69 protein-coding genes, 2 tRNA genes and 1 pseudogene are annotated in these 52,401 nt (G+C 62.2%); 50 read left to right on the top strand and 22 right to left on the bottom strand.

Features of this window, described 5'->3' with window-relative positions:
- Positions 1-29 precede the first annotated feature (29 nt).
- Both R6U53_RS11210 and R6U53_RS11215 read left to right on the top strand, forming a co-directional pair.
- Positions 30-1,136, top strand: coding sequence for a glycosyltransferase (locus R6U53_RS11210; RefSeq protein ID WP_410322451.1), 1,107 nt, complete (start codon positions 30-32; stop codon positions 1,134-1,136).
- Between the two features lie 159 nt (positions 1,137-1,295).
- Entirely contained in the window at positions 1,296-2,147 is an 852-nt protein-coding gene (locus R6U53_RS11215; RefSeq protein WP_410322452.1) for a sugar phosphate isomerase/epimerase family protein, read from the top strand.
- A gap of 25 nt (positions 2,148-2,172) precedes the next feature.
- Here the strand turns inward: R6U53_RS11215 and R6U53_RS11220 are convergent, their stop codons facing one another.
- From R6U53_RS11220 to R6U53_RS11250, 7 genes are all read right to left on the bottom strand, one after another.
- Positions 2,173-2,766: a metal-dependent hydrolase gene (locus tag R6U53_RS11220; protein WP_410322453.1), complete on the bottom strand. Its 594-nt coding sequence runs from the start codon at positions 2,764-2,766 to the stop codon at positions 2,173-2,175.
- 108 nt (positions 2,767-2,874) lie between these two features.
- Positions 2,875-3,369 (bottom strand): hypothetical protein, encoded by a 495-nt coding sequence (locus R6U53_RS11225; RefSeq protein WP_410322454.1) that lies wholly within the window; start codon positions 3,367-3,369, stop codon positions 2,875-2,877.
- A gap of 200 nt (positions 3,370-3,569) precedes the next feature.
- Positions 3,570-4,760: a Gfo/Idh/MocA family protein gene (locus R6U53_RS11230; protein WP_410322455.1), complete on the bottom strand. Its 1,191-nt coding sequence runs from the start codon at positions 4,758-4,760 to the stop codon at positions 3,570-3,572.
- A 256-nt stretch (positions 4,761-5,016) separates the two neighbouring features.
- Positions 5,017-5,544, bottom strand: coding sequence for a hypothetical protein (locus R6U53_RS11235; protein WP_410322456.1), 528 nt, complete (start codon positions 5,542-5,544; stop codon positions 5,017-5,019).
- A gap of 272 nt (positions 5,545-5,816) precedes the next feature.
- Positions 5,817-6,161 (bottom strand): HalOD1 output domain-containing protein, encoded by a 345-nt coding sequence (locus tag R6U53_RS11240; RefSeq protein ID WP_410322457.1) that lies wholly within the window; start codon positions 6,159-6,161, stop codon positions 5,817-5,819.
- 165 nt (positions 6,162-6,326) lie between these two features.
- Positions 6,327-7,475 (bottom strand): alpha-D-ribose 1-methylphosphonate 5-triphosphate diphosphatase, encoded by a 1,149-nt coding sequence (locus tag R6U53_RS11245; RefSeq protein ID WP_410322458.1) that lies wholly within the window; start codon positions 7,473-7,475, stop codon positions 6,327-6,329.
- 132 nt (positions 7,476-7,607) lie between these two features.
- Positions 7,608-8,039 (bottom strand): universal stress protein, encoded by a 432-nt coding sequence (locus tag R6U53_RS11250; protein ID WP_410322459.1) that lies wholly within the window; start codon positions 8,037-8,039, stop codon positions 7,608-7,610.
- Between the two features lie 114 nt (positions 8,040-8,153).
- Between R6U53_RS11250 and R6U53_RS11255 the strand changes: the two genes are divergently transcribed.
- On the top strand, positions 8,154-8,597 hold the full coding sequence (locus R6U53_RS11255) for a thioesterase family protein (RefSeq protein WP_410322460.1): 444 nt from the start codon (positions 8,154-8,156) through the stop codon (positions 8,595-8,597).
- 32 nt (positions 8,598-8,629) lie between these two features.
- Here the strand turns inward: R6U53_RS11255 and R6U53_RS11260 are convergent, their stop codons facing one another.
- Together R6U53_RS11260 and R6U53_RS11265 are read right to left on the bottom strand one after the other, a co-directional pair.
- The gene (locus R6U53_RS11260) at positions 8,630-9,514 is read right to left on the bottom strand and encodes a halocarboxylic acid dehydrogenase DehI family protein (RefSeq protein ID WP_410322461.1); all 885 of its coding nucleotides are present in this window, start codon (positions 9,512-9,514) and stop codon (positions 8,630-8,632) included.
- Positions 9,515-9,689: 175 nt separating this feature from the next.
- The gene (locus R6U53_RS11265; RefSeq protein ID WP_410322462.1) at positions 9,690-10,076 is read right to left on the bottom strand and encodes a secondary thiamine-phosphate synthase enzyme YjbQ; all 387 of its coding nucleotides are present in this window, start codon (positions 10,074-10,076) and stop codon (positions 9,690-9,692) included.
- 102 nt (positions 10,077-10,178) lie between these two features.
- On the opposite strand from R6U53_RS11265, the gene R6U53_RS11270 reads away from it, so the two are divergent.
- The 3 genes from R6U53_RS11270 (at position 10,179) to R6U53_RS11280 (ending at position 12,156) form a co-directional block, all read left to right on the top strand.
- A complete protein-coding gene (locus tag R6U53_RS11270) occupies positions 10,179-11,141 on the top strand; it encodes a glutathione S-transferase family protein (RefSeq protein WP_410322463.1) in 963 nt (320 codons plus the stop codon).
- Between the two features lie 77 nt (positions 11,142-11,218).
- The gene (locus R6U53_RS11275) at positions 11,219-11,371 is read left to right on the top strand and encodes a hypothetical protein (RefSeq protein WP_410322464.1); all 153 of its coding nucleotides are present in this window, start codon (positions 11,219-11,221) and stop codon (positions 11,369-11,371) included.
- Positions 11,372-11,460: 89 nt separating this feature from the next.
- Complete coding sequence (locus tag R6U53_RS11280; RefSeq protein ID WP_410322465.1) at positions 11,461-12,156, top strand: carbonic anhydrase; 696 nt, start codon at positions 11,461-11,463, stop codon at positions 12,154-12,156.
- A gap of 115 nt (positions 12,157-12,271) precedes the next feature.
- Here R6U53_RS11280 and R6U53_RS11285 read toward each other — a convergent pair whose 3' ends face one another.
- On the bottom strand, positions 12,272-12,466 hold the full coding sequence (locus tag R6U53_RS11285; RefSeq protein ID WP_015408520.1) for a cold-shock protein: 195 nt from the start codon (positions 12,464-12,466) through the stop codon (positions 12,272-12,274).
- Between the two features lie 134 nt (positions 12,467-12,600).
- On the opposite strand from R6U53_RS11285, the gene R6U53_RS11290 reads away from it, so the two are divergent.
- Positions 12,601-12,915: a cupin domain-containing protein gene (locus R6U53_RS11290; protein ID WP_410322466.1), complete on the top strand. Its 315-nt coding sequence runs from the start codon at positions 12,601-12,603 to the stop codon at positions 12,913-12,915.
- A 7-nt stretch (positions 12,916-12,922) separates the two neighbouring features.
- On the opposite strand, the gene R6U53_RS11295 is transcribed toward R6U53_RS11290, so the two are convergent.
- Positions 12,923-13,528, bottom strand: a complete 606-nt coding sequence (locus tag R6U53_RS11295) for a molybdenum cofactor biosynthesis protein B (protein WP_410322527.1) — start codon at positions 13,526-13,528, stop codon at positions 12,923-12,925.
- Positions 13,529-13,687: 159 nt separating this feature from the next.
- On the opposite strand from R6U53_RS11295, the gene R6U53_RS11300 reads away from it, so the two are divergent.
- The 3 genes from R6U53_RS11300 to R6U53_RS11310 all read left to right on the top strand — a co-directional run bounded on the left by R6U53_RS11300 (position 13,688) and on the right by R6U53_RS11310 (position 16,395).
- A complete protein-coding gene (locus R6U53_RS11300; RefSeq protein WP_410322467.1) occupies positions 13,688-14,743 on the top strand; it encodes a zinc-binding dehydrogenase in 1,056 nt (351 codons plus the stop codon).
- Between the two features lie 43 nt (positions 14,744-14,786).
- Positions 14,787-15,059, top strand: a complete 273-nt coding sequence (locus R6U53_RS11305; RefSeq protein ID WP_410322468.1) for a hypothetical protein — start codon at positions 14,787-14,789, stop codon at positions 15,057-15,059.
- A gap of 70 nt (positions 15,060-15,129) precedes the next feature.
- On the top strand, positions 15,130-16,395 hold the full coding sequence (locus tag R6U53_RS11310) for an MmgE/PrpD family protein (RefSeq protein ID WP_410322469.1): 1,266 nt from the start codon (positions 15,130-15,132) through the stop codon (positions 16,393-16,395).
- Here the strand turns inward: R6U53_RS11310 and R6U53_RS11315 are convergent.
- The 3 genes from R6U53_RS11315 to R6U53_RS11325 form a co-directional block, all read right to left on the bottom strand.
- Positions 16,381-16,557 carry a hypothetical protein gene (locus tag R6U53_RS11315; protein ID WP_410322470.1) on the bottom strand — a complete coding sequence of 59 codons (177 nt, stop codon included), beginning with the start codon at positions 16,555-16,557 and terminating at the stop codon, positions 16,381-16,383. The genes R6U53_RS11310 and R6U53_RS11315 overlap by 15 nt on opposite strands.
- A gap of 109 nt (positions 16,558-16,666) precedes the next feature.
- Positions 16,667-17,266, bottom strand: a complete 600-nt coding sequence (locus R6U53_RS11320) for an NUDIX hydrolase (protein ID WP_410322471.1) — start codon at positions 17,264-17,266, stop codon at positions 16,667-16,669.
- A gap of 52 nt (positions 17,267-17,318) precedes the next feature.
- A complete protein-coding gene (locus R6U53_RS11325; protein WP_410322472.1) occupies positions 17,319-17,732 on the bottom strand; it encodes an Lrp/AsnC family transcriptional regulator in 414 nt (137 codons plus the stop codon).
- 102 nt (positions 17,733-17,834) lie between these two features.
- Between R6U53_RS11325 and carA the strand changes: the two genes are divergently transcribed.
- Complete coding sequence (carA, locus tag R6U53_RS11330; RefSeq protein WP_410322473.1) at positions 17,835-18,896, top strand: glutamine-hydrolyzing carbamoyl-phosphate synthase small subunit; 1,062 nt, start codon at positions 17,835-17,837, stop codon at positions 18,894-18,896.
- Positions 18,784-19,203: a bacteriorhodopsin gene (locus R6U53_RS11335; RefSeq protein WP_410322474.1), complete on the top strand. Its 420-nt coding sequence runs from the start codon at positions 18,784-18,786 to the stop codon at positions 19,201-19,203. The genes carA and R6U53_RS11335 overlap by 113 nt, the downstream gene beginning before the upstream one ends.
- A gap of 4 nt (positions 19,204-19,207) precedes the next feature.
- Here R6U53_RS11335 and hmgB read toward each other — a convergent pair whose 3' ends face one another.
- The 4 genes from hmgB to R6U53_RS11355 form a co-directional block, all read right to left on the bottom strand.
- Entirely contained in the window at positions 19,208-20,545 is a 1,338-nt protein-coding gene (hmgB, locus tag R6U53_RS11340) for a hydroxymethylglutaryl-CoA synthase (protein ID WP_410322475.1), read from the bottom strand.
- A 77-nt stretch (positions 20,546-20,622) separates the two neighbouring features.
- Positions 20,623-21,825 (bottom strand): hypothetical protein, encoded by a 1,203-nt coding sequence (locus tag R6U53_RS11345; protein ID WP_410322476.1) that lies wholly within the window; start codon positions 21,823-21,825, stop codon positions 20,623-20,625.
- Positions 21,826-21,862: 37 nt separating this feature from the next.
- Positions 21,863-22,444, bottom strand: coding sequence for a DUF2150 family protein (locus tag R6U53_RS11350; RefSeq protein ID WP_410322477.1), 582 nt, complete (start codon positions 22,442-22,444; stop codon positions 21,863-21,865).
- Positions 22,445-22,497: 53 nt separating this feature from the next.
- Complete coding sequence (locus tag R6U53_RS11355; RefSeq protein WP_410322478.1) at positions 22,498-22,809, bottom strand: MTH1187 family thiamine-binding protein; 312 nt, start codon at positions 22,807-22,809, stop codon at positions 22,498-22,500.
- A gap of 85 nt (positions 22,810-22,894) precedes the next feature.
- Between R6U53_RS11355 and R6U53_RS11360 the strand changes: the two genes are divergently transcribed.
- Positions 22,895-23,791: an alpha/beta fold hydrolase gene (locus R6U53_RS11360; protein WP_410322479.1), complete on the top strand. Its 897-nt coding sequence runs from the start codon at positions 22,895-22,897 to the stop codon at positions 23,789-23,791.
- Between the two features lie 295 nt (positions 23,792-24,086).
- Here R6U53_RS11360 and R6U53_RS11365 read toward each other — a convergent pair.
- Positions 24,087-24,157, bottom strand: a tRNA-Gly gene (locus R6U53_RS11365).
- A 206-nt stretch (positions 24,158-24,363) separates the two neighbouring features.
- Here R6U53_RS11365 and R6U53_RS11370 point away from each other — a divergent pair.
- From R6U53_RS11370 to secY, 25 genes and pseudogenes are all read left to right on the top strand, one after another.
- Positions 24,364-25,200: a putative RNA uridine N3 methyltransferase gene (locus tag R6U53_RS11370; protein WP_410322480.1), complete on the top strand. Its 837-nt coding sequence runs from the start codon at positions 24,364-24,366 to the stop codon at positions 25,198-25,200.
- A gap of 5 nt (positions 25,201-25,205) precedes the next feature.
- Entirely contained in the window at positions 25,206-26,216 is a 1,011-nt protein-coding gene (locus R6U53_RS11375) for a 50S ribosomal protein L3 (protein WP_410322481.1), read from the top strand.
- 3 nt (positions 26,217-26,219) lie between these two features.
- The gene (gene rpl4p / locus R6U53_RS11380; RefSeq protein ID WP_410322482.1) at positions 26,220-26,966 is read left to right on the top strand and encodes a 50S ribosomal protein L4; all 747 of its coding nucleotides are present in this window, start codon (positions 26,220-26,222) and stop codon (positions 26,964-26,966) included.
- Positions 26,963-27,211, top strand: coding sequence for a 50S ribosomal protein L23 (locus tag R6U53_RS11385; protein WP_410322483.1), 249 nt, complete (start codon positions 26,963-26,965; stop codon positions 27,209-27,211). Before rpl4p ends, R6U53_RS11385 begins: the two co-directional genes overlap by 4 nt.
- Positions 27,212-27,213: 2 nt before the next feature.
- Positions 27,214-27,945 carry a 50S ribosomal protein L2 gene (locus tag R6U53_RS11390; protein WP_410322484.1) on the top strand — a complete coding sequence of 244 codons (732 nt, stop codon included), beginning with the start codon at positions 27,214-27,216 and terminating at the stop codon, positions 27,943-27,945.
- Position 27,946: 1 nt separating this feature from the next.
- Positions 27,947-28,369, top strand: coding sequence for a 30S ribosomal protein S19 (locus R6U53_RS11395; protein WP_410322485.1), 423 nt, complete (start codon positions 27,947-27,949; stop codon positions 28,367-28,369).
- Position 28,370: 1 nt separating this feature from the next.
- The gene (locus tag R6U53_RS11400; protein ID WP_410322486.1) at positions 28,371-28,835 is read left to right on the top strand and encodes a 50S ribosomal protein L22; all 465 of its coding nucleotides are present in this window, start codon (positions 28,371-28,373) and stop codon (positions 28,833-28,835) included.
- A complete protein-coding gene (locus R6U53_RS11405; protein WP_410322487.1) occupies positions 28,835-29,740 on the top strand; it encodes a 30S ribosomal protein S3 in 906 nt (301 codons plus the stop codon). The genes R6U53_RS11400 and R6U53_RS11405 overlap by 1 nt, the downstream gene beginning before the upstream one ends.
- 2 nt (positions 29,741-29,742) lie before the next feature.
- Positions 29,743-29,952 carry a 50S ribosomal protein L29 gene (rpmC, locus tag R6U53_RS11410; RefSeq protein WP_310677497.1) on the top strand — a complete coding sequence of 70 codons (210 nt, stop codon included), beginning with the start codon at positions 29,743-29,745 and terminating at the stop codon, positions 29,950-29,952.
- Entirely contained in the window at positions 29,949-30,227 is a 279-nt protein-coding gene (locus tag R6U53_RS11415) for a ribonuclease P protein component 1 (protein WP_410322488.1), read from the top strand. The genes rpmC and R6U53_RS11415 overlap by 4 nt, the downstream gene beginning before the upstream one ends.
- Positions 30,218-30,550 (top strand): annotated as a pseudogene (locus tag R6U53_RS11420) (30S ribosomal protein S17); the annotation flags it as partial. The gene R6U53_RS11415 and the pseudogene R6U53_RS11420, both read left to right, overlap by 10 nt.
- An 11-nt stretch (positions 30,551-30,561) precedes the next feature.
- Positions 30,562-30,960 (top strand): 50S ribosomal protein L14, encoded by a 399-nt coding sequence (locus R6U53_RS11425; protein WP_410322489.1) that lies wholly within the window; start codon positions 30,562-30,564, stop codon positions 30,958-30,960.
- Positions 30,961-30,963: 3 nt separating this feature from the next.
- Positions 30,964-31,326: a 50S ribosomal protein L24 gene (rplX, locus tag R6U53_RS11430; protein WP_410322490.1), complete on the top strand. Its 363-nt coding sequence runs from the start codon at positions 30,964-30,966 to the stop codon at positions 31,324-31,326.
- Positions 31,323-32,111 carry a 30S ribosomal protein S4e gene (locus tag R6U53_RS11435; RefSeq protein ID WP_410322491.1) on the top strand — a complete coding sequence of 263 codons (789 nt, stop codon included), beginning with the start codon at positions 31,323-31,325 and terminating at the stop codon, positions 32,109-32,111. The genes rplX and R6U53_RS11435 overlap by 4 nt, the downstream gene beginning before the upstream one ends.
- Positions 32,108-32,647 (top strand): 50S ribosomal protein L5, encoded by a 540-nt coding sequence (locus R6U53_RS11440; protein WP_410322492.1) that lies wholly within the window; start codon positions 32,108-32,110, stop codon positions 32,645-32,647. The genes R6U53_RS11435 and R6U53_RS11440 overlap by 4 nt, the downstream gene beginning before the upstream one ends.
- Positions 32,644-32,823, top strand: coding sequence for a 30S ribosomal protein S14 (locus R6U53_RS11445; protein ID WP_410322493.1), 180 nt, complete (start codon positions 32,644-32,646; stop codon positions 32,821-32,823). Before R6U53_RS11440 ends, R6U53_RS11445 begins: the two co-directional genes overlap by 4 nt.
- A gap of 2 nt (positions 32,824-32,825) precedes the next feature.
- A complete protein-coding gene (locus R6U53_RS11450) occupies positions 32,826-33,218 on the top strand; it encodes a 30S ribosomal protein S8 (protein ID WP_410322494.1) in 393 nt (130 codons plus the stop codon).
- A 2-nt stretch (positions 33,219-33,220) separates the two neighbouring features.
- Positions 33,221-33,757: a 50S ribosomal protein L6 gene (locus R6U53_RS11455; RefSeq protein ID WP_410322495.1), complete on the top strand. Its 537-nt coding sequence runs from the start codon at positions 33,221-33,223 to the stop codon at positions 33,755-33,757.
- The gene (locus R6U53_RS11460; RefSeq protein ID WP_410322496.1) at positions 33,754-34,473 is read left to right on the top strand and encodes a 50S ribosomal protein L32e; all 720 of its coding nucleotides are present in this window, start codon (positions 33,754-33,756) and stop codon (positions 34,471-34,473) included. The genes R6U53_RS11455 and R6U53_RS11460 overlap by 4 nt, the downstream gene beginning before the upstream one ends.
- On the top strand, positions 34,470-34,919 hold the full coding sequence (locus R6U53_RS11465) for a 50S ribosomal protein L19e (RefSeq protein ID WP_410322497.1): 450 nt from the start codon (positions 34,470-34,472) through the stop codon (positions 34,917-34,919). The genes R6U53_RS11460 and R6U53_RS11465 overlap by 4 nt, the downstream gene beginning before the upstream one ends.
- The gene (locus R6U53_RS11470; protein ID WP_410322498.1) at positions 34,919-35,473 is read left to right on the top strand and encodes a 50S ribosomal protein L18; all 555 of its coding nucleotides are present in this window, start codon (positions 34,919-34,921) and stop codon (positions 35,471-35,473) included. The genes R6U53_RS11465 and R6U53_RS11470 overlap by 1 nt, the downstream gene beginning before the upstream one ends.
- On the top strand, positions 35,470-36,105 hold the full coding sequence (locus R6U53_RS11475) for a 30S ribosomal protein S5 (RefSeq protein WP_410322499.1): 636 nt from the start codon (positions 35,470-35,472) through the stop codon (positions 36,103-36,105). The genes R6U53_RS11470 and R6U53_RS11475 overlap by 4 nt, the downstream gene beginning before the upstream one ends.
- Positions 36,102-36,566, top strand: coding sequence for a 50S ribosomal protein L30 (locus tag R6U53_RS11480; protein WP_410322500.1), 465 nt, complete (start codon positions 36,102-36,104; stop codon positions 36,564-36,566). Before R6U53_RS11475 ends, R6U53_RS11480 begins: the two co-directional genes overlap by 4 nt.
- On the top strand, positions 36,566-37,072 hold the full coding sequence (locus R6U53_RS11485) for an uL15m family ribosomal protein (RefSeq protein ID WP_410322501.1): 507 nt from the start codon (positions 36,566-36,568) through the stop codon (positions 37,070-37,072). The genes R6U53_RS11480 and R6U53_RS11485 overlap by 1 nt, the downstream gene beginning before the upstream one ends.
- On the top strand, positions 37,073-38,551 hold the full coding sequence (gene secY, locus R6U53_RS11490; RefSeq protein WP_410322502.1) for a preprotein translocase subunit SecY: 1,479 nt from the start codon (positions 37,073-37,075) through the stop codon (positions 38,549-38,551). It abuts the gene before it with no gap.
- A gap of 212 nt (positions 38,552-38,763) precedes the next feature.
- On the opposite strand, the gene R6U53_RS11495 is transcribed toward secY, so the two are convergent.
- Entirely contained in the window at positions 38,764-39,819 is a 1,056-nt protein-coding gene (locus R6U53_RS11495) for a hypothetical protein (protein WP_410322503.1), read from the bottom strand.
- Between the two features lie 187 nt (positions 39,820-40,006).
- On the opposite strand from R6U53_RS11495, the gene trkA reads away from it, so the two are divergent.
- The 4 genes from trkA (at position 40,007) to R6U53_RS11515 (ending at position 44,860) form a co-directional block, all read left to right on the top strand.
- Positions 40,007-41,344 carry a Trk system potassium transporter TrkA gene (gene trkA / locus R6U53_RS11500; RefSeq protein ID WP_410322504.1) on the top strand — a complete coding sequence of 446 codons (1,338 nt, stop codon included), beginning with the start codon at positions 40,007-40,009 and terminating at the stop codon, positions 41,342-41,344.
- A gap of 5 nt (positions 41,345-41,349) precedes the next feature.
- Positions 41,350-42,852, top strand: coding sequence for a TrkH family potassium uptake protein (locus tag R6U53_RS11505; protein WP_410322505.1), 1,503 nt, complete (start codon positions 41,350-41,352; stop codon positions 42,850-42,852).
- An 82-nt stretch (positions 42,853-42,934) separates the two neighbouring features.
- The gene (locus R6U53_RS11510; protein WP_410322506.1) at positions 42,935-43,159 is read left to right on the top strand and encodes a hypothetical protein; all 225 of its coding nucleotides are present in this window, start codon (positions 42,935-42,937) and stop codon (positions 43,157-43,159) included.
- Between the two features lie 45 nt (positions 43,160-43,204).
- Positions 43,205-44,860 carry a potassium channel family protein gene (locus R6U53_RS11515; RefSeq protein WP_410322507.1) on the top strand — a complete coding sequence of 552 codons (1,656 nt, stop codon included), beginning with the start codon at positions 43,205-43,207 and terminating at the stop codon, positions 44,858-44,860.
- A 7-nt stretch (positions 44,861-44,867) separates the two neighbouring features.
- Here the strand turns inward: R6U53_RS11515 and R6U53_RS11520 are convergent, their stop codons facing one another.
- A complete protein-coding gene (locus R6U53_RS11520) occupies positions 44,868-45,221 on the bottom strand; it encodes a hypothetical protein (protein ID WP_410322508.1) in 354 nt (117 codons plus the stop codon).
- Positions 45,222-45,308: 87 nt separating this feature from the next.
- Here R6U53_RS11520 and R6U53_RS11525 point away from each other — a divergent pair, with 87 nt between their 5' ends.
- The 7 genes from R6U53_RS11525 (at position 45,309) to R6U53_RS11555 (ending at position 50,038) form a co-directional block, all read left to right on the top strand.
- Positions 45,309-45,941 (top strand): adenylate kinase, encoded by a 633-nt coding sequence (locus R6U53_RS11525; protein ID WP_410322509.1) that lies wholly within the window; start codon positions 45,309-45,311, stop codon positions 45,939-45,941.
- Between the two features lie 143 nt (positions 45,942-46,084).
- On the top strand, positions 46,085-47,143 hold the full coding sequence (locus tag R6U53_RS11530; protein WP_410322510.1) for an MBL fold metallo-hydrolase: 1,059 nt from the start codon (positions 46,085-46,087) through the stop codon (positions 47,141-47,143).
- On the top strand, positions 47,140-47,427 hold the full coding sequence (locus tag R6U53_RS11535) for a DUF3006 family protein (RefSeq protein WP_410322511.1): 288 nt from the start codon (positions 47,140-47,142) through the stop codon (positions 47,425-47,427). The genes R6U53_RS11530 and R6U53_RS11535 overlap by 4 nt, the downstream gene beginning before the upstream one ends.
- 34 nt (positions 47,428-47,461) lie before the next feature.
- Entirely contained in the window at positions 47,462-48,358 is an 897-nt protein-coding gene (locus R6U53_RS11540) for a DUF106 domain-containing protein (RefSeq protein ID WP_410322512.1), read from the top strand.
- Between the two features lie 94 nt (positions 48,359-48,452).
- Complete coding sequence (gene cmk, locus R6U53_RS11545) at positions 48,453-49,031, top strand: (d)CMP kinase (protein ID WP_410322513.1); 579 nt, start codon at positions 48,453-48,455, stop codon at positions 49,029-49,031.
- Positions 49,032-49,033: 2 nt separating this feature from the next.
- Entirely contained in the window at positions 49,034-49,912 is an 879-nt protein-coding gene (locus R6U53_RS11550; RefSeq protein ID WP_410322514.1) for an RNA-guided pseudouridylation complex pseudouridine synthase subunit Cbf5, read from the top strand.
- Between the two features lie 55 nt (positions 49,913-49,967).
- Positions 49,968-50,038 (top strand) — tRNA-Pro (locus R6U53_RS11555).
- Positions 50,039-50,097: 59 nt separating this feature from the next.
- Here R6U53_RS11555 and R6U53_RS11560 read toward each other — a convergent pair.
- Complete coding sequence (locus R6U53_RS11560) at positions 50,098-50,292, bottom strand: hypothetical protein (protein ID WP_410322515.1); 195 nt, start codon at positions 50,290-50,292, stop codon at positions 50,098-50,100.
- A 244-nt stretch (positions 50,293-50,536) separates the two neighbouring features.
- Here R6U53_RS11560 and R6U53_RS11565 point away from each other — a divergent pair, with 244 nt between their 5' ends.
- Positions 50,537-50,968, top strand: a complete 432-nt coding sequence (locus R6U53_RS11565; protein ID WP_410322516.1) for a type IV pilin — start codon at positions 50,537-50,539, stop codon at positions 50,966-50,968.
- The last annotated feature ends 1,433 nt before the right edge of the window (positions 50,969-52,401 follow it).

Consider the following 52,401-nt stretch of genomic DNA (forward strand, 5'->3'; position numbering starts at 1 on the left):
CCCCACCCGATCACTACCGCTGAGAACCGATGAGCCGCTCGGACGATCTCACCGTGCTCCTCATGGACGGCGATCGGTATCCGGAGAACCCGTACATGTCGCTGTCGATCGGCGCCCTCCGTGATCTCGGTGTCGACGTTCGAACGCCCGAACTCCCGCTGTTGTTCCCGTTGACCCGGACCGCGATCCGACACGGGGATGCTGACGTGATGCAACTCGATTGGGTCTACGATTACTACACCATCGGCCTCACCGGAAACGAACAGATCGATCGAGTTGCGACGATGCTGCGCGCCGCAACGATGCTTCTCGATCTCATCGTCGTCTCTTTGCTTCCGATCGCGGTCGTCTGGACCGTCCACAACGAACGCCACCACGAGGAGAAGTACCGTCGGACCGAACGGGTCGTCAACGAACTCCTCTTTTTCGTTGCTGACGCCGTGTCGGTCAAATGTCACGCCGCAATCGAGATGCTCTCGTCGATGTACACGTTCGCTGACTCGGCTGATTTCGCCGTCGTCCCGGACGGAAACTTCATCCCGGCGTACGAAAACGAGGTTTCCAGAGAGACCGCCAGAGCGGAGCTGTCGATCCCCAACGACGCGTTCGTGTGTCTCTTTTTCGGATTGGTCCGCGAGTACAAGGGCATTCCCGAACTCATCGAGGCGTTCGTCGAACTCGATGCGCCCGACACGGAGCTTTGGATCGTCGGCAATCCGCACACGGACGAACTACAACGGGAACTCGAAGCGCTCTCGTTCGGCATCGAAGACATCGAGACGGTCTTCGAGTTCGTCCCCGACAATCGGGTTCAGTACTACATGAACGCGGCTGACGTCCTCGCGTTGCCGTACCGGAACATCCTCAACTCGGGGTCGGCTCACCTCGGGCTCTCCTACGGGACGCCAGTGGTCGCGCCGGCGATCGGCTGTCTCCCCGAGACGCTCCCGAGCGGAAACTTCCTGTACGATCCGGACGATCCGGATGGGCTCAAAACGGCATTGGACCGGGCCAGAGAACACCTCGATCTCGAATCGATCGCCCGATCGAACTACGAACACGCGGTCGAGCAGGACTGGGAGACCGCCGCCGCGCGACTGACCGAGGTGTACCGTCTCGCGCTCGATCGCTCGTGATCCGCTCCCCGCATGGCGAACGCAGGATCGCCCCCTACGAGCGGAATTCTGATCGATAAGCCGTCCATTACCAAGGTCGTGCTCGGTTCATCTGTGGTAATGATCTCGGAGTCTATATCGGCGACTGCACAGTCGAAACCGCCCCGCCCGGCCATCCAGATGCACTCTCTCAGAACGGACGCCGACCCGCTTCCCGAGACGATCCGGCGCGTCGCAGCCGCGGGCTACGAAGGCGTCGAATTCGCCGGCCGGTTTCTCGACGCGGACCCCCACGCCGTTCGATCGGCCCTCGACGAGACTGGGATCGTCCCGGTCGCGGCCCACGTCGACCTCGGGCGGATCGAACGGAACCCCGAGGCGATCGTCGACCGGTGTCGAATCGCGGGCTGTCGTCGAGTCGTCGTTCCGCACGTCGGGTCGGGACACTTTCGAACGACCGATCGAACCGACGCGCTGGTGGACCGGCTCACGACGCTCGTCGACCGCTTCGAAACGGACGATATCGAGTTTACCTACCACAACGCCCGTCACTCGTTCACCCCGCCACTCGACCGATTCGTTCCGTCGTCGATTACCGCTGTGCCGCTGCCGCTGGACGGGTGGCATCGAGCGGCGACGGCGATCGGACGCCTTTCGGGACGTCACGGGTCCGACCTCGCGAGTCGAACCGGCTTCGGACGCCTCCTCGAACGGACGCCGGATGCCCTCACCTTCGAGATCGATGTGGGGTGGGTCGTCGCCGCGGGATACGATCCACGATCCGTCTTCGAACTGGTTGGGGACCGGTTGGCGTCGGTCCACATATCGGACGTCGCCGTCTCCAGCCGCTTCCCGAAAGCATACGTTTCTGCCTCGCCGGGTGAGGGGATCGTCGATCTCGCGGGGGCGGTCGCGGCCGCCCGTGAGACCGACGCTGAGTGGCTGGTATTCGAGGACGACACCGCGTTCGATCCAGCGAGTACGATACAGCTGGGGATCGAGATTGTCGGTGGGGATACTGTATCGGATTAATCTTACCCCCGGTGGATTCTACCGATCACGTCGAACGGCCCCGAAAGACCGCTCTATGAACCCACACGAAGATCGGACGGGCTCCTGGTAAACCGTCGTAGATCCACAGCGCGCTGCCGACTGCGACCGAGCCGAGTTGGAGAACGAGGATGGGGGTGATTTCGAGCGCGAGTAGCTGGGTCGCATATTCGAAGAGAAGCGTGCTGACGCCGTCGAGAAACGAACCGGGATCCGAGCTGGTAGTTGGGTTTCCGAACGGCCACAAAATCGGATCCAGATACAGTCGCCCCCGGGAGACGGAGGCCGGAATCACGTCCCCGACGAGATGCAGGAGGTATCCGAAGCCGAAGCCGATGCCGATCCGTCCGAATCCTGCTCGTCTCGTCACCGCGTATCCAAGCAACGATACCGCGGCCGCGATGAACACGGAGTGGGCGACCCCCCACCCGGTTTCGAACAGCCCGTACTGCCATGCAAGCGGCTTATCGACGACGTCCGGGAAGAGAGATCCGAACGCGAGCAGGACTGTCGGAAGGTGTTCCGGAGGGGCTCGATGCCGTACGTGCATGTACAACGAAAAAAAGACGTACGCGAAGAGGACGTGTTCCCAGGGCCACATTCGTGCTCGAATCTGTCGTGACCGACCGATAGTTATGTCGAGACTATCGGTTCGCGCTGCTCTCGGATGAGTCCGCTTTCGGAACGATCGGCGGCCTGCGATCGGTTCTCAGCGAGGTCGGCCTTCGAAATCCGGTACGTCCCGTCGGAGGTGTTCGATATCACCGTTCGAAGGGTCGATCCGATCGGTTGCGACGTAGATGCCCGCATCGCCGTCGACCGCCACGTCGCGAATGTCACCGCTGAATCGGTATCGTCTGTTCTCGTTTCTCACGACGCCTTCGGCGCTGCGTCCGGAGATACGAGCGGTCGCGTCCTCGCTCGCCCCCGCTCCAGGTTCGAGTTCGCCGTCGACCGTGAGTTCGTATCTCGATATCGTTTCCCCTCCACGTATGAGCAGATATCGTTCGGTCCTATCGCTTCTCGGTTTCGGTGAGGATCGCGAGGCGGCCCGTCCCGCGGCGCCAACGAGCGTCGCGAGCGTCCCGACCCCGAACTGGAGGTATCGCCGGCGCGGTAAGGGTAGACTACCGCCGCCACCTCCCGACGTTCGCTCCGGGTCGCTTGTTTCCGCACTCGCCTCCTGTGTCCGCCTGTGTGCCATGCGGTCGGTAATCAGTTACTAACTGGAATAAGTGTTGCGATTATTACATTTTTCGGGATTCGTGACTGTCTCGATATATTACGATTATCGCGGTAATGCCGGCTTACTGGACCCAAATCGTCTATTTTTCGCACACGTTTCCGCCCGATCACTCGAGCCGCGGATGACTCCTTGGACGCTCCCACGTCCCCCGTACGGACTCAATCGGCCGGCAGTTCCTCCTCCTCCGTCGCGTCGGGTTCCTCGGTCGCCCACGTCGGGGACGATCCCAACACCCCCTGGTCGTTCATGGCCTCGAGGGGGTTATCGTCGATGTCAAGCGGGAGGTGTGCCCGGCCGCGCTGGCGAACCGATTGCCAGCTTGCGAAGACGAGTTCGGTCCCCCGCAGTACGGACCGACCGGATATGATCGGCTCATCCCCCGAAGAGAGCGACGAGACGAGGTGTTCGATCGCCCGCTCGTAGTGCGTCGGCGGATCGGAAAACCGCTCGATCTCGATCGGGAGGACGCCGACCAGTTTCTTCACCGCCGCTGTCTTGATGTCCGGCGAATAGCTGTACACCGTCTCGTTGTCCGTATCGATAGCCTTCCAGCCGCCGTCGGTTCGCAACCGCAGCGGCGGTCCGTCGTCGGGTTGAATCTCGATCTCACCGTCGGTACCGACGAGTCGGAGGTACGCATCGACGAGCGTCGGACCCTCCTCGGCGGTCGAGGCGAACCCCATCGTTCCGTCCGCGTATCTCCACTGCGAGATTGCCCGCGTCTCGTTGATCGCCCCGAACCATCGGTTCTCACGCGCGTAATCGATCCCCGAGAGGACCCACTCCACGCGCTCGCCGTCGGTGAACAGATCACAGAGATCGAACAGATGCGCGCCGGCGTCGAAGAGGTTCACCTCGGACCACTCGACGCGCCGAAGCTCACCGATTTCTCCCGCGTCCAAGAGCGCTTTCGCTCGTTGGACGGGCTTTGAGAACCGACGCTGGTGGTCGATGGTCAACTGGACGTCCTCTTGTTCGCAGACCTCGACCATCCGCCGGCAGTCCTCCCACGTGGTGGCCATGGGCTTCTCACAGTGGACGGCCTCGACGCTCGGTGCCTTCGCACAGTCGATCACCAGTTCGGCATGCACCGCCGGCGGAACGCAGATACTGACGATGTCCGGTTCCACCTCCGAGAGCATCTCCTCGTGATCCTCGTAGACGCCGTCGAGGTCGTAGTGTTTCGCGAACGCTTCGGCGTTCTCCCGAACGATGTCTGCACACGCCACGAGCGAACACGAATCGAGTCGTTCGTACCCCCCCGCGTGCCGGTACGCCATCGCGTATCCATCGCGATCCCGCTTTTCGGGATTCGCTCCGGTCCCCACTATCGCAACACGATATGTCATCGATGTCTCTACTCGGATCTCACTCAATAGTATACGCTTGTTAATGGGTCGTCCCGTTCGCCCCGAGCGGAACGCCCGCTCGACGTTTGGTAGTACGCGTCGATCTTCGTTTGGAAAGGGCCCTCCGAAGCACGCCCGCAGGTGCTGGCACACAGGCTGACAGGCGAGTACGGAGGTGCCACTCATACATTCCATACGAATAAATATAAATGTACTGTAAAGCCCGGGCCCGATCCATCGCTCTCCGTTCGACGACTTACTGTGAAATCGACGCTTCCGTCGATTCGGAACCGTTCTCATAGCGCCGGTGGAAGAGGCTCACGACGACGACGCCCACCAGAACCGCGATTCCGACGTAGAGCGGACGCACGATCTGATTTCCGAGCAGGCTCGCGGACACGTAGACGAGCAGTCCCACAACGCCGACAACGAGGTACAGCCGATCCCAGGCGACGTCGGACGTTTCGGTGTTGAAGTACTTGACGAGCTCGTCAACGCGGTCCGTTGGACCGACGATTCCGGATTCGGAGTCGAAGGTGACCACCCCGGCGTTTTCCAGTTTCGGAACGTGCGTCTGATAGAGCGAGACGTACGTTCGCTTGCGCTGTTGCGCGGAGAGTTCTTCGGGAGGGACATCGTTCTCGATCGCCGCGAGCTCGGTCGCTAACTCTCCGAGTTCGACGCCGTCGGTGCCCTGCAACCGCTGCAGGAGCAAGCGCCGTCGGCCGTTGCTCAGAAGGTCGAACGCCGTGTCCTGGGGGAGTGTCGTTGATTCGGTGTCCATCGTTTCGGAGTTTGCCCGATCGTGCGCGATAACGGATACACGTTCTCAAGACAGCCGCTTTGTTAGGTGTCGGCTACCTCCGTGGCGCTCTTCGCCCGCGCCGGGAGGGACAACGATACGGCACAGCCGTCGTCGCCCGCTCGTTAACGGACTGTCCGTTCGTATTCGTATACTCGTCGTCGTCGATCGATCAGACCGCGTCTCTGGATACTCCCCGCTGTACCGGGGTTTAGGATCGGAAAACGAAAATACGTCCCGCCGGAATGGTGGCCTTACTCGCGAGCGGGCGTCGATCGGACCTCGATCTCGCCCGTGTTGTGAACGGTCACCCGCCGCTCGGCGAAGCGGAATGATATTTCCACCGTGGCGTCGTGGTCGGTCGGTACCTCTGATCGGACGAGCGCGTTCAGTGCGTCCGGATCGATGGCATCGTAAAGGGGTTCGAGCTCGGTCGCTTCGCGATCGGCGGCGGCAGAAACCGTTTCGATAACTGCCGTCGTGGGATCCGTCGAAGACCACTCGTACTGTGCCCGGACGATCCCTCCACCCTCGGTGTTCTCCGATCCAGCGTAGGTGTTCCCTCCCAGTACGGGTGAGGCTTCGACTTCGTCACTCATTGATTACCTCCTTATCATTGGGATATCGAATAACTCTTGTGAGAACTGTTAATGCGTTGCTCCGCCGTTGTTTCGCGTCTTCCGCGATGAAACGAGCGACGTGCGCGCGTCACGCCGAGTTTCGCCGCCCTCGATATTCACCGGTGAAGTCTCGATCGGCCCGATTCAGCCGGCTCGGAACACGTCCCGACCCTCGACGAAGACGCGCCCGACCGTCGGCATCGGGTGCGGATCGACGATGATCACGTCCGCACGGTTCCCAGCCACCACTCGCCCACGATCCGCGAGCCCAGCCGCGACGGCCGGCGCGGCGGTCACGCGCCGGATGCGGTCGACCAGGGGTTCGCCCGTCTCGACGAACGGTGCCGCGAGCAGCGACGGTGGATGATAGTCGCTACACAGCACGTCCACAACCTCGTGGTCGATCGCGTCTCGAACCCCCAAATTCCCCCACAGACTCTCGCCGCGGACCAGGTTCGGTGCACCCATCACCGTGGTGAGCCCGCGGTCGGTCGCCCGTATCGCGGCTCCCAGAGTTATCGGGTACTCGCTTATCGACACGCCGAGATCCGCCATCGTGTCGACGGTCGCGGGCGCTTCGTCGTCGTGGGACGCCAACGGGACGTTCCGGTCGCGTGCGAGCTCCGCCACTCGATGGATCTGGCTCTTGAGGACGGTCTGCGACGTTGAGCGTCGCTTTGCGGCGAACGTTTCGATCTCGTCGGTCGAACAGTTTCGGTTCGCCGTGTAATGCCGTTTGAACCCCTCCTCGTCGAACTGTCCGTCGCCGGGGGCGTGGTGCATCACCGACACGAGATCGACCGGGAGCTCATCCGTCAGTCGCTCAACCGCGGACACGCTTTCGGGTGTGAGCTCACAGCGTGCGTGGACGCGTTGATCGCCGAGCGTGTATTCGGCGTTCGAAATCTCGTTGCAGATCTCGCTGGCGCCCTCGAAGCTCCTGTTCTCGGTCGGATTGTCCTCGAACGCGATCGCGTGAAACTTCGTCGTCACACCGTTGGACAGGTTGATCCGATCGGTCGTGACCAACGCGGTCGATGGATCGACCTGCGCCTCGACTCGAGGCTGGCGTTGCTGTTCGATATCATCGCCGTGTAAGTCGATCAACCCCGGCATGACGATCCTACCGTTGGCGTCGATCCGTCTCGTGACCGACGATACTTCCTGGGGGGTCGGCGACCTCCCGACGGCTTCGATCCGCGTTCCCGAGATGACGAGGTACCCTCCCTCGATGACGCGGTCGGGCGTAACGACACGTCCGTTTTCGATGAGGGTCCGCTCCGTCGCGGTCATCGCGCTGCGGCCTCCAAATGCGCCCGTCTCCCCAGTGCCCTATTGAAACATCGCGAGAACATGTCCCTGCATAGCAGGGGATTCCATTTTGTTATGCGAGTTCTAAACCGACGAACGACCGCCTCGTTCCCCTCACTCCTCGTCGGCACGTACTGTCAACACGGGACACTCCGCGGATCGAACGATTTTCTCCGCCACGCTGCCGAGGAGGTATCTATCGATCCCCCGCCGTCCGTGTGTGCCCATCACGATCAGTCCGATGTCGTGTTCGTCGACGTACTGCAGTATCTGTCTGTACGGCGAGCCTCCAGCGACCGTCCCCTGAATCGACTCGACGCCTGCCTCCAACGCCTTCGACCGAGCTTCCTCGAGAATGCGCTCTCCCTCCTCCCTGAGAGCGCCCAACACGTCCGCTGGCCCCGCCTCGACGACCGGATACGTCTCCTCGACGACGTAGAGTACGTGTAGCGTTGCGTCGTACGTCTTCGCGTGGTCGATCGCGTGATCGAGCGCGGCCGCAGCCCCTCCACTCCCGTCGGTCGGAAACAGGATCTGATCGTACATGCGCACACGTACGGCCGCATGGTACCTCAACCTGTCCGTGATTCTCGGTCCGCAGGGGTACGTTTCACGAGATTGACGACAATTTCTATTAGTCCACTCCGCCCGTGTGCGTACATGGATGCTCTTCCGGCCCCCGGGATCACCGCCGAACGGACGTTTCGAGTCGAGCCTCGCCACACGACGAACCTCTTTGGAACGCAGGAACGGCCGCCCGGACTGCCCGCCGCGGCGGATGCCGATCCCGACGAATCGATGCGGGTACTCGGTACGCCACAGCTTCTCGCGGAAGTCGAGTTTCTCGGTCGCGAATCGCTGCGCGGAACGCTTCCCGACGGATGCGGCGTCGCCGGAACGAGCGCCGAAGTGAGACATCGCCGCGCCGTTCCGGTCGGTCGTTCGGTGCTCGTCAGGACGGAGCTGACCGAGGTAACCGACCGGACGCTCACGATCGAGGGCGTGCTACGCGTTATCGAATCCGATCGGCCCGTCGGTGAAGTGGTAAACACACTGCAGGTGGTCGAACGTCGGCCGTTCCTCGAACGGATCGATCCTGCGTAAATCGTCTCAGTGCCCCGCGAACGCGCCGGGCGTTATCGTACGTCCCGCTCACCGACGACGCGCAGGGTGTCGGCGAAGACGTGAATCGACGGGACGACCGTCTCGATCGCGCCGAGGTTGAACTCCCTGAACAGCGCTGTGAGGTCTTCGATCGCGTCCTCGTCGAGCCCGCGCGAGCTAAGAACGTCCGTCCCGAGCTGTGGCTCGTACGGGAGCGATTCCACGTACCCTTCGACGATTTCGCGGGCATCGGAACAGCCATCGGCGAACGCATCGTCGCGAAGCGCCGGATCGATGTCGCCCCACGACCGTTCGAGATAGCCCGGCCACTGCGCCAGACATCGGTGAACGCTCGGCAACCCCTCGTCGATCCCGTGAAACGACTGGATCGACTCGACCGTCTCCGCGAGACCGGCGGGTGGGTCGTCGAAGGCCGCCAGCGTCGGCGGTGCCCCTCGGTCTCGATCCAGCGACGGCTCCAACGGTTCGGTCGCGAGTGGAGTATCCACCGGCGCCGTCCCGACCGGTTGGCCCGACAGCGCCCGATCGACGAGTTCGAAAAGCACAGCGAGCCGCGGTGCCACCACGTCGAACGTCGCCAACTGGCGGCGGAGTTCGGCGTATTCGGCGGGCGAAACGTCGACGTCCTCGCGACGATAGACCGGGAGGTCGCGTTCGGACTCGACGGCGCTCAACACGGCATCGCGATACTCGATCGAGACGCGGCCGAACTGTCTGGTCTCGAACGCCGGCTTGATCTGTCCCCACATGTGTCTGACGAACTCGGGGTGGTTCGCCATCGTCGTCCGGAAGATCCAGTTGACGATCGGTGCCCGGAACGTGTGCTTGATATCGTCGTAGAGCCCGCGTTTCCACCCCGTCGCTTCGTAGTCGTACAGCTGTGTGCTCGTGTCCATTCTCCGATATAACACGGGAGTGGCAAAAAAGGCTACTGCCGGCGCGGAGCAGCGACTTCTCCCGCGGAGTCCGCTACAGATTAGCAAGGCGAGCGCCTCGGGATCATCGGACGGCGCCGTCTTCCCGGATGACGAGAGATCGCCGGTCCCTCGAAGCACGTGCCCCCGAGGCGGTTCACTCGACACTCGGCGTCGCCATCACGGACAGCGACCGCGTCCGCGGCCCGTCGAACTCGATCAGCAGGATCGACTGCCACGTTCCCAACGCCAGTTTCCCGTCGCGAACCGGAACGCAGACGCTTCGGCCGATCAGCGACGATCTGAGGTGCGAATCGGCGTTGTCGTCGAGGGCGTCGTGTTTCCACCCCTCCGGGGCCGACAGTCCCGAAACGAACGTTTCGATGTCGTCCAACAGGCGCGGTTCGGCCTCGTTGATCGAGACCGCCGCCGTCGTGTGCTCGACGAACACCGTACAGACGCCGCCGTCGATATTCGGGAGCCCCTCGGCGACTCGTTGCGTCACGTCCACGACGTCGATTCTGCTCTCAGTGATCACCTTCATGCTGGTGAAGTACGCACCGACTCGACTAATCGCTGCCCCCGATCTCGGCAAAAGCACGTATTCGCCCCGAACACTATCCGTCGTCGACGAGTATTCGTGGGTATGCATCAGTTCATCGACGGCGAATGGCTGAGCAAGTACGAGGCGACCGACGAGGACGGGTCGTTTCAGCGACAGCCGACGTCGTTCCGCGATCGGGTCGCCCCCGACGATGTCGAGACCGGCCGGTATCACCTCTACGTGAGCTACGCGTGTCCGTGGGCTCACCGGACGCTCATCACGCGAAAACTGCTCGGACTGGAGGATGTCATCTCCGTCGACGTCGTCGATCCGTTCCGCGCCGAGGGCGGGTGGCAGTTCACACCGGGAAAAGACGGGTGCACCGCGGACTCGATCAACGGCTTCGCCTACCTCCGGGAGGCCTACGTCGAGGCCGATCCGAACTACACCGGGCGCGTGACCGTGCCGGTGTTGTGGGACACGGCCGAGGGGACGATCGTCAACAACGAATCCCGCGAAGTGATGCGGAACCTGACGACCGCCTTCACCGAGATGGACAACGGTATCGACCTCGCTCCCGAGGAGCTGCGCGATGAGATCGACGAGACGCTCGATCGGATCTACGAACCGATCAACAACGGGGTCTATCGAACGGGGTTCGCCGACACACAGGATGCGTACGACGACGCCGTCGCGGAACTGTTCGACGCCCTCGATCACTGGGATTCGGTGCTCGAAACGCAACGTTACCTCGTCGGCGACCGACTCACGGAGGCCGATGTCGCGATGTACACGACGCTCGTCCGGTTCGACGAGGTCTATCACACCCACTTCATGTGCAATCACAGCCTCATCCGCGAGTACGACCATCTGTGGCCGTATCTGCGGGACCTCTACACGACGCCGGGATTCGGCGAGACGACGAAGATGGACCACATAAAACAGCACTATTACATGACCCATCCGGACGTGAGTCCGAAGCGGATCGTGCCGATGGGCCCCGATCCGGCGTTCGGAGCCCCACACGATCGGGACGAACTGCCCGGGCAGCCGCCGGCCCGATAGCACACAGTCCGCGATCGTCGGCCACACCTCGGCGGTGACAAAGACTATATATTATCATGGTATAGTGTGACATAGTTATGCCTGACACGAAGCGTGGGCGCGAACGAAAAGGTCGGATGAAGCGAGCACAGCGTCGTCAGTACGAGATCGAACAGGCGGTCGAGGCGCGCGACCGCGAGTTGGACTTCGACGAACTCTACGAGGACGTCGAGATCGAACTCGACCTTTGATCGCGCCGCCGGGTCGCGCGCGATGGGTCAGTTCCCTCCGTTCGTCCCGAGATGGCTACGATTTTAGTTTCGGACCATGAGGCGTACGTATGGCCGAAACGACGCTCGTGGATCTTCTCAAACGAAACGATAGCCACGTTGACTCGCTCCAAAAGGGGTATTTCGACGCCGTTCAGTCCGGACAGATGCCGGCGGTCGTCTCCGTTTGCTGCTCCGACTCGCGCGTCTCACAGGAGGGGATGTGGGACGTCGACGAACCGGGTTGGCTCTTTACCGCCGGCAACATCGGCAATCAGGTTCGTGACCGCTTCGACGGGGAGGACGTCGTCAGCGGGGACGTCCTGTATCCCATTCGGTTTACCGAAACGACCCTAGCTGCCGTCGTGGGACACACCGGCTGTGGTGCCGTCACCGCCACACTCGAACGGGCCCGGTCGGACGAGTCGACGCCGCTTCCTGCGGGGATCGAAAAACGCGTCGAGTCGCTACTACCGATAGTCGAGGCCGGTCTCGACGACGACCGGATCACCGACGATGGGACGGTCGGGTTGATCGATCAACTCGTCGAGTACAACGTCGACCGACAGGTCGAGTTTCTGAAAAGGGCGGACTCGGTTCCCGACACCACGACCGTCGTAGGCTTCGTCTACGACTTTCAGGGCGTCTACGACGACGCGCTCGGTCGGTGTTATCTCGTCAACCACGACGGGGAGACGTCACTCGAGGCGCTTCGAGCCGTCGTTCCGGACCGATTCGAGGATCACGTCCGTCGACTCGTCGCCTAAATCATCTCGGGGTCACACTTCCAGACTCCCGTCTCCTCCTACCGCTCTCACATTCGGTAGCGTCGGCCCTACGGGCGTAAAATAAAGTGGTCGAAAGCGATACGAGTCGTCGGCCTTACAGGCGGGTCAGGTTCGTCGCGCGGGGGCCTTTGTCGGCCTCCTCGATGTCGAACTCGACTTCCTGTCCTTCTTCGAGGTCCGGGCCGCCGACATCCTCCATGTGGAAGAAGACGTCCTCGTCCGCGTCCTCAGTGTCAATAAAGCCGTATCCGCCAGTGTCGTTGAAGAAATCAACCGTTCCGGTTGCCATCTTGTAATCACAGCGTAGCCGTACATATAACCTTTCCGGGATCGGGCCGCTCCGAGCGGAGGGTAGGTCTCGCGAATCGTCCGCACGGCTCACGCTTCTGCAAGAATTAACTAGGTCTGCCTCGAAGAGAGCCTATGACGCTGAACGAACTCCCCGATATCAACCCCGCTGCCGGAACCGTCGAGACCGCCGAGCTCGTCGTTGAGGACGACGTACTCGTGAAACTGTTCGCGCTCGGTCCCGGCGGGGCCTTCGACCCACACGTCCATGACGACTGCGAGAACGTCTTTCACCTGCTGGAGGGTGAGGTGATCGTTACCCGAGGTGAGACTGAGGAGACGATTCGTGCGCCCGCCGTCATCCACAATCCCCGGGGCATCGAACACGGTGCACGGAACGAACGCGACGAGCGGGCGCTGTTGACCGCTAGCCTCTGTCCGTTGCCCTGACCTCGAGCTACTCTTCGGCTTCCTCGCGTCGCGCCAGACCGGCCAAGTGGGGCGCTTCCTCGACGACGATCGATTCGACTCCCAGACGTGCCGCACTCTCGCTTCCCGGCAAACAGAACACCGGTACGCCATCGGCGATCCCGGCCGTCGCGCGCGTGCCGACGACGCGCGTCCCGATCTCTTCGCGAGAGAGACTCCGGAACAGTTCGCCGAACCCGGGTAGCCGTTTGTCGAAGAGCGGTTCCGTCGCCTCGACGGTTACGTCGTCAGGCGTGACGCCGGTCCCACCGGTCGTGACCACGCAGTCGGTGTCTCCTCTGTTGACGAGTCGGTTGACGATGTTCTGCACCGTGTCTGCGTCGTCGTTTATCAGCTCTCGAACCGTGACCGTGTGCCCGGCGTGCGTCACCGCCTCGGCAATGGCATCGCCCGCGGCGTCCTCGTCGAGCCCGCGACTCGACGAGACTGTCACGATCGCAATGCCGAGGTCATGGATGTCGTGGTGGTGGTGGCCGGGATGGTCGTGACCGTGCTCGTCGCCCCCGCCGTCGTGGTGGTGTTGATTCCGCCCGTTGGCTCCGTCTTCGCCCATCGTCGCATCCGCCGTGTTCATCGGTTCATCCATACTGGTCTCACGGAGGCGGAGGGCGAAAAAAGACCGGTTCGATTCGCCTCGACCTCCGCGGCTGGTCTCCGCTCGGAGGCTGGGATAAGGCAATGATGGATGACTGACTTCGCTAGTGTTTTGCACCCTCGGAACACACTCGCGAACATGAAGGCGATATTCTACGAAGAGCACGGTTCGGCGGACGTACTCCAGTACGGTGACTTCCCGGATCCGGAAATCGATCCCGAAGAAGTCCTCGTCGAAATCAAAGCCGGCGGGCTGAACCACCTCGACGTCTGGACCCGCAAGGGGATGCCCAGTCCCGAGGAATTGCCGCACATCCCCGGTAGCGACGGCGCGGGCGTCGTCAGCGAGGTCGGCGATCGGGTCACTCGGTTCGAACCAGGCGATCGCGTCGTCGTCGATCCGGGACTGTACTGCGGTGAGTGCGAGTTCTGTCGGAAGGGCGAACAGTCGCTCTGCGTGGATTACAAGATCACGGGAGAGCACGTCCGCGGCGTCCACAGCGAGTTCGCCGCCGTCCATCAGGACAACCTCCTCGATCTCCCCGAGGGCGTCGACTTCGTGACGGCCGCGGCTGCACCGCTCGGCTTCCAGACCGCCTGGCGTATGCTGCGGACACGCGTCGGAATCGACCAATCGGACAGTGTTCTGGTGTTGGGTGCCTCAGGCGGCGTCGGTCACGCTTGCGTCCAGATCGCCGCCAACGAGGGTTGTGAAGTGTTCGCGACGGCGTCCTCGGACGATAAGCTCGAGCACGCGCGAGCGTGCGGAGCCGACCACCTGATCAACTACGAGGAGGAGTCGTTCGCCGACGCAATCAAGGAACTGACCGACGGCCGCGGCGTCGACGTCGTCGTCGATCACATCGGCGCGGCGACGTGGGACGATTCGCTGAGCGCGGCCGCCCACGGCGGATCAGTCGTCACCTGCGGGGCGACGTCGGGTGTCTCCCCCGAGACGAACATCCCGAAAGTGTTCTGGAAGCAGCTCGATATCCTCGGTTCGACGATGGGGACGCCGGGCGAGATGGACGACGTGATGGCGAAGGTGTTCGACGGTACGTTCGAACCGCACGTCCGGGAGGTCCTGCCGATGAGCGACGCTCAGCGGGCCCACGAGATGCTCGAATCCCGCGAGGGGTTCGGCTCCGTCGTCGTCGTCCCCGACGACGAGTACGACCCCAGCGACTACGAGTGATGCACCAAGATCGATCGACGCGAAACGGTCTCCGTCTGTGGGCATGAGCGACGGCACCGACCGTGATGTGTCCCTTCCCGACGACGACTCCCCGATCGTCCATCCCGAGGCCGTCGACCGAACGTTCGATTGGCGCGGTTGGTCGCTCGTCGGTGCGATCTTCGTCGCGTTCCTACTCGTCCCCGGGTTGATCTACCTGTATCCACACGCCCCATCGAACGTTGGTCTCTCGTTTTGGGACACGTACCTCGTGTTGCCGATGATCCCCGCGATCGTTCTCGGGCTACTCGCGGTATGGGCGACGACCCGGCCTTGAGCGATGCGAACCCGCTTTCGGTCGAACGGTCCGCGGAACGCTTTTTTGCGATCCCGATGTGATACGTGGTATGATGTCGACCCGGGACATCGCCGAGTTCGTGGTCGGGACGGAGTACGACCGGCTCCCGGATGCCGTTCGTGAGGCGACAAAGCGGCGACTTCTCGACGCCCTCGCCGTCGGCCTTCACCACCGGGACGACGCGTCCGTCGACGCCGTTCGCCGGGGCATTGCGACCGATCGGGGTTCCGCCGGCCGCAGTCGGGTGTGGGGTACCGACCTAACCGTGTCTGCGCCTCGCACCGCGATGGCCAATGCCGCCTCGGTCGCCGCCGGAAACGCCCCTACGTTTCTGTCCCCGACGCCGGCACCTGCGGCCGGTTCGATCGCGGCCGTTCTCGCCGTTGCTGACGATCGCGGGGCGACCGGTGAGGAGACGATCGCCGGCCTCGCGGCCGCGCTCGAACTCCACGGCGAGTTAGCGTGGCGCGCGCCCCTCGACGAACTGCATCCGGCCACGCATACGGCCGTCGCCGCAACAGCAGGGGTGGGACGGATCACGGGGCTCGACGTTTTCGAACTCTCGAGCGCCCTCGGGAACGCCGCGAGTCGTGTGACGCTCGGCGTTGGTGACGACGCATTCGTCCCGATCGCGACGGGGACCGCCGCGCTCGAAGCGACTTACGCCTGTCTGCTCGCCGACGGTGGCGTCGATGCCGCCGACAGCATGATGGCGAAAAACGGCTGGCACGACCTCGTCGGTCCGTTCGACTTGGATTTCGACCCGGGCTGTGAGCGCGTTCGGGACGCCGCTATCCTTCCCTACGATGCGAGTCCCTACGAGCAGTCAGCGATCGGCGCAGCGATCGAACTCGCGGACCGAGATCCCCTCGATCCGGCTGACATCGACGCGGTAACAGTAGAGACAGTCGACGATGCTGAACCGGCCGTCGATCCCGAACGGATCGCGGCCGCACTCGTCGACCGAGAGCTCTTCGTCCATCGGGCCACACGCGAAGATATCCGGCCGGTTCTCGATGCCGTTACCGTTACGGCCGACGGGAGATTGACAGAACAGGCGGAGCGCGGAACTGCTCCGGTCCGCGTTTCCGTCGAGTACAGGGACGAATCCACCGCCGAGGTGCGTCTCGACCACTTCAACGGACACCCCGCCACGCCAGCGTCGTGGGGGACCGTTGCGGATAAATTTCACGTGCTTTCGGAAGCCGTCTACGGACGGGAGCGACGCGAACGAATAGTCAGAACCGTTCGAACTTTCGAGGCCGAAAGCGCCGACGAACTCGCTCGGTTGCTCGATCGATCAGGTCGCGTGTGAGCCGTCCGTGGGCTCGATCGGTGAGGGGGCGATTGCGCCGGAGGTCCGGGCGTAGTGGCGGAGTCTGGACCGCGGGATTTCCGCCCGCTTTGCGGCCTCGGCTTCCGTCAACTGTCCGGTCAGATACAGGAGTACCGCTCTCCGGACCCTCTTATTGTTCATCGTCGTCGTATGTGATTATTTGTGTGACATACCTAAATCTTTCTCCGCAAATTGGTTTCAAGTGTGTTGTATTTAGTCACAAATATTCACGAAGAGAATACTATTCGCCTCAACCGTCCCCGAAGTCACGCCGCATCGCGATCTCGAACCACGGGCAGAGCCGGAGTTGCCGATACCACCGCGGGTTCCGATGGAGGCGCTCGTAGGGCACCCACATCACGCCCGCAACCTCCTCTTCGTCCGGGTCGAGCGTCCGATCGTCCAGCGTACACTGCAATACCGAGCAGATCTCCCACTCGAGCCCGTCGTTCAGGTAGTAGCGTTTGTACTCGAATTTGTCCGTCACTTGGAGGTCGTCGTACTGATCCGGCGTGACGCCGAGCTCCTCTTCGAGACGCTCTTCGGTGGCCTCCAGTTGTGTCTGTCCCTCGACCGGATGGGATGCGACCGTACCGTCCCAATACGTGTCCCACAGCCGCTTTCCTGGGGCGCGCTGTGCGAGGAGGATGTTACCTTCGTCATCGAAGACGAGCGCGGTGAACGCGCGATGTCGGATTCCGCCCCCCGTGTGGGCGTCAATCCGGTTGACGAGTTCCTCGGGACTGTCGTCGCCGTCGACGGCGATTACGTCCTGTCCGGCGTTCTTGTGGCTCGAAAGCTCTTCGGAATTCGATCTCGAACCGGAGGGATCGCTGTCGTCCGTACTCATACCGGAGCAGACGCACGACGACGTTATGGAGTCTTCGACTCGCCCGGGCTTTTTACCCGCGTTTCTCGTCGAGGATGAGCCGCGTTTTCGTCGAGACGACTTCGTCTAATTCCCGAGCACGGGTTATCAGGTCGTTGAGCGTTCCCGTATCGGTCGTGTCGACGACGACGACCACGTCTTCTTCCCCGGAGACCTGCCAGACGAAATCGACTTCCGTCCAGTCGGCCATCCGCTCGGATATCGTTCCGGTATCGACATCGACCGCGACCCCGATCTCGATCATCGCCTTGACGTTCCCCGTCCGGGTTGCGACGGTAAATCGCTCTATGACGCCCGATTCGAGGAGCTGTTCGACGCGATTGCGGACCGTCCCCTCGGAAGTACCGACCCGGTCGGCGATCTCGGTGTAGGGCGTTCGCGAATCGCGACGGAGGATCGCGAGGATCTGACGATCGAGGTTGTCCATCGAGATGTGTGCGTTCTTGCCGATCTCACTTACAGATTACGAATTTCGTAGTGATCCTTCGAACACAAGCGTTAATTGCGGGTGAGTCATACGCATCTCGTAATGACGCAGGCCTACGTGGCGCTGGAGAACGGTCAGATTATCGAAGCACGTTCGCGCTCCCCTGGCCGTACCCGCGGTGAACTCGTCTTCACTACCGCCTACACCGGCTACGAGGAATCGCTCACGGACCCAAGCTACGAGGAACAGATCCTCACCTTCTCGTACCCACTGATCGGAAACTACGGAGTTCGAGAGGACCGATTCGAGTCGAATCGAGTTCACCCCCGTGGTGTCGTCGCGAGGGAACTCACCGAAGACGTCGCCGAGTGGCTCCGATCCGAGGATGTCCCTGCCGTGGACGAACTCGACACTAGAGATCTCGTCACCGGCATTCGAGAGCAGGGTGCGATGCGCTGTGGGATTGCCGCCGGCCCCGACGCAACGGCCGCCGAGGCCGAGGCCGAACTCGAGGCATGTAAGGGAATGAGCGAACATACGGACATTGGCTCGCAGGTCTCAGTCGAGGAGCAGGTCACGTACAATCCCGACGGTGTTGGCCCGACGGTCGCCCTGCTCGATTGTGGCGCGAAGGGCTCGATCGCCAGCTCGCTCGTCGAACGCGATGCCGTCGTCGAGAAACTTCCATACGATGCGACCGTCGCGGATATCGACTCGGTCGATCCCGATATCCTCTTCATCTCGAATGGCCCCGGCGACCCAGAGAATTTCGAGGCGGCGGCGGCGCTCGTCGAGGAGTTCGTCGGCGAGGTCCCGTTGGCCGGTATCTGTCTCGGCCAGCAGGTCATCGCAAACGCTCTCGGTGGCGAGACACAAAAGATGGAGTTCGGGCACCGCGGTGTCAACCAGCCCGTTCGCGACCTCCGATCCGATCGAGTCGTCATGACGACTCAAAATCACGGCTACACGGTTTCCGAACCCGGCAATCTCGACGTCACACAGATCAACGTTAACGACGATACCCCCGAAGGGCTCGAAAGCGACGAACTGGATGTCATCACCCGCCAGTACCACCCCGAGGCGAATCCCGGTCCTCACGATACGCTCGGTTTCTTCGACGACGTGCTCGCGATGGTCGAATCCCCCGAAGCGGCTGAACAGTAGCGACTTTTTCATCGGTCCGGCGACCGCCACAGCGGCACCACGTTCGGATGGCACCCCAACGCTGTACGTTCGCCTCCGGAATCCGACGATCATTCTCTGGTCGGTCTACCCGTTAGTTCGGGTGCTCGGGTCTGCTGGATTCGGGCTGTTGACGCTGACTGTCGAAGCTACACCGATTGCGTATCTCGATTCTGTGACGAAAGTCGGGGTCGGACTCATCGCGCTCGATCCGAGCGCGACGATGCGGTCCGAATTCGGAGGGTCACCCGCCGACACCGACGCAGAGATCCCCTCGAGCGCAGATTAAAACGTTACTCGACGTACCGGTATTTTCGCTCGCCCATCCGTCCCCACCCGTCGAAGGCGAACTCGGATTCGGGAACGGTGAATTCCTCGACAGCGGACTCCTCGTCGTAGTTGTGGGCGTCGTGGACGTCCTCGTACTCCTCGAAGGTGAGTTCGTACCGCGATTCGAGTCTGTCGTCGATGTCGAGTGCCTCGATCTCCTCGCGCCAGTTCTCTTGAACCGTCTCGACGTGAATTTCGGCCTGCGCACCCGAGCCGTACGAGCCGACGAGCAGCCGCTCTCCGGTCGCGTCCTCGCCGGCCTCCGCGAGCGCTTTCAGCCCCGAAACACGGGCGACGTGTACCGATCCGGTGTACCAGTTCCCAACGTGACGCGAGAGCGTCAGCGTCGGATCGATCGTCCGGTTGTACCACGCTTGGTAGCGGTCGGTCCCTTTCAGCGCGTCCGTGTATTCCGAGATCGCCTCCAGATACGCCTCGTCGGAGTCGAACGCTTCCGATCGCGGCTGGCGACCGATCTCTTCGGCGAGTTCCTCCTCGATCTCCGTATCCCGGGTGATGTGGCGGTACGCGAGGACGGCCGCCTTCCGAACCATCCCCGGGAACGGGGTGTGGAACGGGCCCAGTCGGAAGTCGTCGGGGTGTATCTTCCCACCGACGCGCTCGTAGTCGATGAGTGCCTCGCGCATCCGCGCCAGGTAGACGTTCACAGAGCGCTTGCCGTCGACGCTCGGGAACTGCTGTTGTGGTTTCAAGAAGTCCGTCTCGTCGGCCGAGCCGTAGCCCTGTTCGGTCGACAGTTCGACGAGGTTCGGCTCCTCATCGATCAACATCGCGACCGCCCCCGCCCCCTGCGTCGCCTCGCCGGGATCGTCGCGCGCGTACAGCGCCGTGTCCGTCGCGATGACGAGCGCCGCGCGCCCGCGATTCCGCCCCGCCTTGATCCAGTTGTAGGCGTCGTCGATGCTCTGGGTGCCCGCCACGCAGGCGAACTTCCGCTCGCCTTTGTTCGCGTGGTGGAAGTCCCCCTCGAAGACCTGTTCCAGACAGCCCGCGATGTACGTCGAGACGGGCTTGGAGTGGTCGAACGCCGACTCGGTCGCCACGTCGATCCGGCCGATGTCGTCTGGTTTCAATCCTTTTCGCTTCAGTAATCGGTGGGCGGCGTTCGCGCCCATCGTGACGATGTCCTCGTAGGTGTCCGGGAACGAACTGGCGTACAGACCGAGTCCCTTGGTGTACTTTTCGGGCGCGTCCCCCATCTCCGGTGCGAACGTCTCCGCGAGATCGAGCCTGAGTTTCCCCGTGTGGATTTCGACGGCGTCGATTCCTACGCTTGTCATATCGGATACTCTACGTCTCGATATAAGTTATTGTCGGTGGTGAGTTCGACATTTGACGAATAGTTGTGTTCTCCCCGTTAGCTACATTCCATCCAATCGCCATCCGACAGCGTCGGAGTCTCATCTGCTTGAGCGATTATCGCAGTGTAACACGCCCCGCTATCGGTTTCCGCAGTTAGCGCCAACGGGTAGTCGTCTTCCGGTTCTCCGGACGTCCGTGTATCGATCCGAACATCGTGACCCGTCCCGCCATCGGTGGGTCCGGTTTGCACGTTGTTGCTTCCGAGTCCGTCCTCGACTTCGAACTCAACGCTTGAAGCGTCCGAAGAGAGGGTGTACGAGAACGTGACTTCGGCTGCTTCGGTCCCCCCACCGCGTGTTTCGGTTACTTCGCCTTCGAGGGAGTCGAACGTCGCCGGCGAGGTCCCGCTACCACCCTCTTCGCTATTCGCCCCACCGTTCTCGGCCTTTGTCGGCGGCTGAAACGCCGGGTCGCTGTTCAGCCCGACCACAGCACACGTCACTTCGAACGATCCGTCGAGTTCGATCTCGACCCGATCTTCCCCAGCACCTTCGACACCGAGTACGTCATCACGCCCCTCGAGAATCCGAGCCTCCCACGTGTCCGCGGTGAACTGACTCGGCAGCCTCACGACCGGATCCTCGATTGTCCGGTAACTGTGCCGGTGTGAGGCGTTGATATCGACCCCGTACGCGGTCGTCCGACTCACCGAGACATCGCCGGTCAGCACCAGCAAGTCGATTCGATCGTCCCGGATCAGCCGCTGCGTCCTCGGGACCGACTCGCCGTTTCGAAACGTCGTCGTGACGAACGTATGTTCGTAGACGGTCGATTCGGCGTTCGGATACTCGTTGTATCCCGGTTCGTACACCAACGATCGGGTCGTCGTCTCACCGGATTCGTCGACGCCGCACACGTTCGCCATGTCGACGCCATCGACTTCGACGGTACTGGGTTCGGTCGTCGAGATCGTTCCGGCTGGGGCCGGCGGATTCAACGCGAGCAGTCGAGCCGGATACTGCGTCCCCAGTGTGACGCTCGTCGAGCGTTCGTCGCCGCTCTCGACGGCGTTGATGACGTTGCTTCGAAGCTCCGAGAACTCGTTTTCGACCTGCTGGCTGTGGGAAAACTCCACCTCGGCGTTCTGATCCGGCACGACGAACGCCTGGTACGTCGAAAACGCGACGATCAAGATCGCAAACAGCAGGATCGAACCGACGAGGACGGACTGTGCACGCTCGTCGGCCCCGAATTCCATGGCCGATCAACGGTCGTCCCGGATAAAAACGTACGCACTATTCGTCTTCTTCGACGACTTCCGGATCGGCGAGTGCGCGTCCCAGCGAATCGAGGCCGTTGATCCAATCGGCGACGAGCCCGTACTCGATCTCCTCGGCGACGTCCATCCCGAGTTCCTCGCCGTCGACGATGAGCGTTCCGGCCTGCACGCAGTGCGCCAACGCGGTGTCGAGGTCGTCCTCGTCTTCGGCCGCGGCGGCGGCGCGGAGGTGTTCTTCGACCGTCCCTTCCGCCGCCGGACCGCCGATGATGAACTCCTCCGCCGTATAGAACGCACAGACGAGCGACGTCTGAATCCCGTCGACGAGCGTCAGCTTCTCCTCGTCGTCGATCTCGACTTCCGAGAGAACGATCTCCCGGATTCGGGCGAGTTCCTCGACGGCTGCATCGGCGTCTTCGAGTTCACCGTCTTGGTAGTCGGTGACGATCTTCGCGATGGCGATCGTCGCGTCGTCGAGCAAGTTGAAAAACAGTCGCGCGGCGTCGTCGCTCTCTGGATCGACGTCTTCCTCTCGAAGCCTGTCGAGCCAGTTGTTCCACCGCTCTTCCGTGTAGTATTCGCCGGGAGGCGTGCCCATGTCCGAAGATACGGGGGGCCGGGGATATGCCTTTTCCTTGCCCGTCTGACGCGTTATCGCTCCCGCTTTGCCGGCCGCCCCAGTTTCCGCTCGACGGCATCCACTTTCTCTCTCGCGCGCCGGTCTTGCGCCCGTTTGTCGTCTATCTTCAATAACGTGCTCACACGGTCGGCGTCGACTGCCTCGTGTGCCGCCCCGACTGCAGCCAACAGCGTGTCGATGTCGTCGGCTTCGATGACGGTCCCCATCGGATTCGTCTCGTATGCGACGTCGAACGCATCGAGCGCCTCGACGGCGGCGGCGACTTCGCTCGCCATGCTGTCTTCGATAACCGGGGCGACGCTCAGGAGTGCTACGACGCTCATACTGTCACGTCGTCCTCGATGGGCATAGGGATTGTCGTGGGAAATCGCCCCAAACTACTATATAAGTCAGTGTGCACGCCTGAATATGAGCGAAGAGACTGCGGGACACCGACTCCAGCGGCGGCAGGTCGACGCGAACGGGCTGACGTTCGAGTGCCTCCACTCGGGTGGGGGCGATCGGTTGGCGCTGTGTCTCCACGGCTTTCCGGACAACGCGGGCTCGATGGCCCCGATCATGTGGCGACTCGTCGAGGAGGGGTTCACCGCCGTCGCGCCGTTCACGCGCGGCTACGCCCCCACCGATCCCGCGCCCGATGGGACCTACTCCGCGCGGGTGCTCGGACGCGATGCCGTCGCGCTCGCCGGGGCGCTCGCGACGGAGTTCGACACCGAGGACGCCGTCCTCGTCGGTCACGATTGGGGCGCGGCCGCCGCCTACGCCGCTGATCGCGTCGATTCGGACGCGTTCTCGAAACTCGTCGCGATGGCGGTCCCGCCGGGCTTCAACGCGCTCGTTTCAGAGCACCGCCGCCAGTTCCTCCGGAGCTGGTACATGTGGTTCTTCCAACTCCCCGATCTCCCGGAACGCGCACTCAGGTGGCGGAACTTCGCGCTCATCGAGTTCCTGTGGGGGATCTGGAGTCCCGAGTGGGACTACCCTGATTCGAGGATTAACGACGTCAAGGAGACGTTCCGCGCGGAGGGGACCGTCGAACACGCGATCCAGTACTACCGCGATACAATCAACGTCTCTCCGTCCGATATTCTCGGTAACGGCCCGACGCTGCGAGACGTGCCGCCGATCGAAACCCCGACGCTCGTCATCTGCGGCGAACGGGACGGGAGCGTCGGCCCCGAGCTATTCGAGCGCGCCGACGAGGTGATCGAGGACTGTCGTGTCGTCCGAATCCCCGATGTCGGCCACTTCATGCACCACGAGCGCCCCGACGTCGTCGGCGACGAGATCGCGGCGTTTCTGTAGCGTCGCGTTCACGAAGTTCGCGTGGACGTGAGCAGACGCTCGCGTCCTTCGGCGGTGATCAACGGGACCGCCTCCTCAGACGTGTGTTCACGGGTCGCTTCGCTCCCGCCTTGGGTGTTCGAGACCTCATCGCGTTCTGTCTCGCTATGCGCTGGCCGGGATTCGAACCGAGTCGAAACGGTCACCTCCTTGGGTCGCCGCTGCGGCTTCCGGGGTTCGAATCCCGACCGCATTCTCGAATTCCGGAACTCGCGACACGCTATCGCGCTCACTCGTGGGGCTGCATTCAGAGAAGTGCGCTGGCTGGGATTTGAACCCAGGTTGTGACCATGGCAAGGTCACGTGATACCACTACACTACCAGCGCGCCTTTCGCACTCAACCGTACCGCGGAGATAAATAAAAGACTTGCGAACCCGCGGCGGTCGTGGGATTTCCCGTCGGAGTTCGAGAGTGTCACACACGCGAAACCCCTGTCAACGGGGGGCACGACCGCTGCATACCGCGATGCTTTTATGGGTGGATTCGGTATCAACGCCACAGTCTCGTGAACGGATACGGAAGCGCCACGGTATGACACGCAGCGTGCTCGTGCCGTCGTCTCTGACCCGAGAGGCCGAGGACAAACGCGAGGCGACTCGCAAACTCGGCTACGTCGCCCGCGCGGCGACGATCTTTCGGGTGGATCGACTGATCGTCTACCCCGACCGGGGTGGCGACGATGGTCGGTTCGGCGACGGGTTCGTCGGCACCGTGCTCGACTACGCCGCCACGCCCCCATACCTTCGAAAGGAGGTCTGGGACAGGCGGGACGAACTGGAGTACGCGGGCATCCTACCGCCGCTCCTCGTCCGTACACAGACCGGCTCCGGATCGGACGGTTCGGGGTCGTTAAGACAGGGAATCGTGACCGAGGTCGGACCTGACGGGCGCGTCCGGGTCAATTGCGGACTGCAACACCCGATCTCCCTTCCGGTGCCGCCATCCATGGCGGTCTCGGCGGGAGAACGCGTCACCATCAGGGTCTCTTCGCGAGAGCCGGTTCGCGCGAAACTCGTGGCCGAGTCCCCACCGGGATTCGCCGTCAAGCGCGCGACCATCGCAGACTGCCTCACCCGTCCGGACGCTGGCGTACGGATCGCCGCGTCCAGACACGGCGAGGTGTTGACTGTCGATCGGCTCCGTGGACTCACGGAGCGGTCGGCTACCGACGGACTCACGGTCGCCTTCGGCGCCCCCGAACGGGGACTGCCGGAGATACTCGACTGTGAGCCTCGCGCGGAGACGATCGAAGATGAACCGAAAGCGCGGTTCGACCTTTGGCTCAATACGGTTCCGAACCAGGGTAGCGAGGTCGTCCGAACGGAGGAAGCTCTGTTCGCGACGCTTGCCCCCCTCACACTGGAGTGAGATAAATGCCACAACCAAGCAGACCACGAAAAGGCTCGATGGGCTTCAGCCCCCGCAGCCGTGCGGCCAGTGAGGTCCCGCGCTTTAACTCCTGGCCGGACGACGAAGGGCAGCCCGGGTTACAGGGCTTCGCCGGATACAAAGCCGGCATGAGTCACGTCGTTACGATCAACGACGAACCCAACTCCCCCCGAGAGGGCCAAGAGGAGACCGTTCCGGTGACCGTCGTCGAGACGCCACCGATGCGGGCTGTCGCCGTTCGAGCTTACGAAGACACGCCGTACGGAAAGCGACCGCTGACCGAACTCTGGACCGACGAGGTCCACGGGGATCTCGGGCGCGCGCTCTCCGTCCCAGAAGAACAGTCCGGCGACGCCGAAAGCCAGATCCGCGAGGCACTCGGTGCAGGTGACCTCGCCGACGTGCGGGTCATCACCCACACCGTCCCGCGATCGGTTTCGAGCGTCCCGAAAAAACGCCCCGACGTCATGGAGACACGCGTCGGCGGCGGCTCCCTCGAAGAGCGAGTCGAGTTCGGACTCGACCTCGTCGACGACGGCGGCGAACACGCCGTCACCGACGTGTTCCGCGCCGGCCAGTACGCCGACATCGCGGGCATCACGAAGGGGAAAGGAACCCAAGGTCCCGTCAAGCGATGGGGCGTTCAAAAGCGGAAGGGCAAACACGCCCGCCAGGGCTGGCGGCGACGCATCGGTAACCTCGGCCCGTGGAACCCATCGAGGGTCCGCTCGACGGTTCCCCAACAGGGGCAGACCGGCTACCACCAGCGAACCGAACTGAACAAGCGTCTCGTCGCGCTCGGCGACGACGAGGTCACTCCTGACGGTGGCTTCGTCAACTACGGCGAGGTCTCGGGTCCGTACGCCCTCGTGAAGGGTTCGGTTCCGGGTCCCGACAAACGCCTTGTTCGGTTCCGCCCGGCGGTGCGACCGGCCGATCAACCGCGCCTCGATCCCGAGGTCCGGTACGTTTCCACCGTCTCCAACCAGGGATAAATCATGCAGGCAACAGTACGTGACCTGGACGGTGACGACGCGGGCGAGGTCGAGCTTCCGGCCGTCTTCGAGACGGTCTTCCGGCCCGACCTGATCAAGCGCGCAGTCCTCGCCGCACAGGCCAACCGACAACAGGACACTGGTACCGACAAGTACGCGGGTCTCAGAACCCCGGCGGAGTCCCTCGGCAGCGGCCGCGGGCTGGCGCACATCCCGAGACAGAACGGGCGCGCACGCGAGGTGCCGCAGGCCGTCTCCGGCCGCGCGGCCCACCCGCCGAAGGCCGAGAAGGACCGCGGACTCGAGATCAACACGAAGGAACGAAAGCTCGCGACCCGCAGTGCGATCGCCGCGACCGCGGACGCAGCACGTGTCGAAGAACGCGGTCACGCCTTCGACGAGGGACTCGAACTTCCGCTCGTCGTTTCCGACGAGTTCGAGGGGCTTTTGAAGACCAAAGGGGCCGTCGACGCCCTCGATGCACTCGGCGTGTACGCCGATATCGAGCGCGCCGAGGACGGTAAATCGGTCCGAGCCGGTCGCGGGACGACCCGCGGGCGGAAGTACACCGAACCGAAGTCGATCCTCGTCGTCACGAGCGAGGAGCCCTCGCTCGCCGCCCGCAACCTCGCGGGTGCCGACGTGGCGACCGCCGCGGAAGTCAGCGTCGAGGATCTCGCCCCCGGAACGCACGCGGGGCGACTCACGCTGTGGACCGAGAGCGCACTCGAGGAGGTGGCCGAGCGATGACGCTCAAACACCCCCTCGTCACGGAGAAGGCAATGAACGACATGGACTTCGAGAACAAGCTGCAGTTCGTCTGTCTACCCGAGGCGACGAAACCCGAAATCGCCGAGGCGGTCGAACGGCAGTTCGACGTCTCCGTCGACTCCGTCAACACGCAGATGCGGATGGAGGGCGACAAGAAGGCGACCGTCACGCTTTCGGCGGACGACGACGCGCAGGAAGTCGCATCACGGATCGGGGTGTTCTGATCATGGGACGCAGAATCCAAGGACAACGGCGCGGCCGCGGAACGTCGACGTTCCGCGCTCCGTCGCACCGATACAAGGCGAACCTCTCGCACCGAAGCCTCGAAGACACGGATCTCGTGACCGGCGAGATCGTCGGGATCGAACACGACCCCGCACGATCCGCGCCCCTCGCCGACGTGCAGTTCGACGACGGCGACCGTCGACTCGTCCTCGCCCCCGAGGGCGTGGCGGTCGGCGACGAGATTCAGATCGGCGTCTCGGCCGAAATAGAACCGGGCAACACGATGCCGCTGGCCGAGATCCCCGAGGGTATCCCGGTGTGTAACGTCGAACGACAACCCGGCGACGGTGGGAAGTTCGCCCGCGCCAGCGGCGTCAGCGCGACGCTTCTCACTCACGACCGCAACGCCGCGGTCGTCCAACTGCCGAGCGGCGAGATGCGCCGACTGTCGCCCGAGTGTCGGGCGACGATCGGCGTCGTCGCCGGCGGCGGCCGGACGGAGAAGCCGTTCGTCAAGGCCGGAAACAAGTATCACAAGATGAAATCCCGCGGGAGCAAGTACCCGCGCGTCCGCGGTGTCGCGATGAACGCCGTCGACCACCCCTTCGGTGGCGGCGGCCGACAGCACCCCGGCAAACCGAAAAGCATCTCGCGCAACGCGCCCCCGGGCCGTAAGGTCGGCGACATCGCCTCCAAACGGACCGGACGCGGCGGGAAAGGAGGACGAGACTAGCATGAGTTCGGAATACCAGATCGGCCACGAAGGCGATTTCACCTACCGTGGTCACACGCTCGACGAGCTGCAGGAGCTGTCGCTCGACGAGGTCGCGGAACTGCTTCCCGCACGTCAGCGGCGAACCATCGAGCGGGGCCTCTCCGTCGAACAGGAGAAGCTCCTCGAAAAAGCCCGCAACGCGGGCGAAGAGGAGACCGCGAACAACCCGATCCGGACGCACCTGCGTTCGATGCCGGTCGTTCCGGCGTTCGTCGGGCTGACGTTCGCGGTCCACAACGGTCAGTCGTTCGAACGCGTCACGATCGAGCCGGAGATGATCGGTCACTATCTCGGCGAGTTCCAGTTGACGCGAACATCGGTCGAACACGGACAGGCCGGCATTGGAGCGACCCGCTCGTCGAAGTTCGTACCGCTCAAATAATATGGGAATCAGCTACAGTGTCGACGCGGATCCGGAGACGACGGCGAGAGCCATGCTCCGAGAGCGTCACATGAGCCACAAGCACAGCAAGGAGATCGCTCGGGAGATCAAAGGGAAGACGGCCGGCGATGCCGTCGCGTACCTCGAAGCCGTTATCGACGGCGAACGATCCGTTCCGTTCAAATCCCACAACAGCGGGGTCGGTCACAGGAACGACATCGACGGCTGGGATGCGGGACGATACCCCGAGAAGGTCTCGAAGGAGTTCCTCAAACTCCTGGAGAACGCGATGAACAACGCCGACCATCAGGGATTCGACGGCGAGGCAATGACGATCGAACACGTCGCGGCGCACAAGGTCGGGGAGTCCCCCGGTCAGAAGCCGCGAGCGTTCGGCCGCGCCTCACCGTGGAACACTCCACAGGTCGACGTTGAACTCATCCTACGGGAGGAGGACGACGAATAATGGCGGACGAACACCAGTTCATCGAGGACGGGCTCCAGCGGACCCAGATCGACGAGTTCTTCGCTAAAGAGCTTTCTCGGGCCGGTTACGGCGGCATGAACGTCGTTAAGACCCCGATGGGTACGCAGATCGTCCTGAAGGCCGAAAAGCCCGGAATGGTGATCGGTAAAGGCGGAAAGAACATCCGAAAAATCACCTCGACCCTCGAAGAGGAGTTCGACCTCGACGATCCACAGATCGACGTACAGGAGGTCGACGAGCCCGATCTCAACGCGCAGATCGTCGCCGACCGACTGGCGAACGCGCTCGAACGTGGCTGGTACTTCCGGAAGGCCGGTCACACGACGATCGACCGCATCATGGACTCCGGCGCGCTCGGCGCCGAAATCGTCCTCAGCGGAAAGGTCACCGGCGCGCGCTCGCGCGTCGAGAAGTTCAACCGCGGTTACATCAAACACAACGGCGAGCCCGCCGAGACGATCGTCGACAGCGGTGTCGGTACCGCCGTGATGAAACTCGGCACGATCGGCGTGCGGGTGAAGATCATCCCGCCGGACGCCGAGCTCCCCGACGACTTCGAGGTGTACGAGGGCGTCGAAGTCGAGGATTTCATCGAGGAACCCGAGGGAGACGTCGAGGAACTCCTCGAATCGCCCGAGGACGTCGACACCGAATCGGTCGGTGCCGATCCCGAGGACGTCATCGAAGCCGAGACCGACGACGTGGTCGAGGAAATTCCCGAAGAGGAGATCGTTGACGAGGAACTCGACGTCGAAACCGACGAATCCGAGACGGCCGCCGGCGAGCCGGAGGACGTTCCGGAGGAGCTCGACGAGGACGTCGAAGCCGAGGCCGAGGAACTCCTCGACAAGATGGAATCCGACGCTGACGAGGAGGACGAGTGACGATGGCGATCCTTCACGTCGACGAGATTCGGGATATGACGCCCGCCGAACGCGAGGCGGAGCTCGAACAACTCGAAACGGAGTTGCTCAACGAGAAGGCCGTTCTGGCCGCCGGTGGTGCGCCCGAGAACCCGGGCCGCATCGGTGAACTGAAACGGACCATCGCTCGCCTGAAGACGGTGCAGCGAGAGGAGGGCGACTTCGACGAATGACCCCCGAATCGCTCGTTCGCCACGAACTCGCCGGTTTACATGTGACGGTTGCGGACGCGTCCAACCCCGATCTGGTCGGGATCAGCGGTCGCGTGCGCGACGAGACGATGAAGACGTTGCTCGTGGCGACGAGCGATGGGGTCAAACAGGTGCCGAAGGCGGGAACGACGTTCCGGTTCGTCGTAGGGAGTACGAACGTACTCGTCGAAGGCGACCGGCTACTCGCGCGCCCAGCGCTTCGCACCGAAACACACAGAGGTTCACTATGGCAATAGGACTCGACGTAACACAGCCTCCGGAACCCGAAAATCCGGAGGAGTACGACTACGAGACGTGTCCCTTTTACGGTGAGTTGCCCGTCCGCGGGCAGGTCATCGAAGGGACCGTCGTCTCGACCGACATGGACCGTACCGTCGTCGTCGAGCGGGAGTACGAGGTGAAAGTACCCAAATACGATCGTTACATGAAGCGACGATCGAAGATTCCGGCGCACGTGCCGGGGGTACTCGAACCGCTCTCCGTCGGCGACAACGTGAAGATAGCAGAGACGCGACCGCTCTCGAAAACCAAGAGCCACGTCGTGGTCGAGGTCACGGAAGGTGATGTCTGATGGAGGCACTCAACGCCGACGTGACGCAAGGACTGGAGAAGGGTTCGCTCATCACGTGCGCCGACAACACGGGCGCACGCGAACTGCGAGTCATCTCCACCTCCGGATACTCCGGCACCAAGAACCGCCATCCGAAGGCGGGACTCGGTGACAAGGTGACCGTCTCGGTCACGAAGGGGACCCCGGAGATGCGACGGCAGGTGCTGGAAGCGGTCATCATCCGTCAGCGCAAGCCGATCCGACGACCCGACGGCACCCGCGTGAAGTTCGAAGACAACGCGGCAGTCATCGTCGACGAGAACGAAGACCCCCGAGGAACCGAACTCAAGGGCCCGATCGCTCGCGAGGTCGCAGAACGCTTCGGAAGCATCGCCTCGACGGCGACGATGATCGTATAGACCATGACACGACAACCACGCAAACAGCGCAATCGACAGGAGCGCGCCCCGTTGCACGAAAAGCAAAAGCAAGTTCGTGCGTCGCTGTCGCCGGAACTCCGCGAGGAGTACGGCCAGCGTAGCGTCCGCGTCAACGCGGGCGATACGGTCGAGGTCCAACGCGGTGACTTCGCCGGCGAGTCCGGCGAGGTCATTCACGTGGACCTCCGCTCAGCGACGATCCACGTCGAGGACGTGACGCTCGAAACCGCGGACGGAGAGGAAGTTCCTCGGCCGCTTGAAGCGAGCAACGTCCAGGTGACGGAACTCGACCTCGACGACGACGTTCGCGAGGCGCGCCTCGAAGCCGAGGAGGATAACGAATGACGAAACATCAGAAACGACTGGCCGTCCCGAAATCGTGGCCGGTCGAACGGAAAGTTGAGACCTACACGACGAAGGCCGCGGCGGGTCCGCACGGCGAGGCGGGAGTTCCGCTCCTCATCGTCCTGCGCGACGTGCTCGGGTACGTCGACTCGAAGAAGGAAGCTCGCTTCGCGCTCGGGCAGGACAGCGTCCTGGTCAACGGGAAGCCGGTTTCGGACGAACGGCGGCCGATCGGGATGTTCGACATCCTGGCGTTCCAAGAGCGCGAGGAATACTACCGAGTGTTCCCCGATGAGGGCGGGCGTCTGTCGTTGACCCCGGTAGATGCGGATTCGGCCGGATCGAAGCTGGGCAAGATCGTCGGCAAGGCGCAGGTCTCCGGCGGCGATACGCAACTGACGCTCCACGACGGCGAGACGCTGCTCGTCGAGGACGCGACGGCGTACGACACGAACGACTCGATCGTCGTCTCCAACGACGGCGACGAGATCGTCGCCCACTTCGTCTACGACGAGGGCGCGCTCGTAACGGCCGTCAGCGGTGTCCACGCGGGTCGGGTGGGGACGATCGACGAGATCCAGGTCACGCCCGGGTCGTCGGCGAACAACGTTCTCATCGACGCCATCGACGGTGACGAGCGCTTCGAGACGATCGAGGAGTACGTCGTCGTTATCGACGAGAATTTCACCGACGCCGACAGCGAGGCCGAGACGGCCGACGACGACGCCGAGACGGACGAAGATGAGACCGATGGCGCCGACGACGAGGGAGGTGACGAGGAATGAGTTCCGAAACCGAATCGGGTGAGTTCCACGAGATGCGCGAACCCACCGTCGAGAAGGTCGTCGTCCACATGGGCGTCGGTCGCGGCGGTGAGCCGCTCGCGCTCGCCGAGGACATCCTCGGCGAAGTCGCCGGTCAACAGCCCGTCAGAACGGTCGCAAAGCGGACCATCCAGGACTTCAACGTCCGTGAGGGTGACCCGATCGGCGCGAAGGTCACGCTCCGAGGCGAGGCCGCAACGGAGTTCCTCGAGACCGCGCTACCGCTGGCGGAGATCAACGAGGCACAGTTCGACGAGACCGGCAACTTCAGCTTCGGTGTCGAAGAGCACACCGAATTCCCGAGCCAGGACTACGATCCTGACATCGGGATCTTCGGGCTCGACGTGACGGTGAATCTGGTCAGACCGGGCTATCGCGTTCGCAAGCGCGACAAGATCGCCCGTCCGATTCCGGCCAACCACCGGTTGACTGCCGAGGACGCGATCGTGTTCCTCGAATCGAACTTCGACGTGACGGTCACGGAGGACACAGAATGAGCGAATCAGAGACGGAACAACAGACGGGCGAGCAGGCCGCGAAGCGAACCGGTCAGCTCGAATCGTGTCAGCGCTGTGGGCGCCAACAGGGACTCGTCGGCAAGTACGATATCTGGCTGTGCCGACAGTGCTTCAGAGAGATCGCCCGCGGCATGGGATTCAGGAAGTACAGCTAATCATGGCGGATAACGATCCACTGGCCAGCGCGCTCTCGGGGCTCGACAACGCCGAAAGCGTCGGCCATCTCGAACAGACGATACAGCCCGCCTCGAACGAAATCGGCTCCGTACTCGAGGTCTTTTACGACCGCGGGTACGTCGGCGGCTTCCAGTTCGTCGACGACGGGAAAGCCGGACGATTCGAGGTCGAACTAAAAGGCGCTATCAACGAATGTGGCGCGGTCAAGCCCCGCTACTCGGCGGGTGCCGACGAATTCGAAAAGTGGGAGAAGCGATTCCTCCCCGCCCGTGATTACGGGACGCTCATCGTCACGACCAGCCACGGCGTCATGAGCCACTACGAGGCCCGCGAACAGGGCATCGGTGGACAGGTAATCGCCTACGTATACTGACAATGCGCAAAGAAATCGACATTCCGGACGAGGCCACGGCGACGATGGACCACCTCGAGTTGACTGTCGAGGGACCGAACGGGAGCGTCACGCGACGCCTCTGGTACCCCGACATCACCGTCTCGGTCGACGATGACGTGATCGTCATCGAGTCCGACGACGACAACGCCAAGACCAACTCGACGGTCGGGACGTTCCAGAGCCACGTACGGAACATGATTCACGGTGTGACCGACGGCTGGGAGTACAACATGGAAGTGTTCTACTCTCACTTCCCGATGCAAGTCTCCGTTCAGGACGGCGAGATCGTCATCGAGAACTTCCTCGGCGAGCGAGCACCGCGACGGACGCCGGTCCGTGGCGACACCGACGTCTCGGTTGACGGCGAGGAGCTGACTATCAGCGGCCCGAACATCGAGGACGTCGGCCAGACGGCCGCGGATATCGAACAACTGACACGCGTCTCGGATAAGGACACCCGCGTCTTCCAAGACGGCGTCTACATCACGGGGATGCCGGATCGAGGTGAGGCCAAATGAGCGACGAGGAACCCCAAGACGAGTACGAGGAGCTAACCGACATCAGCGGTGTCGGCAGCGCGAAGGCAGAACAGCTCCGCGAGGCGGGAGTCGAGACCGTCGACGACATCCGAGAGCTCACACAGGAGGAGCTCGCGGAGGTCGACGGGATCGGCAACGCGCTCGCGGCGCGGATCAAAGCCGATGTCGGCGACCTCGAGGTCGCCGACGAGACCGACGCGGAGGTAGAAGACGAGACTGAACCGGAGGTCGACGAGGTCGCCGAGGACGTCGAGACGGAGCTTCGACCCCGCGGGCTGGCAGACAAGACTCCGGAGCTCTCGGAGGGCGAAGAGCGGCTGCTCGCACAGCGCGATCGCGTCGGGAAACCGCAGTTCAACCGACAAGACTACCACATGAAGAAACGGACGCCGACATCGTGGCGACGCCCGCGCGGCGGCCTCTCGAAGCAGCGCCGCGGCATCAAGGGCAAAGGCCCGAAAGTCGAGGCGGGATACCGGACGCCGAAAGCGATCCGCGGCCGCCATCCGAGCGGTTTCGAGGAGGTTCGCGTCGAGACGCCGGACGACGTTGACGGCATCGACGGCGACCGCGAGGCCATTCGAATCGGCTCGACGGTCGGCGCCCGGAAGCGAGAACGCATCGAGGAGCTCGCCGAGGAGGCGGGCATCCGCGTCCTCAATCCGACCTACGTCGAAGTGGAGGTCGAAGAATGACCGATCTGAAGGCACAAAAACGACTCGCGGCAGACATCCTCGGGGTCGGTAAAAACCGCGTTCGATTCGATCCCGACGCACAGTCGGAGATCGCGGACGCGATCACGCGCGACGACGTGCGCGAACTGATCGACTCCGGTGTCATTCGGGCGAACGAGGCGAAGAGCAACTCCCGCGGCCGGGCCCGAAAACGCCAGCAGAAACGCGCTTATGGCCACCGGAAGGGGCACGGATCCCGGAAGGGGAAAGCCGGCGGGCGACAGAACAAAAAGGACGACTGGCGGAGTCGAATCCGCGCCCAGCGTCGCGAACTCAGAGAGCTTCACGACGAAGGCGAGATCGACCGCACACAGTACCGCAAACTGTACAACATGGCCAGCGGTGGCGAGTTCGACAGCGTCGCGGATCTGGACCGATATATAACAGACAACTACGGTGAACAATAATGGCGACAGGACCACGATACACGGTGCCGATGCGGCGTCGCCGCGAGGCCCGGACGAATTACCATCAGAGGTTGCGCCTGCTGAAATCCGGCAAGCCACGTCTGGTCGCTCGCAAGAGCAACAACCACACCAGGGCGCAGCTGGTCGTTACGGGTCAAAGCGGTGACGAAACGGTGGCGAGCGCTTCCTCGGCCGATCTCTCGGAGTTCGGCTGGGAAGCCCCGACGAGCAACCTGCCCGCCGCGTACTTGACCGGCTATCTGGCCGGCAAGCGCGCGGTCGACGCCGGCCTCGACGAGGCTGTGCTCGACATCGGGCTCAACACCGCCACCCCCGGCAACAAGGTGTTCGCAGTACAGGAAGGTGCAATCGACGCAGGGCTGGAGATCCCGCACAACGAGGGCGTCTTCGCCGACTGGCAGCGCACTCGCGGTACGCACATCGCGGAGTACGCCGAGGGGCTCGACGACGGGCTCTACGGCGGCGGCTTCGACGCGACGGAGCTTCCGGCCCACTTTGATGAGGTGCGAGAGCGCCTGGAGGATGAACTATGAGTAACGGATGGGAGCCGCGAACGCGGCTCGGACGGAAGGTAGCGGACGGCGACATCACCTCGATGCGCGAGGCCCTGCAGTCGGGGCTCCCGCTGAAGGAACCGCAGATCGTCGACCAGCTCCTGCCGGGGCTGGAAGACGAGGTGCTGGACATCAACATGGTCCAGCGGATGACCGACTCCGGTCGGCGCGTGAAGTTCCGGTGTGTCGTCGCGGTCGGAAACCGAGACGGCTTCGTCGGCTACGCGCAGGGTCGCGACGATCAGGTCGGCGGCGCGATCCAGAAGGCGATCGAGGTCGCGAAACTGAACATCATCGACGTGCCGCTCGGTTCGGGCTCGTGGGAGGACCGCCCCGGCGGTCGAAACTCCCTCATGCGGCGGACGATAGGCAAAGCCGGATCCGTCGAGGTCGTGCTCGAACCCGCCCCGCGCGGTCTCGGACTCGCCGCTGCGCCGACGGTTCGACACGTGCTCGAACTCGCCGGCGTCGAGGACGCTTGGACGAAGTGTCACGGCAACACGCGAACGACGCTCAACCTCGCGAAGGCGACCTACAACGCCCTGCAGAACGCCTCGGAGTCGCGGACGCCCGAGCACACTCGGCAGGTCCGACGGGAGGCACGAGAATGAAAGCGATCGTCCAACTGCGCGGCGAGGTCAACCAGAGCGCCGCCGTTCGCGACACGCTCGGTATGCTCAACCTCCACCGCGTCAACCACGCCACGTTCGTCCCCGAGACGGATACCTACGGCGGCATGGTGACGAAGGTCAACGACTGGGTGGCCCACGGCGAGCCGTCGATCGAGACCGTCGAACTGCTCGTCTCCCGTCGCGCGGAACCGGCCGAGGGTGACGCCGACATCGACGATGAGTGGGTCGCGGAGAACACCGACTACGACGACGTTTCGGCGCTGGCTGAGGCGCTCATCGCCGAGGAGACGACGCTGAAAGCGCAGGGGATCACCCCGACGCTTCGACTGCACCCGCCACGCGGTGGTCACGACGGCATCAAACACCCGACGAAGGAGGGCGGTCAGCTCGGCAAACACACGACCGAGGAGATCGACGAACTCCTGGAGGCGATGCGATAATGACTTCGAAGAAACGACGACAGCGCGGCTCCCGGACGCACGGTGGCGGCACGCACAAGAACCGTCGCGGCGCGGGTAATCGTGGTGGCCGCGGACGCGCCGGTCGCGACAAACACGAGTTCCACAACTACGAACCGCTCGGAAAGTCTGGGTTCAAACGCCCACAGAAGACCGATAGAGTCATCGAGACCCTCAATCTCCGTGAGATCGACGAGGATATCGCAGTCTTCGCCGCCGACGGGGTAGCAGACGAGTCCGGTGACGGGTACACCGTCGACGCTCGGGACCTCGTCGAGGACGGCTACGATGCCGATCTCGTGAAGGTTCTCGGTGCGGGGCAGGTGTACAACGAACTCGAGATCGTCGCCGACGCGTTCTCCGAGAGCGCGACGGACGCGCTCGAAGCGGCCGGCGGCGAGGCGGTCCTCTCCGAACGCGGCGAGGAACTCGCGGCTGCGGCGGAAGCCGAAAAAGACACAACCGACGAGGATAACGAGGAAGCGTAAATGAGCTGGAAGGAGGCCGCCGAACCGGTACTCACGCGATTGCCCGCCGTCAAGCGACCGACGGGTCACGTTCCGTTCAAGCGGAAACTCGGGTGGACCGCGGGCGTGCTCGTGCTGTACTTTTTCCTGACGAACGTCGGGATATACGGGTTGGGGCAGAACTCCGACATCTTCGGGCAGTTCCGAACGATCCTCGCGGGATCGCAGGGATCGATACTGCAGGTCGGTATCGGGCCGATCGTCACGGCGTCCATCGTGTTGCAGCTGCTCGGCGGGGCGGATCTGCTGGGACTCAACACCGAAGAGAACCCCCGCGATCAGGCACTGTACCAGGGTCTACAGAAGATGCTCGTCATCGTCATGACGGTGCTCACCGGTCTGCCGATGGTGTTCGCCGGCTTCCTTCAGCCAAGCCAATCGATCGCGACCTCACTCGGCGTGTCGACCTCCGTGCTCGGGTGGATCATGTTCGCCCAGATCTTCGTCGGCGGCATGCTCATCCTCTACATGGACGAGATCATCTCGAAGTGGGGCGTCGGCTCCGGTATCGGGCTGTTCATTATCGCCGGCGTGAGCCAGCGGCTCATCGGCGGTTTCGTCGCGTGGAGCGGTCTCGGCGCGGGCTACGTCGGCTTCTTCCCGCGGTGGTACGGCATCCTCACCGGCGACGTCGAGATGGGGCCCGTGCTGACCCAGACGGGGCTGTTCGATCTGTTCTTGGGCCCCGGCGAGCTGCTCGCGTTGATAACGACGATTCTCATCTTCGGCGTCGTCGTTTACGCAGAGTCCGTCCGGGTCGAGATTCCGCTCAGCCACGCGCGCGTGAAAGGTGCCCGCGGTCGCTTCCCGGTGAAGCTCATTTACGCGAGCGTCCTGCCGATGATTCTCGTCCGTGCGCTGCAGGCGAACGTACAGTTCCTTGGCCGTATCCTCAACGCTCAGTGGACGGGTATGCCCGCCTGGCTCGGCGATTACGCCGGCACCGAACAGGGCTTTGCCGAACCGACTGGCGGGCTCTTTTATTATCTCGCCCCGATCTACTCCCCGAACGACTGGATGTGGTGGCTCGGCGAGACGGCGGCAGCACCGTGGCAGATCATGCTTCGGGTCGGCGTCGATCTGACCTTCATGATCGTCGGTGGCGGCATCTTCGCCGTCTTCTGGGTCGAGACGACGGGCATGGGTCCCCGCGCGACCGCCGAACAGATCCAGCGATCCGGGATGCAGATCCCCGGCTTCCGACAGTCGCCGGGCGTCACGGAGAAGGTGTTGGAACGCTACATCCCACAGGTCACCGTCATTGGCGGCGCGCTCGTCGGGATCCTCGCTGTCATGGCGAACATGCTCGGAACGATCGGACAGGTGACCGGAACGGGTCTCCTGCTGACCGTCTCCATCACCTACAAACTCTACGAAGAGATCGCAGAGGAACAACTGATGGAGATGCATCCGATGATGCGCCAGATGTTCGGCGACTGAGTATTCGACAGCACTCTCCGATCTGTTTCCGATGTCAAACCCACAATCCAGCAGTCCCGTAACCGCCGACTGTGGATATCTCGCCCGGGTTTAATTTCGACGGCTGCGACGAGCCGGCACCCGGTTCCGATGACGACTCCCCGCTACGTTCGGTGTCGGAGTGCCACGATCCCGACCTCGCACTCGATGTTCCGCCGTCCCGACGATCGTACCTACGAGTCAGTCCACGACAGTCCACGCGGGTCCGAGGGCACTTCGAGCGGACTCGACGGTAGCCTATCACTCGGGTTCGGATCGTTGTAGCCGGACGGCGCGACGTCGTTGGGTGAGCCCGGATAGAACAGCGATGCGATCGCGTGGAGGTGTTCGCGGCCGACGTCAAGTTCGAACTGGCCGCCGCCGAACAGTTCGATGTCGTGGTCGAGGCAGTACTCGATCGAATCGAAGAGCGTTCCCAGGGAGCCGAACCTCGAGGGTTTGATGTTGAGCCAGTCGGGCTCCCACGGCAACTCCTCGATCGTCTCGATGCCGCGGATCGGGTAGTCCCACGTCACCCGGTGCTCGTCACCCTCGAAGAGCGGGCGCGTCTCGTCGGTCAGGTTGGGATCTTCGATAAGTGCATCGGGAAACCCGTCGAGGACGCGTTCGTACAGTTCCGGGTTGGCGGGCTGATCCACGTTTGTCCCGTGATAGAGGCCCTTGAGATCGAGGATTCGGACGGCGTCGGTCGCCGCCAGCCGCTCGATCGTCTCGTCGGTCCACGCCGAAACGGGATCGAGTTTGAACTCCAGGTCGGGGTTCCGACCGAGCCATTCGAGAACCCGATCGCCGGTCTGCGGCTCTCCGAGACGGGTACTGACGACGAACCGGACCGGATCGTACGTGCGATCGAGTCGGGTTCCGAGGTTCTGTTCGGCTTGTTTCAACGCGAGGTCGAGCGCGGCGCTCTCGAAGGCCCACCGCCGATAGTTCCGAAAGACCGGCTGTTCCGGTTCCATAGCGGGAAAGAGGTCGGTCTGCGCGAGTCGATCCGAGAACGCATCGAGCGTCCCGTCGTGAGGAATCGGGAGAGACACGTCCGACCGCGCGAAGACGACGTTGGCGTCGCCGTCGTACGTCACGTCCTCCCCGTTGCCGGTTTCGCCGTCTCCGTGGAGCGAGACGACTGTGGTGATTCGTTCGAATCCGCTGGACGTGTCTCGTGTGCGCAGTTCGAGGTCGAATTCGTCGATCCGGAGGTCGAGATCGGCGACGCGTTCGTACGACATTCTCGCGTGTCGTTTCGGCTGCCGTTTATTTAAATACGCGAGCGACCGGTCGATGCGTCCCCTCGTCTGGACTCCAGTCGACAGCTCCCTAGGCACCGTCTTCGCTCGCTCGTCAGTCCCGATCCGGTCGAGTATGGGTATCTGTCGGATAGTAATTCACTTCATGCTCCACCGAGACGTGGAGCATATGCGCACCGTTATCGTCGGGGCCGGCGAGGTCGGAACTTCCATCGCTGGAAGCCTCGCGGCGGCACACGATGTCGTCGTCATCGACATCAATCCAAACCGCGCCGAACAGCTGAAGTACGATCTCGACGTGATGACGCTGACCGGCGACGGGACATCGCTCTCGACGTTGCAGACTGCCGATATCGAGTCGGCCGATCTGTTCATCGCCAGTACCGACGACGACCGAACCAATCTCGTTGCCTGCGAGACGGCCAAAACCGTCGCCGATCCGTTCACTATCGCCCGGACGAAAAGCGTCGAGTACCTCCGGACGTGGGAACTGACGGAGAAAGCGTTCGGCGTCGACTTCATGGTCTGCTCGGATCTTCTGAGCGCCGAGAACATCGTACGGGTGACCGGTCTCCCGTCGGCGGTCGACGTCGACCCGTTTGCGGGTGGTCTCGTCCAGATGGCGGAATTCGAGATCGGCTCCGAGAGCCCGGTCGAAGGCCACACGGTCGCCGAAGCCGACAGATTCGAATCCCTGACATTCGCCGGACTTTTCCGGGACGACGAACTCACGCTGCCACGCGGCGATACGGTTATCCAAGCCGGAGACCGGGCGGTTGTCATCGGGAGTCCCGAGAGCGTCCGGGACTTTTCGAGCGATATTGCCCCGAAAGCGACGCCCGGAGACGCCGACGAGATCGTCATTATCGGCGGCTCGGAGATCGGCTATCAAACGGCCCGACTGCTCGAGGAGCGCGACCTTTCGCCCCGGATCATCGAACAGAATCACGCCAGAGCGCGGACGCTCGCGGAGAAACTGCCCAACACGCTCGTGATGGAACACGACGCGACGGACACCGAGTTCCTCGGCCGTGAACACGTCGACGAAGCGGACATCGTCATCGCGGCACTGGACAGCGACGAGCGGAATCTCCTCGTGTCGATGCTGGCGAAACGGCTCGGAACCGACCGCGTCGTCGCGGTCGTCGACAGCGGCGAGTACGTGACGCTGTTCGAGGAGATCGGTATCGACGTGGCGATCAATCCCCGACAGGTAACCGCCGAGGAGATCACCCGCTTTACGCACGGCGGCGTCGCCGAAAACATCGCCGTGCTCGAAGGCGACCAAGCCGAGGTGCTGGAACTCGAACTGACCGATTCCAGCGAACTGATCGGTCGCCCAATCAAAGAGATCGCCGCCAACATCGCCGCCGATCTGGTGTTCGGCGCGATCACGCGGAACAGAGAGATGATCACCCCCCGCGGCGACACGGAGCTTCAGGTCGGCGACCACATCATCGTCTTCGTCGAATCTTCGTTCGTCGACGAGCTGACCACGATGGCCTAGCCTAGATGGTTCGCATACGTGTCGACTGGCGAACGAGCCTCGATCTGACGGGCCGGATCCTACTGTATCTGGCCGTCCCGCTCGTGTTCCCGCTGTTGATCGCGGTGTGGTACGGCGAGTCCGTGCTTCCGTTCGTCATCGCCATCGCGGTGACTATCGCGTTGGGCGGTGGGCTGCGAGCGCTGCCGGGCGATCCGGGTAATCTCGGACCACGAGAGGCGTTCCTCGCAGTCGCCATGATCTGGTTTCTCGTCGCCACGGTCGGTTCGATCCCGTTCGTCACGGCGGGAACCGGCACGATCGCCCACCCGATCAACGCCATGTTCGAGGCGATGAGCGGGTTGACGACGACGGGGGCGACGACACTGGAGACCTTTTCGATTCACGATCGGTCGATACTGATGTGGCGACAGGTCCTCCAGTGGCTCGGCGGACTCGGCATCCTCATTCTCGCGACGGCGATCCTCTCGGAGCTCGGGGTCGGTGGCGCACAGCTCATGGAAACCGAGACGCAGACGAGAAACGTGAACAAGCTGACGCCTCGAATTTCGGAGACCGCGCGTCTCATCTGGGGGCTGTATCTCGGGCTCACCGCGCTCGCGGTGGGAGTGTACTATGGGCTCAATCTCGTCGGTCTCGCGCCGAATATGGGACTGTACAACGCGGTGGCTCACGCGTTTACTTCGGTGTCGACGGCCGGATTCTCGCCCGAGCCGTTAAGCGTCGGGGCCTTCGCGCCGATCGTCCAGTGGGCGGTTATCCCGTTCATGATCGCTGGTTCGACAAGCTTCGTGTTGATGTACTTCGCGATCAACGGAGAACCGATGCGGCTTTTGAAAAACGAGGAGTTCCACTTCTACATCGGGACGCTGACGTTCTTCACCGCTATCGTCGCGGTGTCGTTAGTTTTCGACCCGGGCGTAACGTTCGGCGCTGAAGCGACGATCCGCCATGCGGCGTTCAACGTCGCATCGATAATCACCACGACCGGCTACGCGAGCACGGATTTCGAACTGTGGTCGGCGGCGGCCAAGCACATGCTATTTTTGGGCATGTTCCTCGGCGGGATGGTTGGCTCGACCACCTGTTCGATCAAATCGTTACGGTGGCTCGTCGCACTGAAAGCGTTCCGCCGGAATCTCTTTACGAGCGTCCATCCGGAGGCGATCCGTCCGGTCAGACTCTCGGGGCGACCGATCGAGGAGGAAACGATCCGGGATATCTACGCGTATCTGCTGTTGAGTATTGTGATCTTCTTTTTGTTCACGATCTTCATAGTCGTCGACTCGGCTCGAATCGGGACGAACGTCTCGGAGTTCGACGCGATGGGCGCGGCCGCGTCGACGTTTCTCAATATCGGTCCTGCGTTCGGTGATGCGGGTCCCTACGGCACGTACAACGGTTTCTCGATGGCGACCAAGACGGCGATGATCCTGTTGATGTGGGTCGGGCGTATCGAGATCATCCCGGTCCTCGTGTTGTTCACCGCGGCGTTTTGGAAATCGTAATCCCGTCTGTTTTATTCGTATATGCGGTAGCTGGGTGTTCGCCGTCTCCATCGCGATTACCGAAGTGCGAGGGGAAAGCCCCGTGATTCATACCAAGGAGGACGTCGACGGATTTCTCGCGTTCGTAGTTGAACGGCGCGATTCGGCTCCGGACATCGACCCCGGAATCGGCTCGTTCGGAACCTTCGGCAGCCACGCGGGCTTCCCATTCGAAACAACACTCGTAAGGATCTTTTCGATGTGGATCGGTCGACTGGAGATCGTCCCCGTGCTCGCGGTGTTCACCGACGCGTTCTGGAAGCGGTAAGCGTTGGTTGGGAAGCTTTTCGGTCGGAGAGATCGACTGGCGTGTATGGGCCGAGTCAAGCGACGAGCGGCGTATTATCTGGCGTTTATTATCGTCTTGATTGCCGTCGCCGCCGTCACCTACGATGTGGGGATGCGGACGTTCGAACCGGGGCCGTACCCACCGGAGGGGACAGAAATATCGCTTATGCACTCGACGCAGGTCGTCGTCGAAACGTTCACCGCGACCGGATACGGGTCAGATTCGCCGTGGGCGAGTACGGAAATGAACCTGCTAGTCATGCTGTTGGACATCACGGGTGTCGGCCTGTTCTTTTTAGCCCTACCGGCGGTGTTACTTCCGCTTTTCCAAGAGGCGTTGTCACCCTCCGTTCCGACCGAGATCGATCCTTCGGTCGACGACCACGTCGTCGTCTGTTCGGACACCTCCCGTGCGGAGGCGTTGATCGACGAACTCGATTCGAACGGCATCGACCACGTCTTCGTCGAACCGGACCGAGATCGGGCGATGGATCTCGAGGCGGATGACTACAGGGTCATCCACGGTGATCCGGAGTCGACAGAAGATCTCGAGCGAGCAAACATCGCCGACTCGAAGGCTCTCGTCGCTGATGTCTCCGATCGCGTCGATGCGAGCATCGTCCTCGCAGCTAAGGAGGCGAGCGAGGAGATAACGGTAATAAGCGTCACGGAAGACGCCGATACGTCCACGTACCATCGGTTGGCAGGAGCCGATCACGTACTCACGCCTCGACAAGCCCTCGGCGAGGGGCTCGCCGGGAAACTCACTACGGGAATACGGTCGGACATCGGTCAGACGGTTCGTCTGGGTGAGGATTTCGAGGTCGTCGAACTACCGATTCACCGAAACGGCCGATTCGTCGGCCAGACGATCGCCGAGAGCGATTTCCGAGAGGAGTTCGGCGTCAACGTCATCGGCGCGTGGTCCCGTGGAAACTTCGAAACTCCGCCCCCCATTGACGAGCCGCTCGATGACGGCGTGACTCTGCTTTTGGCCGGCGGTTCGGACAAAATCGACCGGCTCAGGTCCGTCGAGCTATCCACCATCCGACAAGTCGATCGGGGTGAGACGATCGTCGCGGGATACGGTGGAGTCGGCCAAACGGTGGCGAAGGTGCTCTCGAGCGCCGGTATACCGCACACGACGCTCGATTTGCGTGACAAAGACGGCGTGGATGTCGTCGGTGACGTAACCGACCCTGACGTCCTCCAAGCCGCCGGGATAGAAACCGCTTCATCGATCGTGTTCGCGCTTCCGGACGACACCACAACCGAGTTCGCGACCCTCGTCGTCCAAGATACCGACCCGTCGACCGAAATAATCGCACGAGCGAATCGGACCGACGCGGTGAAAAAGGCCTACCGAGCGGGCGCGGACTACGTCCTCTCGCTCGCGACGGTCAGCGGCCGGTCGATCGCAACCCGTATTCTGGGTGGGGATGGAATCCTCTCGGTGAACACGAACGTCGAACTGCTCCGAACGACCGCTCCGGCACTCGACGGTAAGACGCTTGAAGAGGCCGAAATTCGCGAGGAAACCGGCTGTACGGTCGTCGTCGTCAAACGCGGAGACACCGTCCACACTGACCTCGACGGTGACTTTCGTCTCCAGTCGGGCGACGAAGTGGTGATCGCTGGGACGGACGAAGGGACGAATCGATTCGTCGAACAATACTGCTGAGGGCGTTTTAAACTGACTCGGCCGTCCGCAGTTCGTACCCCTCGCCGAATCCGTATACCTCGCGAAACAGTGACTCGATGAAATCTGCGGCGTGTTTCGCGTCGGTTACTGCGGAGAGATAGACGACGCCGTCGTCGGCCTTTCTCGTCTCGGGCTGTTTGAGCTTAAATACGTGGTACGCGCCCAAAAGTACGTCGAGGCGCTCTCGCTCGTCGGGGATGAGTTGGAGTCGAATCATCCGGTCGTCGTACTCGATTTCGACGTCTCCGGCCTCGAAAACGGCCGGTTCGCCGATTCGTCTCGACTCCACCAGTCGTCGAACGAGCAACTTTCGACGATCTTCGGCTGTATCGGCCGCCATTATGGGTCCATCCGGGAGCAGTCCACATCAACCCGACGTTCGCCGCGTTCAGACAACTCTTTTAGGCGCCGTTTTCAACGTTCAAATATGAGCCAGCCCAAGATTCTGCTGCTCGGGGCGCCGGGTGCCGGAAAAGGTACACAGTCGAAAAACATCGTCGAGCACTACGGCGTCGAGCACGTCACGACCGGCGACGCGCTGCGTGCGAACAAGGACCTCGAGACCGAGCACGGCACCCCTCGCGAGTACATGGAGGCGGGCGAACTCGTGCCCGATCCGGTCGTCAACGAGATCGTCAAGGCCGCCCTCGAGGACGCCGACGGCTTCGTCCTCGACGGCTACCCGCGGAACCTCTCGCAGGCGGAGTACCTCGAAGAGATCACCGACCTCGATCTCGTCGCTTTCCTCGACGTGAGCACCGACGAACTCGTCGACCGACTCACCGGCCGTCGAGTCTGTTCGGAGTGCGGTGCGAACTTCCACGTCGAGTTCAACCAACCCGACGAAGAGGGCGTCTGCGACGAGTGCGGCGGCGAACTCATCCAGCGCGACGACGATACCGAAGAGACGGTCAAAGAGCGCCTCAACGTGTTCGAGGAGAACACGCAACCGGTCATCGATCACTACGAAGAGACGGGCGCGCTCGTCCGAATCGACGGTGAGGGGTCGCTCGAGGAAGTCTGGAACGATCTCGAAGCCGCCATCGACGACGCGATCTGATTCGGTTCGCCGTCGGCCTCGCTCTCTCCGTGTCGCCCGCCAACGAGCCGTCGCTGTCAGCCTATACCTCGGCCTCCCGAATTCGATCTGTCGGAATTCGTACTCCCGAAAGAGTGTAGAGTCCGCCGCCCGTAGCCGTACGGATGAAACGGGTCGTGGCGGTGGGGTGTCTCTGCGTGGTCCTCGTTCTCGCAGGCTGTATGGGCGTCGGGTTCCCGCCGACGGAACCGGCCGAAGCGCCGACCGGAGAACCGACCGACGAACCGTCGTCCCCGCCGCCGACGGGCACGTTCGAGGTCCACGCGATCAACGTCGGACAGGCCGACGCGACGTTGCTTCGGACGGACGAGGAGACGATGCTCATCGATTCGGGCGACTGGCGCGACGACGGCGAGACCGTGATCGAGTACCTCGACGCACACGGCGTTGATCGGATCGACCACCTGATCTCGACGCACGCTCACGCCGATCACATCGGCGGTCACGAGGCGGTCATCGACCACTACGAGACCGAACGCGAGGGGGTCGGTGCGGTGTACGACTCCGGCGTTCCCTCCACGTCACAGACCTACGAACGATACCTCGACTCGATCGATCGACACGACGTGACGCTGTTCGAGGTGCGCGAGAACGACGAGATTCCGTTCAGTGGAACCCGGACGGTCGTTCGCAGTCCCCCTTATCCGCCGGGTGATAGCCTGAACGACAACAGCGTTGCCGTCATCGTCGCCTTCGGCGATACGACGTTCCTGTTCACTGGCGATGCGGAACGCGACATGGAGTCTCGGATGGTCGACGCACACGGGGACGCGCTCGAAGCCGACGTGTACCACGCCGGCCACCACGGATCGAACACCTCCTCGTCCGCCGAGTTCCTCGACGTCGTGGGTCCCGAGATCGCCATCGTTTCCGCAGCCTACGACTCCCCGTACGGCCACCCACACGACGAACCGCTCGAGCGGTTCGCCGAACGGGATATCCGGGCGGTGTGGACGGCGACGCACGGATCGATCGTCTTCGAGAGCGACGGGACGAATATCTCCGTCCGGACCCAACACGAAGTCACGATGTCGCCGCTCGAACTCGATGATGCATCCGAGGCGACTGCGAAGCCGACTGCCCCGGCCACGGAGCGAACAGTTATCCGTCCCGCCTCGACTGTCCAACAGCAGGTGCAGCCGCGTACCGAGGTGGCGTTATGAGGCTCGAGGGTGAGTACGCGGGAACGATCGATCGGATCGTCGAGGGGATCGCGGTGTTCTTGATCGAAGACGACGATCAAACGCTCGACGAACGTCATATCCCGGTCGAGGATCTCTCACTCAACGTTTCAGAGGGTGATAGATTCCGCCTCGAATTCGACGATGGGGAACTCATCGAGATCTCTCCTCGACCCGAAGAGACCGCTGACCGCCGAAAGCGATTCCGGGAGCGCTTCGAACGACTCTCTCGTCGACTCGGCGACGAGGACGCCGATCGAAGGTAAAAGGTTGATTACCCGCCCCCCGTAAGGGTGCATAATGGCACGCACAGCCTCGAAAGTACAGGAACTCGTCAAGGAGGATCCGGAGATGGAGGACGCCCTCCGGTACGTCCTCGACCGCGCCGACGAGCGAACCGTCTCGTGGGGCGACGTTTCCGACGAACTGACGAGTGGGCAATGGGGCCGACTCATCGAGATGGGTCTGCTCGTCGATTCGGACGGCGAGGGGTTCGACGTCTCGGATCCCGACGGCGTCCGCGAGGCACTCGAAGACGATGACCTCGAACTGCCTGATCCGCCGGACGCGGACTCCTCGTGGTCGAAGTGGGACAAGATGGCTGCGGTCGGCGCGATCGCAATGTTCGCCGGTTACACGTTCCGCTCGGTTCGCGAACCGCTCGCGGACGCGTTGAACGTCTTTCTCGGGCCGCTTTTGAACACGCTCCCGTTCTTCGCCGTCGTGATGATCCTCGCGCTCTTCACTGGGCTGTACTCGACGCTCCTGCAGTCGAATCTGATGAACATGGAGGTCATGGGAGCGTATCAAAGTCGGATGAAGGAGATCCAAGAGCGGCGCAAGGAAGCGAAAGAGCGGGGTGATGACGAGGCGCTCCAACGTATCCAAGACGAGCAGATGGAGGCGATGGCCGATAACCTCGGAATGTTCAAAGAGCAGTTCCGGCCGATGGTGTGGATCATGGTGTTGACCATCCCCGTCTTCCTGTGGATGTACGCCGTCGTCGGCTTCCGCGGCGCGCCGCTGTACCCGAACGTCGATCTCGCGCCGATGATGATGCCGATCGTCGGCGAGGTCGGCTGGAATGAGTCCCTCCTCGGTCCGATCCAGGCCTGGATCGTCTGGTACTTCGTCTGCTCGATGTGCTTTACGCAGGTCATTCGCAAGGCGTTGAACATTCAGACAACGCCGACGTAGTCGTTTTCTCACGCCCCTCCTTTTGCGGGCTACACTCGCTTTCTCGGCGACCGTGAAGAGTAACGTCTTTCACCCACAGCGGCGCAGTGGTGATATGTTGATAACCATCTCCGGACCTGCCGGCAGCGGCAAGAGTACGGTCGCCGCCGGACTGGCGGAACGACTGGGATACGACCACGTCAGCGGTGGTGACATCTTTCGGGAGTTGGCCGCCGAGCGGGATCTCACCCCTCTCGAACTGAACAAACTCGCCGAGGAGGACGACGCCATCGACCGGGACCTCGACCGCCGACAGCGCGACCTCGCATCGTCGGCCGACAGTCTCGTGCTCGAATCGCGCCTCGCTGGCTGGATGGCCGGCGACTACGCCGACTTTCGGATCTGGCTCGACGCGCCGTTGGACGTTCGCGTCGCGCGCATCGCCGATCGCGAAACTAAGCCGACCGACCTCGCCCGCGAGGAGACCGTAGAGCGTGCCGCCAGCGAGGCACTACGCTACCGCAAGTACTACGACATCGACATCGAAACGCTGGATATCTACGATCTCGCGCTCAACACCGCCCGATTCTCGCCGCCCGCCGTGCTCGATATCGTCGCGACGGCCGTCGAGTCCTACGACCCGGAGGACGACGAGGGGAAAACGCCAATCACCGGCGTCACCTACGAGTTTTGATCATGCGGACCCGTGGCCCGCCCGACGACCGAGACCCCGAAACGCTCCTCGAGTTCGGCGTCATCAACCTCGACAAACCGCCCGGCCCGTCGGCCCACCAGGTCGCCGCTTGGGTCCGCGACATGGCCGGCGTCGACCGGGCGGCCCACGCCGGCACGCTCGATCCGAAGGTCACCGGCTGTCTCCCGATCCTGACGGGGACGGCGACGCGGGCCGCGCAGGTGTTCGACGACAGCCGCAAGGGATACGTCTCCGTTCTCGAAGTTCACGCGCCGGTGCCGAGTGACTTCGAGTCGACGCTTGCGGAGTTCGAGGCGCCGCTGTATCAGAAGCCGCCGCGGAAATCCGCCGTCTCGCGTCGACTCCGAACCCGCGAGATCCACCGCCTGGATGCGCTCGAAACCGAGAGTCGTCGGGCGTTGCTCGAAATCGAGTGCGAAAGCGGTACCTACATCCGCAAACTGTGTCACGACCTCGGCCTCGCATTGGGGACGGGCGCGCACATGGGCGACCTCCGCCGGATCAAAACCGGAACGTTCAACGATTACACGCTCTCGACGATGGAGGACCTCGCCGATGGCCTCGCCTTCTGGCGTGAGGGTGGCGACGCAGAGCTGCTCCGGGAGGTCGTGTCGCCCGCCGAACGGGCACTCGAGGGCATCCCGCGTCTCACCGTCGCCCCTTCCGCGGCGCGCGAGATTGCCAACGGCGCGCCCGTCTACGCTCCTGGCGTGATCGACGACACGCTCGGCGGGGCCGACGAGAGCGAACTCGTCGTGTGTTACACCCCCGATGACGCTGCAGTTTGTCTCGGCCACCTCGTCGGCGACCCGGACGCGGACACCGGCGTCGTCGTCGAGTTAGAGCGCGTCCTCGTGTAAACTGCGCGGCGAAACGAAGAGGTTAAACGTCCCTCCGCCATCCATCGAAACGCGAGGGACCGTGGGGTAGTGGTATCCTCTGCGGATGGGGTCCGTTGGACCCGTGTTCGAATCACGGCGGTCCCACTACGTATTCTTCGACGGCCGTTACTCAATGGCCGAGACTCTCCCAAGTCGGTCATCGCTCACAGCTTCGCCGCGATCAACTCGACGGCGCGCAGGATTCGATACAGCAGATACACCGTGAGCGTCAGGAAAAAAACAACCATCGAAACGACGACGTCGTTGGCCACTATGCCGGCAACGAGGCTGATCAATACGACCCCGATCGCGGTTTCGGCAGGCATGCCGTTCGTCATCAGTCGCGGTCTGGAGGGCATACGCTGTGGTGTCGGTGCGATCGACAAAACGGTTATTCCTCCGGGATCGCACTCGCTCGATTCGAGCTTCGGCGACGGCCACTCCGTCATTGATTTTCCGCAAACGCCGCGCTCCCCGCCTGAAAGGCGACTCAACGTCCGAATCGAATCGTGAGTCGCTGCACCCGATTATATGGACTTGGACTAATAGTCGACCAACGCAGTCAAGCATCCCGTCCGTTCGGGCTCGACTGCGGGTGAAACCATGGAACTCAAAAACGTATTCCAAGACAGCGACGATCGTGCCGTTTCGCCCGTTATCGGCGTCATCTTAATGGTTGCCATCACAGTCATCCTGGCGGCCGTTATCGGGACGTTCGTGCTCGGGCTGGGCGATCAAGTTGAGACTGGTGTACAGGCTGGAGCAACGATCAATGAGGATCCCGAAGATGATCGAATCACGATCACTTACACTTCATCTGGCAATTCCGATGGTCTCGGTATTACCGCTCCGGATAGTGCAACCATCACTGATGAGAATGATGACCTAACAGATGTTGGGCAGACTGCTGAAGTTACCGGGCTTAGCGATGGTGATACAGTTACTGTTACTGCCTACACTGGCGGTGGATTTGATGACCCGGATCAGACAACGGTTGTACAGACGTTTAATGCCGATTCGCAGTACGGGGCATAAATCCCTGCAGTAACCGTTCTTATTACCTGAGATAATATCTCTAATTGTGTATGAACCATGTCGCTCAGCGACTGGCCAGAATATATGAATTCCTCCCCGTATGAAGACTCTGGGGATGCTGTTGAAGACTGCCGTCGCGTCTAGCAGGCTGGTGCCAATCAGCCAAATAAAAATCATCTGCTCTCTCGAACATCGTCGATTTGCCTCGGGGACGAATTCGTCTGTGGTTGAATAGTGGGGTACCAGACCCAGTACGAGCGATTGACCTCGCTCACTCAAAGGGTTGGCTTGATTAGACGAGTGACACGGCTGTTTCGATAGTAGTCTTGGTAAGACATCTACTTGCAGGTCGAACAATCACTATACAAATTATGTTCCAGCGATTTCTGAAGATCGCCGTGTGTTTATAAGTGATCTTGATTCAGTGTTCTGAGCAACAGGTGTTCCACTCGGTGAAAAAACCTACCTGCCTACCCGATTTGTTCTATCATGTCGACGAAATCGCTCAAGAGAGTATCGCTGTTCCCGACACCTGTGTAGATGACTCGGATAGTAAGATTAGCGGCTCTGTTGAAATCCTTAAGGACTGACAGGATCGGCGTGCGAGATACAGAGTTTCTATACAGCAACGACGGTACCCACTTACTAATCACCACTCTCGAAAATTGTTCTGATAAAGTACATTCATACAGCGATTCTTCTAATGAATTCATATGTGGTCGCTGAGGGAACTCGCAGCAGGCCTGAAAGAATTTGTCTTACATGAGGGCCAAAACTGGCTCAAAATGGTAGGATATATAATCATATGGACTATTAGTTTCGTTCTCATTGGTAGTCTCCTTGAATTTTTACTTGGTGACGAATTTCAGCAGATTGGCCTTCTCGTGACACTGGTAGCAGCGACAGCCGTCACCTACCCCTTTATACATCTGAAAACTACCGTCTTGATGAGCGCCGACTGAGCGGTGTTACACCGCTGGATCAGCACGGTAAATAATCAACTCCGTATCAAATACTGCGCTCTGTATTCAGCACGTTTCCAAGAACATGTCACCGATTGAGAATTTCAACAAAGCCAGATTAGCATAAGTGTTGGCGAGACTATCGTGTTAAGTGAAAGGTTCAATTCAGGGGATACAATAGCCATTACCACGTTTGAATAAGCTGCAGTCTCCGTACCGATCTGTCGACGGAGCGAGTCACGTTCGGCGTCGACGGTGGTGACGGGATCGGAATCGAACTCTGTGGGGTATGCAAAGCCGACATCGCCGCCGAGGATTGCCTAGAAGTGCTCGAACGCGCGAAGCCGTAGGACTGTTTCGGCTTCGAGGTCCGTCATCCGCCTGTGCGTGGCCGCGATCGGATCACTGCGCCATCGGCGTTCACGATACTCCTCCGTGGGAACCGAGGGCTTACATTACTGACCCCCCAAG

The organism is Natronomonas sp. (assembly GCF_046483325.1).
Classification (GTDB): domain Archaea; phylum Halobacteriota; class Halobacteria; order Halobacteriales; family Haloarculaceae; genus Natronomonas.

Excerpts from the sequence above, each read along its gene's own strand:
- R6U53_RS11210 (WP_410322451.1), top strand. The coding sequence starts at position 30 with ATGAGCCGCTCGGACGATCTCACCGTGCTCCTCATGGACGGCGATCGG.
- R6U53_RS11215 (WP_410322452.1), top strand. The coding sequence starts at position 1,296 with ATGCACTCTCTCAGAACGGACGCCGACCCGCTTCCCGAGACGATCCGG.
- R6U53_RS11220 (WP_410322453.1), bottom strand. The coding sequence starts at position 2,766 with ATGTGGCCCTGGGAACACGTCCTCTTCGCGTACGTCTTTTTTTCGTTG.
- R6U53_RS11225 (WP_410322454.1), bottom strand. The coding sequence starts at position 3,369 with ATGGCACACAGGCGGACACAGGAGGCGAGTGCGGAAACAAGCGACCCG.
- R6U53_RS11230 (WP_410322455.1), bottom strand. The coding sequence starts at position 4,760 with ATGACATATCGTGTTGCGATAGTGGGGACCGGAGCGAATCCCGAAAAG.
- R6U53_RS11235 (WP_410322456.1), bottom strand. The coding sequence starts at position 5,544 with ATGGACACCGAATCAACGACACTCCCCCAGGACACGGCGTTCGACCTT.
- R6U53_RS11240 (WP_410322457.1), bottom strand. The coding sequence starts at position 6,161 with ATGAGTGACGAAGTCGAAGCCTCACCCGTACTGGGAGGGAACACCTAC.
- R6U53_RS11245 (WP_410322458.1), bottom strand. The coding sequence starts at position 7,475 with ATGACCGCGACGGAGCGGACCCTCATCGAAAACGGACGTGTCGTTACG.
- R6U53_RS11250 (WP_410322459.1), bottom strand. The coding sequence starts at position 8,039 with ATGTACGATCAGATCCTGTTTCCGACCGACGGGAGTGGAGGGGCTGCG.
- R6U53_RS11255 (WP_410322460.1), top strand. The coding sequence starts at position 8,154 with ATGGATGCTCTTCCGGCCCCCGGGATCACCGCCGAACGGACGTTTCGA.
- R6U53_RS11260 (WP_410322461.1), bottom strand. The coding sequence starts at position 9,514 with ATGGACACGAGCACACAGCTGTACGACTACGAAGCGACGGGGTGGAAA.
- R6U53_RS11265 (WP_410322462.1), bottom strand. The coding sequence starts at position 10,076 with ATGAAGGTGATCACTGAGAGCAGAATCGACGTCGTGGACGTGACGCAA.
- R6U53_RS11270 (WP_410322463.1), top strand. The coding sequence starts at position 10,179 with ATGCATCAGTTCATCGACGGCGAATGGCTGAGCAAGTACGAGGCGACC.
- R6U53_RS11275 (WP_410322464.1), top strand. The coding sequence starts at position 11,219 with ATGCCTGACACGAAGCGTGGGCGCGAACGAAAAGGTCGGATGAAGCGA.
- R6U53_RS11280 (WP_410322465.1), top strand. The coding sequence starts at position 11,461 with ATGGCCGAAACGACGCTCGTGGATCTTCTCAAACGAAACGATAGCCAC.
- R6U53_RS11285 (WP_015408520.1), bottom strand. The coding sequence starts at position 12,466 with ATGGCAACCGGAACGGTTGATTTCTTCAACGACACTGGCGGATACGGC.
- R6U53_RS11290 (WP_410322466.1), top strand. The coding sequence starts at position 12,601 with ATGACGCTGAACGAACTCCCCGATATCAACCCCGCTGCCGGAACCGTC.
- R6U53_RS11295 (WP_410322527.1), bottom strand. The coding sequence starts at position 13,528 with ATGAACACGGCGGATGCGACGATGGGCGAAGACGGAGCCAACGGGCGG.
- R6U53_RS11300 (WP_410322467.1), top strand. The coding sequence starts at position 13,688 with ATGAAGGCGATATTCTACGAAGAGCACGGTTCGGCGGACGTACTCCAG.
- R6U53_RS11305 (WP_410322468.1), top strand. The coding sequence starts at position 14,787 with ATGAGCGACGGCACCGACCGTGATGTGTCCCTTCCCGACGACGACTCC.
- R6U53_RS11310 (WP_410322469.1), top strand. The coding sequence starts at position 15,130 with ATGATGTCGACCCGGGACATCGCCGAGTTCGTGGTCGGGACGGAGTAC.
- R6U53_RS11315 (WP_410322470.1), bottom strand. The coding sequence starts at position 16,557 with ATGAACAATAAGAGGGTCCGGAGAGCGGTACTCCTGTATCTGACCGGA.
- R6U53_RS11320 (WP_410322471.1), bottom strand. The coding sequence starts at position 17,266 with ATGAGTACGGACGACAGCGATCCCTCCGGTTCGAGATCGAATTCCGAA.
- R6U53_RS11325 (WP_410322472.1), bottom strand. The coding sequence starts at position 17,732 with ATGGACAACCTCGATCGTCAGATCCTCGCGATCCTCCGTCGCGATTCG.
- carA (WP_410322473.1), top strand. The coding sequence starts at position 17,835 with ATGACGCAGGCCTACGTGGCGCTGGAGAACGGTCAGATTATCGAAGCA.
- R6U53_RS11335 (WP_410322474.1), top strand. The coding sequence starts at position 18,784 with ATGTCATCACCCGCCAGTACCACCCCGAGGCGAATCCCGGTCCTCACG.
- hmgB (WP_410322475.1), bottom strand. The coding sequence starts at position 20,545 with ATGACAAGCGTAGGAATCGACGCCGTCGAAATCCACACGGGGAAACTC.
- R6U53_RS11345 (WP_410322476.1), bottom strand. The coding sequence starts at position 21,825 with ATGGAATTCGGGGCCGACGAGCGTGCACAGTCCGTCCTCGTCGGTTCG.
- R6U53_RS11350 (WP_410322477.1), bottom strand. The coding sequence starts at position 22,444 with ATGGGCACGCCTCCCGGCGAATACTACACGGAAGAGCGGTGGAACAAC.
- R6U53_RS11355 (WP_410322478.1), bottom strand. The coding sequence starts at position 22,809 with ATGAGCGTCGTAGCACTCCTGAGCGTCGCCCCGGTTATCGAAGACAGC.
- R6U53_RS11360 (WP_410322479.1), top strand. The coding sequence starts at position 22,895 with ATGAGCGAAGAGACTGCGGGACACCGACTCCAGCGGCGGCAGGTCGAC.
- R6U53_RS11370 (WP_410322480.1), top strand. The coding sequence starts at position 24,364 with ATGACACGCAGCGTGCTCGTGCCGTCGTCTCTGACCCGAGAGGCCGAG.
- R6U53_RS11375 (WP_410322481.1), top strand. The coding sequence starts at position 25,206 with ATGCCACAACCAAGCAGACCACGAAAAGGCTCGATGGGCTTCAGCCCC.
- rpl4p (WP_410322482.1), top strand. The coding sequence starts at position 26,220 with ATGCAGGCAACAGTACGTGACCTGGACGGTGACGACGCGGGCGAGGTC.
- R6U53_RS11385 (WP_410322483.1), top strand. The coding sequence starts at position 26,963 with ATGACGCTCAAACACCCCCTCGTCACGGAGAAGGCAATGAACGACATG.
- R6U53_RS11390 (WP_410322484.1), top strand. The coding sequence starts at position 27,214 with ATGGGACGCAGAATCCAAGGACAACGGCGCGGCCGCGGAACGTCGACG.
- R6U53_RS11395 (WP_410322485.1), top strand. The coding sequence starts at position 27,947 with ATGAGTTCGGAATACCAGATCGGCCACGAAGGCGATTTCACCTACCGT.
- R6U53_RS11400 (WP_410322486.1), top strand. The coding sequence starts at position 28,371 with ATGGGAATCAGCTACAGTGTCGACGCGGATCCGGAGACGACGGCGAGA.
- R6U53_RS11405 (WP_410322487.1), top strand. The coding sequence starts at position 28,835 with ATGGCGGACGAACACCAGTTCATCGAGGACGGGCTCCAGCGGACCCAG.
- rpmC (WP_310677497.1), top strand. The coding sequence starts at position 29,743 with ATGGCGATCCTTCACGTCGACGAGATTCGGGATATGACGCCCGCCGAA.
- R6U53_RS11415 (WP_410322488.1), top strand. The coding sequence starts at position 29,949 with ATGACCCCCGAATCGCTCGTTCGCCACGAACTCGCCGGTTTACATGTG.
- R6U53_RS11425 (WP_410322489.1), top strand. The coding sequence starts at position 30,562 with ATGGAGGCACTCAACGCCGACGTGACGCAAGGACTGGAGAAGGGTTCG.
- rplX (WP_410322490.1), top strand. The coding sequence starts at position 30,964 with ATGACACGACAACCACGCAAACAGCGCAATCGACAGGAGCGCGCCCCG.
- R6U53_RS11435 (WP_410322491.1), top strand. The coding sequence starts at position 31,323 with ATGACGAAACATCAGAAACGACTGGCCGTCCCGAAATCGTGGCCGGTC.
- R6U53_RS11440 (WP_410322492.1), top strand. The coding sequence starts at position 32,108 with ATGAGTTCCGAAACCGAATCGGGTGAGTTCCACGAGATGCGCGAACCC.
- R6U53_RS11445 (WP_410322493.1), top strand. The coding sequence starts at position 32,644 with ATGAGCGAATCAGAGACGGAACAACAGACGGGCGAGCAGGCCGCGAAG.
- R6U53_RS11450 (WP_410322494.1), top strand. The coding sequence starts at position 32,826 with ATGGCGGATAACGATCCACTGGCCAGCGCGCTCTCGGGGCTCGACAAC.
- R6U53_RS11455 (WP_410322495.1), top strand. The coding sequence starts at position 33,221 with ATGCGCAAAGAAATCGACATTCCGGACGAGGCCACGGCGACGATGGAC.
- R6U53_RS11460 (WP_410322496.1), top strand. The coding sequence starts at position 33,754 with ATGAGCGACGAGGAACCCCAAGACGAGTACGAGGAGCTAACCGACATC.
- R6U53_RS11465 (WP_410322497.1), top strand. The coding sequence starts at position 34,470 with ATGACCGATCTGAAGGCACAAAAACGACTCGCGGCAGACATCCTCGGG.
- R6U53_RS11470 (WP_410322498.1), top strand. The coding sequence starts at position 34,919 with ATGGCGACAGGACCACGATACACGGTGCCGATGCGGCGTCGCCGCGAG.
- R6U53_RS11475 (WP_410322499.1), top strand. The coding sequence starts at position 35,470 with ATGAGTAACGGATGGGAGCCGCGAACGCGGCTCGGACGGAAGGTAGCG.
- R6U53_RS11480 (WP_410322500.1), top strand. The coding sequence starts at position 36,102 with ATGAAAGCGATCGTCCAACTGCGCGGCGAGGTCAACCAGAGCGCCGCC.
- R6U53_RS11485 (WP_410322501.1), top strand. The coding sequence starts at position 36,566 with ATGACTTCGAAGAAACGACGACAGCGCGGCTCCCGGACGCACGGTGGC.
- secY (WP_410322502.1), top strand. The coding sequence starts at position 37,073 with ATGAGCTGGAAGGAGGCCGCCGAACCGGTACTCACGCGATTGCCCGCC.
- R6U53_RS11495 (WP_410322503.1), bottom strand. The coding sequence starts at position 39,819 with ATGTCGTACGAACGCGTCGCCGATCTCGACCTCCGGATCGACGAATTC.
- trkA (WP_410322504.1), top strand. The coding sequence starts at position 40,007 with ATGCGCACCGTTATCGTCGGGGCCGGCGAGGTCGGAACTTCCATCGCT.
- R6U53_RS11505 (WP_410322505.1), top strand. The coding sequence starts at position 41,350 with ATGGTTCGCATACGTGTCGACTGGCGAACGAGCCTCGATCTGACGGGC.
- R6U53_RS11515 (WP_410322507.1), top strand. The coding sequence starts at position 43,205 with ATGGGCCGAGTCAAGCGACGAGCGGCGTATTATCTGGCGTTTATTATC.
- R6U53_RS11520 (WP_410322508.1), bottom strand. The coding sequence starts at position 45,221 with ATGGCGGCCGATACAGCCGAAGATCGTCGAAAGTTGCTCGTTCGACGA.
- R6U53_RS11525 (WP_410322509.1), top strand. The coding sequence starts at position 45,309 with ATGAGCCAGCCCAAGATTCTGCTGCTCGGGGCGCCGGGTGCCGGAAAA.
- R6U53_RS11530 (WP_410322510.1), top strand. The coding sequence starts at position 46,085 with ATGAAACGGGTCGTGGCGGTGGGGTGTCTCTGCGTGGTCCTCGTTCTC.
- R6U53_RS11535 (WP_410322511.1), top strand. The coding sequence starts at position 47,140 with ATGAGGCTCGAGGGTGAGTACGCGGGAACGATCGATCGGATCGTCGAG.
- R6U53_RS11540 (WP_410322512.1), top strand. The coding sequence starts at position 47,462 with ATGGCACGCACAGCCTCGAAAGTACAGGAACTCGTCAAGGAGGATCCG.
- cmk (WP_410322513.1), top strand. The coding sequence starts at position 48,453 with ATGTTGATAACCATCTCCGGACCTGCCGGCAGCGGCAAGAGTACGGTC.
- R6U53_RS11550 (WP_410322514.1), top strand. The coding sequence starts at position 49,034 with ATGCGGACCCGTGGCCCGCCCGACGACCGAGACCCCGAAACGCTCCTC.
- R6U53_RS11560 (WP_410322515.1), bottom strand. The coding sequence starts at position 50,292 with ATGCCCTCCAGACCGCGACTGATGACGAACGGCATGCCTGCCGAAACC.
- R6U53_RS11565 (WP_410322516.1), top strand. The coding sequence starts at position 50,537 with ATGGAACTCAAAAACGTATTCCAAGACAGCGACGATCGTGCCGTTTCG.